The sequence below is a fragment of the Achromobacter sp. 01N37 genome (assembly GCF_056399725.1).
On sequence record NZ_JBFTRX010000005.1, the window covers coordinates 747556 to 802740 of the forward strand.

At 63.3% G+C, this 55185-nt stretch carries 56 protein-coding genes and 3 tRNA genes (2 of these 59 cut by a window edge); 19 read left to right on the forward strand and 40 right to left on the reverse strand.

The genetic code is table 11. The features are described 5' to 3' along the window. The 17 genes from AC1DSJ_RS14910 to gspG form a co-directional block, all read right to left on the reverse strand. Nucleotides 1-775, reverse strand: partial view of a PKD domain-containing protein gene (locus AC1DSJ_RS14910; RefSeq protein ID WP_441370571.1) — the 5' portion only. The gene continues 1850 nt to the left of window position 1, outside the view; the window shows 775 of its 2625 coding nt (coding positions 1-775); it begins with the start codon at nucleotides 773-775; its stop codon lies beyond the left edge, outside the window. A 134-nt stretch (nucleotides 776-909) separates the two neighbouring features. Beyond that, entirely contained in the window at nucleotides 910-2340 is a 1431-nt protein-coding gene (locus AC1DSJ_RS14915) for a lytic polysaccharide monooxygenase (RefSeq protein WP_175170845.1), read from the reverse strand. 364 nt (nucleotides 2341-2704) lie between these two features. Next, nucleotides 2705-4240, reverse strand: a complete 1536-nt coding sequence (locus tag AC1DSJ_RS14920) for a lytic polysaccharide monooxygenase (RefSeq protein ID WP_441370570.1) — start codon at nucleotides 4238-4240, stop codon at nucleotides 2705-2707. Between the two features lie 152 nt (nucleotides 4241-4392). Next, the gene (locus AC1DSJ_RS14925; RefSeq protein ID WP_441370569.1) at nucleotides 4393-5580 is read right to left on the reverse strand and encodes a sensor histidine kinase; all 1188 of its coding nucleotides are present in this window, start codon (nucleotides 5578-5580) and stop codon (nucleotides 4393-4395) included. 148 nt (nucleotides 5581-5728) lie between these two features. Further along, complete coding sequence (locus AC1DSJ_RS14930) at nucleotides 5729-6415, reverse strand: response regulator transcription factor (RefSeq protein WP_054424462.1); 687 nt, start codon at nucleotides 6413-6415, stop codon at nucleotides 5729-5731. A gap of 350 nt (nucleotides 6416-6765) precedes the next feature. Next, the gene (locus AC1DSJ_RS14935) at nucleotides 6766-7239 is read right to left on the reverse strand and encodes a type II secretion system protein (RefSeq protein WP_175170842.1); all 474 of its coding nucleotides are present in this window, start codon (nucleotides 7237-7239) and stop codon (nucleotides 6766-6768) included. Further along, nucleotides 7226-7615: a type II secretion system protein gene (locus AC1DSJ_RS14940; RefSeq protein ID WP_054424466.1), complete on the reverse strand. Its 390-nt coding sequence runs from the start codon at nucleotides 7613-7615 to the stop codon at nucleotides 7226-7228. Before AC1DSJ_RS14940 ends, AC1DSJ_RS14935 begins: the two co-directional genes overlap by 14 nt. Continuing rightward, nucleotides 7590-8066, reverse strand: a complete 477-nt coding sequence (locus AC1DSJ_RS14945) for a type II secretion system protein (protein WP_054424468.1) — start codon at nucleotides 8064-8066, stop codon at nucleotides 7590-7592. Before AC1DSJ_RS14945 ends, AC1DSJ_RS14940 begins: the two co-directional genes overlap by 26 nt. Nucleotides 8067-8075: 9 nt before the next feature. Continuing rightward, on the reverse strand, nucleotides 8076-9923 hold the full coding sequence (locus AC1DSJ_RS14950; protein ID WP_175170841.1) for a secretin N-terminal domain-containing protein: 1848 nt from the start codon (nucleotides 9921-9923) through the stop codon (nucleotides 8076-8078). A gap of 60 nt (nucleotides 9924-9983) precedes the next feature. After that, complete coding sequence (locus AC1DSJ_RS14955; protein ID WP_441370568.1) at nucleotides 9984-10676, reverse strand: hypothetical protein; 693 nt, start codon at nucleotides 10674-10676, stop codon at nucleotides 9984-9986. 11 nt (nucleotides 10677-10687) lie between these two features. Then, entirely contained in the window at nucleotides 10688-11260 is a 573-nt protein-coding gene (locus tag AC1DSJ_RS14960; protein WP_441370567.1) for a hypothetical protein, read from the reverse strand. Further along, nucleotides 11257-11787 (reverse strand): hypothetical protein, encoded by a 531-nt coding sequence (locus AC1DSJ_RS14965; protein WP_441370566.1) that lies wholly within the window; start codon nucleotides 11785-11787, stop codon nucleotides 11257-11259. Before AC1DSJ_RS14965 ends, AC1DSJ_RS14960 begins: the two co-directional genes overlap by 4 nt. After that, entirely contained in the window at nucleotides 11775-12530 is a 756-nt protein-coding gene (locus AC1DSJ_RS14970) for a hypothetical protein (RefSeq protein WP_346552166.1), read from the reverse strand. The genes AC1DSJ_RS14965 and AC1DSJ_RS14970 overlap by 13 nt, the downstream gene beginning before the upstream one ends. After that, nucleotides 12511-14145 (reverse strand): GspE/PulE family protein, encoded by a 1635-nt coding sequence (locus tag AC1DSJ_RS14975; protein WP_245636355.1) that lies wholly within the window; start codon nucleotides 14143-14145, stop codon nucleotides 12511-12513. The genes AC1DSJ_RS14970 and AC1DSJ_RS14975 overlap by 20 nt, the downstream gene beginning before the upstream one ends. Then, nucleotides 14142-15335, reverse strand: a complete 1194-nt coding sequence (locus AC1DSJ_RS14980; RefSeq protein WP_427946222.1) for a type II secretion system F family protein — start codon at nucleotides 15333-15335, stop codon at nucleotides 14142-14144. The genes AC1DSJ_RS14975 and AC1DSJ_RS14980 overlap by 4 nt, the downstream gene beginning before the upstream one ends. 1 nt (nucleotide 15336) lies before the next feature. After that, nucleotides 15337-15834, reverse strand: a complete 498-nt coding sequence (locus tag AC1DSJ_RS14985; RefSeq protein WP_245636356.1) for a lytic transglycosylase domain-containing protein — start codon at nucleotides 15832-15834, stop codon at nucleotides 15337-15339. Beyond that, entirely contained in the window at nucleotides 15812-16240 is a 429-nt protein-coding gene (gene gspG, locus AC1DSJ_RS14990; protein WP_054424480.1) for a type II secretion system major pseudopilin GspG, read from the reverse strand. The genes AC1DSJ_RS14985 and gspG overlap by 23 nt, the downstream gene beginning before the upstream one ends. A 318-nt stretch (nucleotides 16241-16558) precedes the next feature. Between gspG and AC1DSJ_RS14995 the strand changes: the two genes are divergently transcribed. Then, entirely contained in the window at nucleotides 16559-17203 is a 645-nt protein-coding gene (locus AC1DSJ_RS14995) for a cytochrome b (protein WP_441370565.1), read from the forward strand. Nucleotides 17204-17279: 76 nt separating this feature from the next. After that, nucleotides 17280-17355: transfer RNA gene (locus tag AC1DSJ_RS15000), tRNA-Gly, on the forward strand. A 124-nt stretch (nucleotides 17356-17479) separates the two neighbouring features. On the opposite strand, the gene AC1DSJ_RS15005 is transcribed toward AC1DSJ_RS15000, so the two are convergent. From AC1DSJ_RS15005 to AC1DSJ_RS15020, 4 genes are read right to left on the reverse strand one after another with little or no spacing between them, the layout of a single operon-like run. After that, nucleotides 17480-18073: a sarcosine oxidase subunit gamma gene (locus tag AC1DSJ_RS15005; protein WP_441370564.1), complete on the reverse strand. Its 594-nt coding sequence runs from the start codon at nucleotides 18071-18073 to the stop codon at nucleotides 17480-17482. Next, nucleotides 18063-21089: a sarcosine oxidase subunit alpha family protein gene (locus AC1DSJ_RS15010; RefSeq protein ID WP_441370563.1), complete on the reverse strand. Its 3027-nt coding sequence runs from the start codon at nucleotides 21087-21089 to the stop codon at nucleotides 18063-18065. The genes AC1DSJ_RS15005 and AC1DSJ_RS15010 overlap by 11 nt, the downstream gene beginning before the upstream one ends. After that, nucleotides 21086-21364, reverse strand: coding sequence for a sarcosine oxidase subunit delta (locus AC1DSJ_RS15015; protein ID WP_054424487.1), 279 nt, complete (start codon nucleotides 21362-21364; stop codon nucleotides 21086-21088). Before AC1DSJ_RS15015 ends, AC1DSJ_RS15010 begins: the two co-directional genes overlap by 4 nt. Nucleotides 21365-21379: 15 nt before the next feature. Beyond that, a complete protein-coding gene (locus AC1DSJ_RS15020; protein ID WP_441370562.1) occupies nucleotides 21380-22624 on the reverse strand; it encodes a sarcosine oxidase subunit beta family protein in 1245 nt (414 codons plus the stop codon). Between the two features lie 266 nt (nucleotides 22625-22890). Between AC1DSJ_RS15020 and fdhA the strand changes: the two genes are divergently transcribed. Then, a complete protein-coding gene (gene fdhA, locus AC1DSJ_RS15025; protein ID WP_391566506.1) occupies nucleotides 22891-24087 on the forward strand; it encodes a formaldehyde dehydrogenase, glutathione-independent in 1197 nt (398 codons plus the stop codon). Between the two features lie 31 nt (nucleotides 24088-24118). Here fdhA and AC1DSJ_RS15030 read toward each other — a convergent pair whose 3' ends face one another. From AC1DSJ_RS15030 to glyA, 10 genes are read right to left on the reverse strand one after another with little or no spacing between them, the layout of a single operon-like run. Further along, nucleotides 24119-25135: a helix-turn-helix domain-containing protein gene (locus tag AC1DSJ_RS15030; protein ID WP_082387116.1), complete on the reverse strand. Its 1017-nt coding sequence runs from the start codon at nucleotides 25133-25135 to the stop codon at nucleotides 24119-24121. A gap of 21 nt (nucleotides 25136-25156) precedes the next feature. Further along, a complete protein-coding gene (locus AC1DSJ_RS15035) occupies nucleotides 25157-26341 on the reverse strand; it encodes an FAD-binding oxidoreductase (RefSeq protein ID WP_441370561.1) in 1185 nt (394 codons plus the stop codon). Nucleotides 26342-26350: 9 nt separating this feature from the next. Then, nucleotides 26351-27628 carry an aromatic ring-hydroxylating oxygenase subunit alpha gene (locus tag AC1DSJ_RS15040; protein ID WP_054424494.1) on the reverse strand — a complete coding sequence of 426 codons (1278 nt, stop codon included), beginning with the start codon at nucleotides 27626-27628 and terminating at the stop codon, nucleotides 26351-26353. 8 nt (nucleotides 27629-27636) lie between these two features. Then, nucleotides 27637-28503, reverse strand: coding sequence for an electron transfer flavoprotein subunit beta/FixA family protein (locus AC1DSJ_RS15045; RefSeq protein ID WP_441370723.1), 867 nt, complete (start codon nucleotides 28501-28503; stop codon nucleotides 27637-27639). A gap of 1 nt (nucleotide 28504) precedes the next feature. Further along, the gene (locus tag AC1DSJ_RS15050; protein WP_441370722.1) at nucleotides 28505-29710 is read right to left on the reverse strand and encodes an electron transfer flavoprotein subunit alpha/FixB family protein; all 1206 of its coding nucleotides are present in this window, start codon (nucleotides 29708-29710) and stop codon (nucleotides 28505-28507) included. After that, nucleotides 29710-31545 (reverse strand): (Fe-S)-binding protein, encoded by a 1836-nt coding sequence (locus tag AC1DSJ_RS15055; RefSeq protein ID WP_441370560.1) that lies wholly within the window; start codon nucleotides 31543-31545, stop codon nucleotides 29710-29712. The genes AC1DSJ_RS15050 and AC1DSJ_RS15055 overlap by 1 nt, the downstream gene beginning before the upstream one ends. 2 nt (nucleotides 31546-31547) lie before the next feature. Next, on the reverse strand, nucleotides 31548-33611 hold the full coding sequence (locus tag AC1DSJ_RS15060) for an oxidoreductase (RefSeq protein WP_441370559.1): 2064 nt from the start codon (nucleotides 33609-33611) through the stop codon (nucleotides 31548-31550). Between the two features lie 8 nt (nucleotides 33612-33619). Next, nucleotides 33620-34144 carry a 4-vinyl reductase gene (locus AC1DSJ_RS15065; RefSeq protein ID WP_054424504.1) on the reverse strand — a complete coding sequence of 175 codons (525 nt, stop codon included), beginning with the start codon at nucleotides 34142-34144 and terminating at the stop codon, nucleotides 33620-33622. A 10-nt stretch (nucleotides 34145-34154) separates the two neighbouring features. Beyond that, the gene (locus AC1DSJ_RS15070; RefSeq protein ID WP_441370558.1) at nucleotides 34155-35141 is read right to left on the reverse strand and encodes a dipeptidase; all 987 of its coding nucleotides are present in this window, start codon (nucleotides 35139-35141) and stop codon (nucleotides 34155-34157) included. 23 nt (nucleotides 35142-35164) lie between these two features. Beyond that, nucleotides 35165-36442 carry a serine hydroxymethyltransferase gene (glyA, locus tag AC1DSJ_RS15075; protein ID WP_175170827.1) on the reverse strand — a complete coding sequence of 426 codons (1278 nt, stop codon included), beginning with the start codon at nucleotides 36440-36442 and terminating at the stop codon, nucleotides 35165-35167. Nucleotides 36443-36733: 291 nt separating this feature from the next. On the opposite strand from glyA, the gene AC1DSJ_RS15080 reads away from it, so the two are divergent. The 5 genes from AC1DSJ_RS15080 (at nucleotide 36734) to AC1DSJ_RS15100 (ending at nucleotide 39195) form a co-directional block, all read left to right on the forward strand. Next, nucleotides 36734-37744, forward strand: coding sequence for a GlxA family transcriptional regulator (locus AC1DSJ_RS15080; RefSeq protein ID WP_441370557.1), 1011 nt, complete (start codon nucleotides 36734-36736; stop codon nucleotides 37742-37744). A 217-nt stretch (nucleotides 37745-37961) separates the two neighbouring features. Next, nucleotides 37962-38037, forward strand: a tRNA-Gly gene (locus AC1DSJ_RS15085). A 55-nt stretch (nucleotides 38038-38092) separates the two neighbouring features. Then, a tRNA-Cys gene (locus AC1DSJ_RS15090) sits at nucleotides 38093-38166 on the forward strand. A 110-nt stretch (nucleotides 38167-38276) separates the two neighbouring features. After that, nucleotides 38277-38594, forward strand: coding sequence for a hypothetical protein (locus AC1DSJ_RS15095; protein ID WP_254600667.1), 318 nt, complete (start codon nucleotides 38277-38279; stop codon nucleotides 38592-38594). Nucleotide 38595: 1 nt separating this feature from the next. Then, nucleotides 38596-39195, forward strand: a complete 600-nt coding sequence (locus tag AC1DSJ_RS15100) for a DUF2946 family protein (protein ID WP_441370556.1) — start codon at nucleotides 38596-38598, stop codon at nucleotides 39193-39195. 7 nt (nucleotides 39196-39202) lie between these two features. On the opposite strand, the gene AC1DSJ_RS15105 is transcribed toward AC1DSJ_RS15100, so the two are convergent. Both AC1DSJ_RS15105 and AC1DSJ_RS15110 read right to left on the reverse strand, forming a co-directional pair. Further along, on the reverse strand, nucleotides 39203-39667 hold the full coding sequence (locus tag AC1DSJ_RS15105; RefSeq protein WP_175170824.1) for a nuclear transport factor 2 family protein: 465 nt from the start codon (nucleotides 39665-39667) through the stop codon (nucleotides 39203-39205). Nucleotides 39668-39765: 98 nt separating this feature from the next. After that, the gene (locus tag AC1DSJ_RS15110; protein WP_050447291.1) at nucleotides 39766-40167 is read right to left on the reverse strand and encodes a DoxX family protein; all 402 of its coding nucleotides are present in this window, start codon (nucleotides 40165-40167) and stop codon (nucleotides 39766-39768) included. A 133-nt stretch (nucleotides 40168-40300) separates the two neighbouring features. Between AC1DSJ_RS15110 and AC1DSJ_RS15115 the strand changes: the two genes are divergently transcribed. The 5 genes from AC1DSJ_RS15115 (at nucleotide 40301) to AC1DSJ_RS15135 (ending at nucleotide 44489) form a co-directional block, all read left to right on the forward strand. After that, a complete protein-coding gene (locus AC1DSJ_RS15115; RefSeq protein ID WP_054424520.1) occupies nucleotides 40301-41233 on the forward strand; it encodes a LysR family transcriptional regulator in 933 nt (310 codons plus the stop codon). 10 nt (nucleotides 41234-41243) lie between these two features. Then, complete coding sequence (locus AC1DSJ_RS15120) at nucleotides 41244-41825, forward strand: NUDIX hydrolase (protein ID WP_441370555.1); 582 nt, start codon at nucleotides 41244-41246, stop codon at nucleotides 41823-41825. Then, complete coding sequence (aat, locus tag AC1DSJ_RS15125) at nucleotides 41822-42595, forward strand: leucyl/phenylalanyl-tRNA--protein transferase (RefSeq protein ID WP_175170821.1); 774 nt, start codon at nucleotides 41822-41824, stop codon at nucleotides 42593-42595. The genes AC1DSJ_RS15120 and aat overlap by 4 nt, the downstream gene beginning before the upstream one ends. Nucleotides 42596-42635: 40 nt before the next feature. Further along, nucleotides 42636-43370 carry an arginyltransferase gene (locus AC1DSJ_RS15130; RefSeq protein WP_054424526.1) on the forward strand — a complete coding sequence of 245 codons (735 nt, stop codon included), beginning with the start codon at nucleotides 42636-42638 and terminating at the stop codon, nucleotides 43368-43370. Between the two features lie 75 nt (nucleotides 43371-43445). Then, nucleotides 43446-44489 (forward strand): quinone-dependent dihydroorotate dehydrogenase, encoded by a 1044-nt coding sequence (locus AC1DSJ_RS15135; protein ID WP_054424528.1) that lies wholly within the window; start codon nucleotides 43446-43448, stop codon nucleotides 44487-44489. A 115-nt stretch (nucleotides 44490-44604) separates the two neighbouring features. On the opposite strand, the gene AC1DSJ_RS15140 is transcribed toward AC1DSJ_RS15135, so the two are convergent. After that, nucleotides 44605-45183, reverse strand: coding sequence for a phasin family protein (locus tag AC1DSJ_RS15140; protein ID WP_054424530.1), 579 nt, complete (start codon nucleotides 45181-45183; stop codon nucleotides 44605-44607). Nucleotides 45184-45565: 382 nt separating this feature from the next. Here AC1DSJ_RS15140 and AC1DSJ_RS15145 point away from each other — a divergent pair, with 382 nt between their 5' ends. Next, nucleotides 45566-46543: a tripartite tricarboxylate transporter substrate binding protein BugD gene (locus AC1DSJ_RS15145; protein ID WP_054424531.1), complete on the forward strand. Its 978-nt coding sequence runs from the start codon at nucleotides 45566-45568 to the stop codon at nucleotides 46541-46543. Nucleotides 46544-46614: 71 nt separating this feature from the next. On the opposite strand, the gene AC1DSJ_RS15150 is transcribed toward AC1DSJ_RS15145, so the two are convergent. From AC1DSJ_RS15150 to AC1DSJ_RS15160, 3 genes are all read right to left on the reverse strand, one after another. Continuing rightward, nucleotides 46615-47478, reverse strand: a complete 864-nt coding sequence (locus AC1DSJ_RS15150; RefSeq protein ID WP_054424533.1) for an IclR family transcriptional regulator — start codon at nucleotides 47476-47478, stop codon at nucleotides 46615-46617. Nucleotides 47479-47635: 157 nt separating this feature from the next. Further along, the gene (locus tag AC1DSJ_RS15155) at nucleotides 47636-48451 is read right to left on the reverse strand and encodes a competence/damage-inducible protein A (protein WP_054424535.1); all 816 of its coding nucleotides are present in this window, start codon (nucleotides 48449-48451) and stop codon (nucleotides 47636-47638) included. Between the two features lie 34 nt (nucleotides 48452-48485). Continuing rightward, nucleotides 48486-49295 (reverse strand): EI24 domain-containing protein, encoded by an 810-nt coding sequence (locus AC1DSJ_RS15160; protein ID WP_054424537.1) that lies wholly within the window; start codon nucleotides 49293-49295, stop codon nucleotides 48486-48488. 63 nt (nucleotides 49296-49358) lie between these two features. Between AC1DSJ_RS15160 and AC1DSJ_RS15165 the strand changes: the two genes are divergently transcribed. After that, the gene (locus tag AC1DSJ_RS15165) at nucleotides 49359-49742 is read left to right on the forward strand and encodes a thioredoxin family protein (RefSeq protein ID WP_054424539.1); all 384 of its coding nucleotides are present in this window, start codon (nucleotides 49359-49361) and stop codon (nucleotides 49740-49742) included. Nucleotides 49743-49851: 109 nt separating this feature from the next. Here AC1DSJ_RS15165 and AC1DSJ_RS15170 read toward each other — a convergent pair whose 3' ends face one another. From AC1DSJ_RS15170 to AC1DSJ_RS15180, 3 genes are all read right to left on the reverse strand, one after another. Continuing rightward, nucleotides 49852-51345, reverse strand: a complete 1494-nt coding sequence (locus tag AC1DSJ_RS15170) for a DEAD/DEAH box helicase (protein WP_156336652.1) — start codon at nucleotides 51343-51345, stop codon at nucleotides 49852-49854. Between the two features lie 324 nt (nucleotides 51346-51669). Then, on the reverse strand, nucleotides 51670-52005 hold the full coding sequence (locus AC1DSJ_RS15175) for an AzlD domain-containing protein (RefSeq protein ID WP_054424541.1): 336 nt from the start codon (nucleotides 52003-52005) through the stop codon (nucleotides 51670-51672). Continuing rightward, nucleotides 52002-52706, reverse strand: coding sequence for an AzlC family ABC transporter permease (locus AC1DSJ_RS15180; protein WP_476760341.1), 705 nt, complete (start codon nucleotides 52704-52706; stop codon nucleotides 52002-52004). The genes AC1DSJ_RS15175 and AC1DSJ_RS15180 overlap by 4 nt, the downstream gene beginning before the upstream one ends. A 275-nt stretch (nucleotides 52707-52981) precedes the next feature. Here AC1DSJ_RS15180 and AC1DSJ_RS15185 point away from each other — a divergent pair, with 275 nt between their 5' ends. The 4 genes from AC1DSJ_RS15185 to AC1DSJ_RS15200 form a co-directional block, all read left to right on the forward strand. Next, nucleotides 52982-53902 (forward strand): branched-chain amino acid transaminase, encoded by a 921-nt coding sequence (locus AC1DSJ_RS15185; protein ID WP_175170817.1) that lies wholly within the window; start codon nucleotides 52982-52984, stop codon nucleotides 53900-53902. Between the two features lie 89 nt (nucleotides 53903-53991). Then, a complete protein-coding gene (locus AC1DSJ_RS15190; protein ID WP_054424547.1) occupies nucleotides 53992-54210 on the forward strand; it encodes a zinc-finger domain-containing protein in 219 nt (72 codons plus the stop codon). Nucleotides 54211-54247: 37 nt separating this feature from the next. Beyond that, entirely contained in the window at nucleotides 54248-54670 is a 423-nt protein-coding gene (locus AC1DSJ_RS15195; RefSeq protein WP_054424548.1) for a YybH family protein, read from the forward strand. 17 nt (nucleotides 54671-54687) lie between these two features. Then, on the forward strand, nucleotides 54688-55185 hold the start of the coding sequence (locus tag AC1DSJ_RS15200; protein ID WP_054424549.1) for a YheT family hydrolase. It continues 603 nt past the right edge of the window; only the first 498 of its 1101 coding nucleotides appear in the window; its start codon is at nucleotides 54688-54690; the stop codon falls past the right edge of the window.

Sequence of the window (55185 nt, forward strand, 5' to 3'; positions counted from 1 at the left end):
CCGCCTGCGCATTCGGCACAATTCCAGTGACACCAAAGCCGTTGCTCTGGCCGAACATGATCCCGGCTGACATGGTGTCGTGAGACCCGGTCACTCCCGAGCCGAGGTTATGCACCATGAAGGGTTTGGGCAGGTCGATGTGATCAAAGTCCCAATGGTCGATTTCGTTCGAGAACAGGCGAACGTTATCGCCGTAGTGGCCTGTCATGCGCTGGGCTTCAAACGCATTGACGCCGCCCAGCTTCCAAACCGCCGACTGTCCAGGCGGCCCCATGTGGGCTTGGCAACGAGACAAATAGGCGCCCGTGCAATCGGTGTAGTCGGGAATGCCCGAGATGCTGCTGGCGGGTTCAGCCCCAAATTGCGCATCTTGCGCGATTGGCACCGGAACGGGCTCGATCTGCGCGCTCTCGACCAGCGGATTGGACAGCAGCTGCGCGACCAGGGCCTCGGCGTCAACGCCTTGCAAGGCTTCAGCAGGAATCTGGTAATAGCGCAGCAGGTTATGGCGTTCCAGCGCCTCGACGTCTTCCACGCTGCGCGTCATCGGCGACAGCGCTACCAAGGGATGCATGGCGGGCGTCAGGCGCTTGAGGTCGTCCATGGCCTGCTGACTCTCGGGGCTCGCCGCGCGTCGCAGCGCCGGGTCTGGCGCTTCCGCCTTCAGTCGAACAAAAATGGGACGGGGTTCGTCGCCTTGCGCGGCGTGCGTAACCGGGGTGAAGCCCGCGCTAAACAACAGCGCGAGCAGTGACAAGTGCATAGTCTTTTTCATAAGTCTTCCGCGATCCGGCTAACCGCCAGATAAAAAGGCGCGATAAGAAAAAGCCCCCTCCTGAATCGAAAGGGGGCTCGCGTCAATCAGGAACCGCTGCGCAATGCGCAACGGTTCCCTTTAACGCCCGTGATTTACTTGATCAGGTTCCAGGCCTGGCTCCAGTACAGGCCCTTGCCGGGCTCGTAGTGGAACGGCGACTGGCCGCACCAGTTGGTGTAGGGCCACGGCTTGCACTCGTAGACCTTGCCCAGGTTCGTCACGCGCTCCAGCGGCTTGTAGGCGGTGCCAGCCTTGTAGGCCTGCACGGAACCATCAGTGACGCCGTCGTTGCCGCCGTTGTTGCCGCCTTCGTTACCACCGTTGTTGCCACCATCCACGACCGGCTTGGCCTTGACCGTGACCACGTGGGTAGCGTCAGAGGCGCCCTTGCTGTTGCTGGTCGTCAGCTTGAAGGAGTACTGCTGGTCCTTCGTCAGCGTCGGGGCAACAAAGCTCAGCGTGGGCTGGTTCTTCACGGCGGCGCTGATGCCGGCCGGAACGGTCCACGAGAACTTCAGGTCGCTGCCCGTCGACGCCGCGCCGGACAACTGCACCTTCTGGTCGGCCTGCGCAATGGCGGGGCCAGCGATGGCCGATTGCGGCGCGATCACTTCGGGAGGCGGCGGCTCAACCTGCGCCGATTCCTTGGTCACGGCGAAGTGGTACTTGTTGCCGTCGATCGAGTAGACGTGCGACTTGTCCAGACCTTCAGTGGCGGTCACGGTCTTGCCGTCAGCGCCCAGCAGGCCAACACGAACGCGTTGCGACGTGCTGTTGACCGCATCGCCCAAGGCCTTCGTCCAGCGCTCACCCTGGATGGCGTTCGCGTCCAGCGGCACGCGCAACTGTTCCAGGTATTCGCCATTGCGCTTGGGGTCAGCCAGGCGCCACACCAGCGAATCGCCCGCCACGGGCTGGCCGATCTTGTACAGCGCGCCGATGTCGGTCGGCAGGTTGATGTTGGCAGTGCCTTCGATGTTCACGTCGCCGCACGCGCGATAGGATTCACCCGAGGTGACGCCGTCGCCCACGTGGTTCGTGTTCCACACGCTAACGATCAGGTGGCGGCCCGTCTTGCCCGGGGGCAACGTGCAGCTGTATTCCTGCTCACGATTTTCGCCCGCGATCGCCGGCGTGAAGTCGCGCTGTTCGCAGAACTTTTCCAGGTCGGAGAATTGCAGCGGCTTGGTGGAGTCGTACGGCATCTTCGTCACGAAGAACTGAATCGACTTCGTGCGGTGAGCCACGGTGTGGTTCCACTTCAGCGTGACCTTGCCATTGGCGTCCGGCTTGAGCGTCGTCACGGGCCACTGGGCCAGTGCGTTCAGGCCGCGATGCGAAGCCTTGGTGCCGCCGTCGCATAGCCGATCCCCCGGCGTGGTCGGGAACGTGGCTTCGCCACCCGGCTTCTGCCAGATCTCGCGCCAGTCGTACACACTGCCGCCTTGCGCCTTGTAGGCTTGGCAGCCTTCGCTCTGACTACCCGCGTAGCAGTGCAGAACGCGCGCCTTCGGAAAAGACATGGTGCCGTGCGCCAAAGCCGTACCGGACATTGCAGCCAGTACCACGCCACCGAGCAACGTAAGTTTGAAAGATCTCATTGGTATCTATTTATAAGAAGAGAGTTGAAGAATCACTGCATGAACGAGCCTGTTCCGCGCAGTGAGACCATTCTCGGCCGCAAGCTGACTCGCACTCAAAGTTGTTGAATGCTTTCTCAAAGCGCTTTAACCACACTTGCATCGCCCTGTTTGAATCGCTTGAAGCCCTCCCAAAAAAAATCCCCCGCACTTTCGTGCGAGGGATGAATTACTGCTTGGCGCCGCCTTATTACCCACGGCTTTTTTACGATTTTCGATAACCGCTATGACTTGCGATCAAGCAGAATTACTTGATCAGGTCCCAAGCCTGGTCCCAGTTCAGGCCCTTGCCGGGCGCGTAGTGGAACGGCGAGGTGCTGCACCATGCGGTGTAGGGCCAGATCTTGCACTGGTAGTTCTTGCCACCGTTCGAGACCTTGTCGCCCGCGGCGTACGTCGTGCCTTCCTTGTAGGCCGGGTACGTGCCGGCGCCGCCGGTGTTGCCGCCATCGGTACCACCGCCGGTGTTGCCACCGTCAGTGCCGCCGCCAGTGCCGCCGCCGGTTTGTTCCTGCTTCTTGACCAGCACGGAATGCGACTTGCTCGACGAACCCTTTTCGTTCGTGACCTTGACGGTGAACGAGTAGGACTTGTCTTGCGCCTGGGCCGGAGCGGTGAAGCTCAGGTCAGCCTGGTTCAGCGCCGAAGCGGTGATGCCAGCCGGAGCGGTCCATTGGTACGTCAGCTTGCCGCCACCGTTGTTCGAACCCTTGGCCGACAGCGAAACGCGCTCGCCAGCCTTGGCCGTTGCCGGGCCAGTCAGTTCAGCCTTGGGCGGGTTGATGACGACGGGCGGGGGATCGACCGGCTCGGGAGCCTTCTGATCAATCGCAAAACCCACCTTCTTGTTCAGGCCATAGACCTGGTTTTCGGTGTCGCTTTGCTGCGGCGCGACCTGGCCGTTCGTCCCCATCTTGCCAACCCGGATCACGGACGACTTGCTGTTGACTTCCTTGGCCAGCGCGTACATCCACTGGGCAGCCTTTTCTTCACCGGCCTTGACCATGATCGAATGGCTTTCCAGATCGCCCGTGCGGCTCAGATCGAACACACGCAGGGTCATCTTCGAACCGGTATCCACCTGGCCGCCTTGCAGCGCGCCGCTGGCTTGCCATTGCACGTTGGCGGGCATCACTTCCACGTTCGAGCAAGCGTAGAAACCTTCAGCGTTGTCGCTGGGGTCACGTTGCCACACGCTGTAGATCACGCGCTTGCCAGTGAAGTGGGCGGGGATCTTGACGTCGAGCGGGGTGATCGAGTTGTTGGCCGGACGCGGCAGGAAGCCGGTGTCGCCAATCAGTTCCAGATCGTCCCAACGCAGGCCGCGCTTGGGATCGTAGCTGTCCTTGCTGATGTAGGTCTTGAARTACGTGCTGACGTGAGCTGCGGTCTGCATGTACTTGAACTGCACATTGCCGTTGGCGTCAGGCGTGACGACCGTGGTGGGCCATTCGTGGTTGGCGTCCAGTTCCTTCCAGCTTTCCTTGCCACCGGCGCACAGCAGACCGTCGCGGATGTGGTCTTTGTGGTTGCTCTTCACGCCGAGAATGGCGTTGGACTGCCAGCTGCCCGCCAGATTGGCGATCTTGCCGCAACCCGAATGCTTGGGGTTGTTCCAAGGCGTGTCGTGCGTGTTGCAACCGTATTCACGGCTGGGAGGATCGATCATCGAACCGTGGGCCGACACCGTGGTCGGCGCCATGGCCATCAACACAGCCTGGGTCAGGGCGGCAACCGGCAATGCCAGCTTGCCGGCTGCGCCGCGCAGGGAAGTTTTCTTCATCAAATATCCTTATTTTTGGGATGTGTTTATGCACGCGACTGGCATCGGAAAAATGCACGAAACCCGCGAAGCGATGCCATTATTCCGCGCCGCTTTCATCACCAAAACCATTCTCAACACAGTCTAAAAAAAAGCGCCGTAAAGGCGCTTTTTCATGAGGCAGGATGCAGGCTTGCACTGAATTTCTCGCGCCTTGCCGCGAGTTTTTTTTCGTTCGATTCTTTGTGCATCAATGGAAATGTCAGCGAAAAAATGCTGCCTGCTTCCGGCCGCGATTCGACCGACAGATTTCCACTGTGCGCATCGGCCACCGCCATGACGAGCGACAGCCCAAGGCCTACGCCGTCGCCGCGCCGTCCATCGGATTCAATTTGGTAGAACGCCTGGCAAAGCTTCGGCACATCAACGTCCTGAATGCCGATGCCCTGATCCGCTACGCAGATGCGTCCCATGTCACCTTGCCGCTGCACCGTCAACGTGATCCGTGAAGACGGGCCCGAATACTTGATCGCGTTATCCAGCACATTCACGACCGCGCGCAACAACATGCAGTAGTCGCCCGCCACCCACATCGTTTCCGAGCATTCGCGGACACGGATGTCGATGCACTTTCGTTCGGCCAGAAGTTCAGTTTGATCCACCGCTTCGCGCCCCAGATCTTGCAACGACACCGGCAAAAATTTCGCCTTGTCCAAGCGTTCAGCGCGCGACACGTACATGCAGTCTTGCGCCACCGACAAGCTGTACTGCACCAGGTCACGCACCGAGTCCACGAACTCGTCTTGCTGCGGGTCATTGCTTTGCGCGCTTTGCTTTTCAAGCATCACCAACACCGTCGACAAAGGGCTGCGCAGGTCGTGCATCATTTGCAGCATCACTTCGCGGTCACGCGCGGTGTCTTTCTGACAGGCTGCGGGCGACTGCGCGGCAGCATCCGCCGCTGCCACCGCCTGCTTCAAAACACGCTTGCGGCGCGCCGATCGCGCCGCTTCAAAACGCCACCGCGCCACACAGCAATAGGCCAGCACGCCACCCCATACCGGTGCGAACATCGGCGTCCAGGTGCGCGCGGTGATCACCACCACGGCCGCCACAATCCAAAAGCCGACCAACCACGCCAAGGCGCGAAGACGCAGCCGCGATTGGCCCGACATGACGAACACCAGCGCCAGGCAGGCCAGAATGCCAAGATCCACCCACACGCCCGGCGCGGCCGAGGTGATGGGGTGATCACCCGAGGGCATGGCGAAGCACAGCAAGATGATGCCCAGGTTGCAAAACAGCAGCGCATCGTTCTTTTTCGCGCCCAAGCGCAGGAAAGGCTGAAGTAGCAGTTTCATAGTCGATTCGGGAACAGGGAGACGCGAGCGCAATCGCGGCGGAAATCAGCCGGCGGCGCGAAAGCGGCAAGTCAGAAGGGGGGGGAAACACAGATGCCACGGCCACCGCGGCTGAACACTCAGCAAAGCCGTGAAGACGGCCCGCGAATCAATGCATGCGTTCCAAGCGATAGCCGTAGTTGTATACGGTGGCGATCACGTAGCCATTACGCGAGCGCAGGCCAAGCGACGAGCGCAGATTGCTGACGTAAGTCGCCAAGCTGGCGTCGTACTTGCGATCGGCCGTGCCCCAGATGTGTTTGCTGAGCGCATCTTTGGTGATGATGCGTCCGGGGTTCCTGAACAACAGCGTGGCCAAATCAAATTCACGCGTGGGCAAGGTAACGGGACGCCCATCGACGGTGACGGTTTTGGCTTCCAGGTTGAAAGCGAAGTGCCCCACCTGGAATAGCGCGCTATTGGCTTCGTCCCGCTGCGACTTGCGCAACTGCGCAGTCATGCGCGCCAGCAGTTCGCGTTCACGCACGGGCTTTTGCAGGTAGTCATCAGCGCCCTGGTTCAACGCCTGAACGATGCTTTCTTCGTCGTCGCGCTGGGTCACCATCAGGATGGGCAGCTTGGGCGACATATTGCTGCGCGCCCACTTCAGCACGGCCATGCCGGAGGCGCCCGGCACTTCCCAGTCCAACAGCACGACGTCAGCCGGCTGCGTTTTCAGCAAGGCGATAAAGCTGTCGCCATCGCCTCGTGTGTAGACCTGATGGCCATGGCGTTGCAGCAGCTTGGTAACCCACTCAACCTGAGCGGGAGAGTCTTCGAGAATCGCGACGATCATTCAGTAGATTTCCTATTGGCGGCAATTCCCGAATGACTATTTTTCTATTCCGGCAATCACATTTGATACCCCAGAAGAATGATTTCATGCGGGGATAGCAGCAACAATAAGAACTTTCTCAAAGAAAATAGGCGCAAGACAATTATCAAAATCTGACGAAAATTCGCAATCTTTTGACTATCTGTGTTCTGGCCATCTGTTCACGCGAACCGGGATGCTTGACCCCCAGGTGCTTGATTTCCTGACGCTTGATTTCCTGGCGCTTGATTCCCTAGCGCTTGATTTCCTGGCCCTTGATTTCCTGGCGCTTTATCAAGACCTCCCTCTCCGCATGGAGTTCCCCCCAACGATCACATTGCGTCGAAGAAAACAAACTTCCAGTCCTGATAACTGGACTTGCCCGACAAGTCCCCAAGTTCCGCATCAAAGCCATCCTGCTTGAGCGGCGCGCGTTCCGACAGGCTGTACACGCCCATGATTCCTCCGTCTGGCGATTTGACGATGCCCCATTCCTGGCTGCCCGTGATCGGGTCCGTGTACACACGGCGCAAATGCCGTCGCGTGAACGACACCCGGTCGTCCTTGAGCAGCGCCTCCATCGTCTTCGGATAGGCGGGCGCCGTGCCTGACCGGTAGTAAGACGCCAAGGCCCGCTGAAACTGTTTGCCGATGAACAGCAACTCCGCCTCTTGTTCGCGCAGCTTCTTGGTATGCCAGGGCTGCGCCACCGCGGCCAGGCCGGTGGACACGGCCAGCACCAGCATCAAGATCGCCAGGTACGCCGAGCCTTCCTCACGCGCGCCGCCGCGCCTACCAGCTTGCATAATCAAGCCCATCCAGGCCGGTGCCCTTGGCGCCGCTGATCACGTCATTCACCCCGCTCTCTTCCCCACGCTGCGGCTGCCAGCTATCACGCCGACCCGTAACCGGGTCCATCGGCAACTCGCGCAGATAGCGGGCAGAGACCAGCGCTTCCAGCGTGTCGGGGTTACCGCCATGATCCGCGCGGTAGTCGTCCAGCGCATGCCGGATCGCTTGCAGGTTGTGCCGCAGCACGGTTTCGCGTGCGCGGTCGTTGCTTTTCAGGAATGACGGCGCAACCAGCGACATCAACGCGCCGATGATGGCCATGACGGCCAGCAGCTCGATCAGTGTGAAGCCGGCGCATGCGCGCCTACCACGCCGTGTATGGAATGCCATTGATACCCTCTCGGCGGTTCTTGGACCGCACATCAAATACATCTCGGCCCGACGAAAAAGATTCCGCCGAACTGTCATAACTGCGCGTGTCCCAGGTGTCGGCCGCCGCGCGTCCCTCGCAGTGTTCGCACATGGGGTCCGCGGGCAGGCGGCGCAGGAAGTAAATGTTGCCGCCATTGGGGTCTGTCTTGTCCTGCACCCCTTTGACCAGGCTGTCGAGATCAGGCGGGTAACCACTGCGGTCCACTGACTTCTCGATCTTGCCTTCGCGGCTGGCCTGGTAATAGGCGTCAATTGCGTTTCGGATGACTTGCAGGCTGTGGCGCAGTTCGGTTTCCTTGGCGCGCTGCTTCACCAGCGCCGAGAACGGCACCGCCACGCTCAGCAGCAAGGCCAGCAACGTCATTGCCGCCAGCATCTCGATCAACGTGAACCCGGATTGCTTACGCATGCTGGCGCCTTAGAACGGCGGCTTCGCCAGCGCCGCATCCAGCGCCGGGGACGCTTCACCCGCCGCCGCAGCCGGCGCCGCCGGTGCGGGCGCCGGGGCTTGCGTCGTCATCGGAACCACCGTAACGCGCGACTCCGTGCCCGACGGGAAGTAGCTGTCGGAGGCCGACGGCAGCGCCATCGAACGTTCGATGTGGGGTGTCAGCAGCAAGACGATCTCGGTGGTTTGATCCGTCTTCTTCTGGCCGCCGAACAGGCTGCCCAGCCATCCCATCACGCTCAGGCCTGGCAAGCCGCTGCTGCTGCGCGTCTGCTGCTGGTTCACCAGACCGGCCAGCACCTGGGTTTCACCATCGCGAGCGGTCATCACCGTTTCAGCGTTACGGGTACTCATCGGGTAGACGATGCCGCCGCCCGCCGTCTTGACCTCGCCTTTGAGGTTGCTGACTTCCATGCTGACCTTGACGCTGACTTCGTTGCTCAGGCTGATGCGCGGTTCCACTTGCAGAATCAAACCCACATCCTGATAGTTCACTGATTCCGTCACCACGCCGTTGGCGTTCGTCGTCGTCACCACCGGCACCTTTTCGCCGATCTTGATGCTGGCCTTCTCCATATTGCGCACCCGGATCTTCGGATTGGCCAGCACCTTCGTCTTGCCCCGCTTTTGCAGCATGTTCAGCGCCACAGAAAGATCATTGCGGCTGCCCACGCCGACCTTGCCCTGGTTCAGATTCAGCAGGTCGCGCACGGTGACCCTGCCGCTTTCGCCTTGCGGCAGAATCGAAAAGCGTAGATCGCTGGGGTAGTCAACGCCGACTTCCAGCTCGTCATTGGCGTTCACTTCCAGTACTTGCACGTCCATCGTCACTTCCGACTGCGCGATGTCCAGCGCCGCCACCACCCGCTCCACCACCGCCATGACTTCTGGCGTGTCGCGCACCAGCACCGCGTTGGCGCGCTCATCCAGATGCACATTCTTCGGCGCGCTGATCTGCCGCAAGGCCGCCAGCACATGCGTCGCGTTTGCCTGATCCAGGTAGAACACGCGCACCATGAGCTCGCGGTATTCCTTTTCCTTGTCGGCGCGCGCCGGGTAGATCAAGAGGCTGTGCTGGTCCAGCACCTTCTTTTCCAGCTGATTGGTGCGCAACAACAGGTTGATCGCGTCTTCCGCCGTGGTCTGCCGGGCCATGATGCTGGCCGGCATGGTCGTCTGCACGTCGGGGTCCAGCACAAAGTCCACGCCGGCCGCCAGCGAGATCGCGTCCAGGATCTGCACAATGGGCTGCGACTTGAAGTTCAGCGACACCGGCTTGCGCATGGCGTCAGCCAGCCTGGGCCGGGCCGCGTTGCGCCCCGCATCACGGCGCTGCATCTGGTTGCGCAGCGCTTCGGCCTGCGCATAGCCCGGCTGCTCTTGCAGAATGCGGTTGACCTTGTACAGCGCTTCGGCCGGACGGTCGTGCTGCATGGCGGCGGCCTCGGCCAGCTCTTCTTTCAGATGGATACGCTGCTCCAGCTGCGCCTTCAACTGTTGCCCGCGCATGTTGCCCGGGTTCATCGCCAGCAGTTCGCGCACCTCTTCCAACGCTTCCTGCTCGTCGCCCGCTTCCATCTTCACGCGCACACGTTGCAGGATCTCGCGCGCCACGGCGATGTCGTCGCGGACCACGTTCTTGTTCGCTTCGATGTCGTTGGGATTGTTGGCCAGTTGTGCGCGGCCAGCGGCCAGACGCTCGGAGGCGGTCGGGGGTGGCGATGCGCCCAGCGCCCGCTTGAATGACTCGGGCGCCGCGCAACCGCTAAGCGCGACGGTCAGTGAAACCGCCAGTGCGGCAGGTTTGAAGCTCATCATTTTCTTTCCTAATTTGACGTGACGCCAGCCATCGGCGGCGTGCGCCCGCAGGCGCTGGGTCTACTGCGCCAAGGGCGCCAGGTCGACGTGTTGTTCTCGCCCTTGCGGGTCGATCAGCACCGCGCGCGAGGGCTCCAATGCCTTGAATTGGTACTGCTGCGCAACCGTGTCGCCCGGCCGCAAGGCATCGGCGATGCTGCAACGCTGGCAGAGCAGATAGGTTTGGCCCTGACTCTCCAGCACGACAATGCGGTGCGCGTCATCGATCCACTCACCGACGGCATGAATGGGAACCCGCACAAGCTCCGGCTCACCCTTGGCCTGTTCCGGCGCCAAGGCGTCTGGTTCCGCCGCCTGCGACGTGTCCGAACCGGGCGCGCCGTTCGGCGCTTGAGGYGTATTGCCGCCCACTAGCGACGCCCAAGGCTGCGACGGAAACAGGTCGACTTCTTGCGGAATCGCGGGTTCCTCAACGCGGGCGTCCTCAGAACCGACGGCTGCATCTGCGGGTGCTTCATTGGCGGTTGCGTCATTGCCGATTGCTTCATCGGCGGTTACTTCATTGACGACTGCTTCATCGCCGGCTGCTTCATCGGCGGCTGCGTCACTGCCGATTGCGTCACCGCCGGCTGCTTCATTGACGACTGCGTCAATCACAGCAGCTTCGTTCACCACGTCTTCATTGCTGGCCGCGTCATTGCTGGCTGCCGACGTCGCGGCGGCCAGCAGCATCGCTCCCAATGTGACTCTCATCAGGCGCTTCATCACACGACTCCCAGCATGCTCAAGCGCATCTTTATGTTGACCAGCATGTTTTCCGGCCTCTGCCTGTCCAGCGCCAGCGACTCCAGGCGCAGCAGCGGATGCTCGGCCAGCTTGCGCAGCCCCGTGGACACGTCCTGGTACGAACCGATGGCCGTAATATCCAGCGATGTACGGCGCAGCCGGCCCTGAATGGTGTCTTCGCCCTGATACTGAATATCCACCAGCAGCAGGCCCGCGCGCAGCAGCTCACCCATGATTTCCAGCTTGCGCTGGTCGGGGTCCAGCCGCATCTGCACGCGCAGCGCAGTCATGTCATTGCCGGGCGGCTCGATCGACGGGCTGCACGCGTGCAGTTCGCCGTACATTTCCATGGCCCGGTTCTGCAGTTCGTTCTTCTCCGGCCAAAGCACCACGATGAAGTGGGCAAGCAAGACAAGCGCAGCGGCCAGGGCCAACATGCCGCCGCGGCCCAGGCGCTCCGCACAGCGCTGCCCATGCCAGCGCAGCCATGCCAGTCCATTGCCCTGCCGCATCGCGGCAAGACGCAATTTGAGTGATCGAAAGGCATTCATCGCAGCTCCACCCGTACGGTGGCCATCGTGGCCAGGTTAGGATCGCCCGCCTTGATTCCATGGCGCATCACCGTGGCGCGCATGCCCGAGTCGGGGTCGTTCATGCGCGCGGCGAACGCAAAGATCTCGCTCAGATCCGCGGTCATGAGTTCCAACGACGCGGCCTTTCCCGCCAATTCAATCTTCAGGTTCATGACCGCAATCCGCGGCGCCCAGGCCGCCTCAATCGCGCGCAGCAACTTTGGACGCAGCCGGTCTTCGGCGCTCTGCGCCGACAACAAGGCATCCACCTTTCGTTCTTCGGGCGACTGCGCCTGCATGCGGCGCAGCTCGCGCTCATGCAACATGCGTTGGTTGGCTAGCCGGTCATCCAGCTGAGTCACTTCGCTGCGCAGCGCCGCCACATCCCATTCGCGCCAGGCACTCAACAAGCCGACGGCCAAGAGCAGCAGCACCGCCACAATCGCGAGCGGATTCGCGGTCTTGCGCTTGCCGAAGTCGGGCGTGTTTCTATTCAAGCCGGCCATGTCCGCTCCGCTAACATTGCATGCGGAAAGCCCAGCCAGCGCGCTTGCGCCGCGGGAGGAAGCTGCTGCGGGGAAAGGGTCGACACCCAACCGTATTGCGCCGGGGCCGTGCGAGCGCAAAGCGCTTGCGCGGCGGCAATGCCCGCATCGGCGGACTGCCCAGGCGACATCTGCAACGTGATCATGTCTTGCCAACCCTGCTCGGACTGCCACAAACAGGTCATCGCCGTACGCTCGGCCAGCACCAGGCATTGGCCGGCATGGCTGAGCGCGCCGCGAAAGCGTTGCACGCTGGCAGACAGCACGTCGCGGCATCCCGCTACCGTCCAGCCCTGCTCGCCCACTTTGCGCTCCAGCGCATCCAGCATCGTGGCGTCGGCCGCGAAGGCCAGGCGTGCCTGACCGTAACGCGCGGCCCCCAGGCGCACGCGCAGCGAGCCCGTAATACCGCGCTCACGCAGCAACGCCTGCGCATAGTTGCACCAGTGGCTGTCGCCTCCCTTCAAACCCGGCTGCCAGGCCAGCAACTGGCCATGAAACCAGGGGTACCCCAGCCACACGTTCAAACGATTGCGCCAGCGCGGCCCGCGCCGCTCGACGGCGCCCAGCAGCGACGCCACGGCGGTCGCGGGGTCCCCGGCGTGCAGGACTTTCATCCGGTCATCAGACGCGACGCCCGGCGCGAGCAGGCTCGCGTGTTCGGCGTCGATCAGCACGGTTTGTTCATTCCATAGCGACAGCACGGCAAACCTCCTGATAAGTGGTGAGTCCACGCGCCACCGCCTCGTGGGCAGCGTCACGCATCGATTGATAGTCAGCGCAGTGCGCCAGCGCTTCCAGCCGCCGCTCGGGCGAGCGGTCCAGCAGCGCACTTTTCATGCGGCTATCCAGCCGCAGCACTTCAGCCAGCGCAATGCGGCCAAGAAAGCCGGTGTGACGGCAGGCCTCGCAGCCCGGACCCGCACGCGCCTCATCTTTGGGTGCGCAATGGGGGCACAAGCGCCGCACCAGCCGCTGCGACACCACGCCGTTCAGCGATTCCAGAAACGTGGCCGGCTCCACATCCATGTACAGAAAGCGGTCGATCACACTGAACGCGTCATTGGCGTGCACGGACGACAGCACCCGGTGCCCCGTCAGCGCCGACTGCACCGCAATGGCGGCCGTCTCGGCGTCGCGAATTTCGCCCACCAGGATCGTGTCCGGGTCGTGACGCAGGATCGATCGCAGGCCGCGCGCGAAGGTCAGGCCTTTTTTCTCATTGACCGGAATTTGCAGAATGCCGGCCATCTCGTATTCCACCGGGTCTTCGATGGTGATCAGCTTTTCGTCACCACTGTTCAGCTCGGACAGCGCGCCATACAGCGTGGTGGACTTGCCGCTGCCGGTCGGGCCGGTAATCAGCGTCAGCCCATACGGCAATTGCGCCAGCGCGCGAATGCGCCGCGCCGTCTCCGCCGGAAACCCAAGGGTGTCCAGGCTGAGCTTGTCACCCCGTTGCGAGCGATCCAGCAGACGCAAGACGGCGTTCTCGCCGTGGTTGCCCGGCATGATCGACACGCGAAAATCCACTTCCCGCCCCTGCAGCACAACTTTGAAACGGCCGTCTTGCGGCACGCGCTTTTCAGCGATGTCCAGGCTGGACAACACCTTCAGGCGCGACATCACCTGGTTGGCGGTCACCTGCCCCGGCACCTGACGGATGCGCAGCATCACGCCATCGATGCGGTAGCGGATCAACAAGCCTTCTTCATCCGACTCCAGATGGATATCGCTGGCACGGCTTTGCAGCCCGTCGTAGAGCGTCATGTTGACCAGACGGATCACGGGGCTTTCGTCTTTCGCCAGGGACGCCAGGGAAATCGACTCAACCGCCTTGGCGAGCGAATCGTCTTCCATGTCGACGGCCACGCCGTCCATCACCCGCTCGCTGGCCTCCGCCTGCTTCAGCCACGCGTCCACCACGCCCGCCGGGCACAACGCAAAGCGCAGCACGCGGCCAGAGAACATCGACTGCAGCTTCAGACGCGCCGCGCGCGAGAACGGATCGGCCAACGCCAGCAGCAGCTCGCCATCAACATCCAAGGGCGCGGCGCGGCAATTCAGCGCCTCGGTCAACGACAACGCATCAAAGCGCGGTGACGCCTGGCGGCACTGCTCGGCGCTTAGCGCCTGCATGCCCAGCGCTTGCGCAAGCGGCGACAGAAATTCCGGGCGGCGCGCCAGCTCTTCATTCAGGTACTCGGACAGCGCCACGCTGCGTTCAGCGGCCTGCTCTTGCCACAGCCACCAGGCCTCGCCAGCCGCCGCCGCGTTCGTGTCGTCGTGATTGAATTCGATTGTTTGACTGCCACTCATCCCAGACTCCCCGCCATCTCGAAGATGGGCATGTACAGCAAGATGACGATGGCGCCGACCAGGCCGCCCACCACCAGCATCAACAATGGTTCGAATACTTTTCCAAAGACTTCGATGGCATGGTCCAGCGTGCCGTCGTGAAACTGAGCGATGCGTTCGCACATGCCGCCCAGGTCTCCGCTTTGCTCTCCTACGCGCAGCAGCCGTTCCGCCACCGCCGTCGTCAACCCGTGCCGCGTCAAGGTCTCGGCCACCGTGCGCCCTGCCCGCAACTCCTGCAACGCCAGCTCCAGGCGCTGCGCATAGGCGGCGGGCAAGATCCGCTCGGATAATTCAAAGGCCTGCAGGGCAGGCGTTCCGCCCTCGATCAGCAGTCCGACCGTGCGATAAAAACGCGCCAGCACGAACAGGTTGCCCACATCACGCAGCTTGGGCATACGCCAGAACAGACTCATCAACGCCGCCTTCATGCGTTGCGTGCGCAGCACCAGCGCGGTGACCAGCAGGGTCGCGCCGATGCCCGCCCCCAACCATTCGCCGTCGGACTGCACGAGCCTTGCCCACCACAGCATCGCTTCCGCCGTGGCCGGCAAGTCGCGCATACTTTCGAAGACCACAGAGAAGCGCGGCACCACGAAGAACAGCATGAACAGCAAAATGCCAAAGCCCACCGCGATCACCACCAGCGGGTACACCAGCGCGCCCACCACTTTCTTGCGGATGTTCTCGATGCGCAGCTCGTAGTACTGATAGCGCTTGAGCACCGTCGGCAACTGCCCGCTGCCTTCGGCGGAGGCCACCGTCGCCACCAGCAAGGCCGGAAACACCGAAGGCTGCGCCTGCATGGCCTTAGACAACGGCAAGCCCTGATACAGCGACCGCAGCACGCCGGTCAGCGTGGCTTGCAGCGCCTTGTTGCCCTGGCCCGCCTTGTCGCTCAAGGCCTCCAGCGCTTCGATCAAGGCCAGGCCGGCCTCAAGCAAGGTTGAAAGTTCCTGAAGCAGCAAGCCCAACGAGAAGCCCTGCTTGCGCTGCGCGGCATGACGCCGGCCGGCGGGCGCGCGCTTGACTTCCAGCACCATGCCGTCGGCTTCGCCGACCTGCGCACGCGCTTCGCTTTCGTTGGCGGCGCGCACGGTCTGCACGCGCACCTCTCCCTGCCTGAGCAGGCTGATTCGGAACTCATTCATGTCATTGCCGCGCCAGTTGCGCCTGGCGGACCTTGTCGTCACGCGCCTGCGCCAGAACCAGGTAGTGTTGCCACACGCGCTTCACATACCGCTTGCGCGCCTCTTCGCGGGAATCCGCGCCACCGGCGTTGTAGGCGCCCACTGCCCGCCACGTGTAGCCATAGCGCTTGATGAAGTCGGCCAGAATTTCGGCGCCCACATCAATGGACAGGCACGGCTCGTCCAGCAGCTGCTGGCGCGTGATGCCCCGCTTGGCCAGCCACGTCAGATGGATGCTGTTGATCTGCATCAGGCCGACGTCTTGCGTGCCGTTGGTGTTTTGATTGACGGCGCGCGGGTTCAGCGACGACTCCACCTTGGCGATCGAATACAGCAACAGCGGATCAACGCCGTGGCGGTCGCCCGATTCCTGCCAGCAGTTGGCGGCGGCGCCCGTGCTGAACGTCAGCGCGGCCAGCGCGGCAAGCGCCGTCGATTTAGAGGCCGTAGACCAACTCACCGTTGCCTCCCGCCCGGCCTTCTTCGCCATAAGACACCACCTCGGCATCGCTGCTGCGACCCGGAACGTTCAAGATATACGGACGGCCCCAGGCGTCCGCCGGCACGTCCTTCGCCAGATACGGGCCGTGCCAGTTGGGCGTGCCTTGAGGTTGTTTATTCAATGCTTGCAATCCCTGCTCGGTCGTCGGATAACTGCCCACGTCCAGGCGATATTGCGTCAGGGCGTCGCCCAGCGTTTTCATCTGCGCCTGCGTCGCCTTCACCTTGGCCCGGTCGACCTGGGAGAACAGCTTGGGGCCGACATAGCCGGCCAGCAACGCGATGATCAACAGCACGACCAGCAGCTCCAGCAAGGTAAAGCCTTGCTGCAAGCCGAGACGGCGTCGGAAGTTAAGTGTCTTCATGTGTCCGCTTTTCTGAATGGAGGAATGCCGCGTGGCGGCAACTCATGGTGGAAGGCAAGAAGAGGCCAGCACCGTGAAGAACGATGGTGGTTCCATGCGCCGGCGTTGCCGGACCGCATCAATGACGGGAAATCTCTTCGCAGGACCGCATATTTCCATGCGCACCCCAGTGCCTCAACGTTTCTAAAAAGAACTTCAACCGGTTTGAAGAAGCGTTGAGGAAGGTGGTGCGGCGGGGCATGGGGCGCTTCAATCACGCCTCTTTGGCCCTGCCTCGCCCTTCGCGTGCGCAGCCCGGCCCCGCTAGAAGGAAGATCCATGAATCCCGGCGTTGCCCGCCCCCTCGACCCCGTGGCCGCACAGGCCTATACCCGGGCGCAGATCGCCCTGCATTGGCTGAGCGTCAGCCTGATGGCCGTGCTCGCGCTCAGCGGGGAAATTCGCCATTTGCTGGTGAGCCACACCGCCATCCCGATGCGATGGGTGATGATCTTGCACATTGGCTGCGGCATGGCGCTATTGCTGGTCACGCTGGCGCGCGCGCTTGTGCGCATGACGCGCCGCCGCGCCGCAGCGGCCGGATTCTGCATGCAGGACGCTTGCGCGCATGCCGTGCACTTGGCGATCTATGCGTTCATCCTGGCGGAATGCCTGCTGGGCTGGATCATCGTCAACGCCAAGGGCTTTGCGATCCCGTTGCCGCTGACCAGCCTGGAATTCCCCCGCCTGGTGGCGGCCGACCCCGCGCTGGTCATTACCGCGATCTGGGCGCATGACGTGCTGGCCTGGATGTTGTATGGCCTGCTGGCGCTGCATATCGGTGCGGCGCTGTGGCACCACTACGTCAGCCGGGATGACACGCTGGCGCGCATGCGCTTGCGGGTGCGCCAGCAACGCCAGGTTCAGGCGCAGACAGGCGTCGGCGCGCCCTTGGCGAAGCCGGGCCGTCCCGTGGCGTCATGACGCATTTTTTTATTCGGCGTGCATTTTTCTAAAAATTGGGTATACTTCCGCCTCGCTTGCAAAATAAGCAGCGTACGCGGGAGTAGCTCAGTTGGTAGAGCGCAACCTTGCCAAGGTTGAGGTCGCGAGTTCGAGACTCGTCTCCCGCTCCATATTTGGATTGGCAGCATCCGGTTTACCGCCTTGCTGCGAATCATTGAAAAAGGGCCTCCGGGCCCTTTTTTCATGCGCGCTCGGAATGCCACGGAATGCCTTGGGAAGATCCCGCAGGCATGTTCACGGCTGATATTCCCGGGCGGCGTCCAGCAGCATTCGGCCCACATAGTCCGCAAAACTGCGGCGCACCACGGCCTCTACGCCGCCATCGTTTAATGCACGTACCATGACGCCGGCCTTGAAGTAATGGCTTTGCGCGCATTGCCCGGCGCCGAACACACGAGGATGCAAATCCAGCGGGCACCCCTTTTCAAGCACGTCGCGCGCGTGATCGCCGCGCAGTTCCAACACCGTGTACCCGCTGCTGACGTCCACCACGCACGCGGATTGCCCAAGCAACGACGGGCGTAGCGTCGGCTCCAGTGCGGGCCGTGCGGGCATCAACGATTGCACCCACCATTCATCCGGCCCCATCCAGGCCATCAGATACCGATGGCCATGCGCCACCGTGTTGGGCGCCACGGGCGGCGCGGTGCCCAGCGCGCGTTCAATCGCCTGCACGAACGCAGGCGACCGCGCATTACCCCGCAATACCGCCAAATCCAAAAATGGCCGCTCGACGATGCGCAGACGCCGGGCGTCTTCCGAATCAGCGGGCGAGCGCAAGGGCGCTAGGCTGTGCAGAGGCGATTCCTGATGCGATTCAGTCCACATGCTGACGCCCTCCTTCGGGGTCGTAGAAAACCGGGCTGCCAATGGTGGCCGGCATGAATCCACCGGTGGGCAACGCCACTTCAACGAGCTGCCCCATTCTTGTGTGGCCATCCTGCACCAACGCCAGCGCGATCGAGCGATTCAGCGTGGGGCTCATGTAGCTGGACGTCACGTGGCCGATCATCGGCGCAATCGGCGCGCGGCTGGGCTGGTTCATGATCTGGCTGCCTTCGGGAAGCACCAGGGACGCGTCGCGTGCCAGCAGGCCAACCAGCTGTTTGCGCTTGCCGCCTGCCGTGTGCGTGCGCGCGAGCGAACGCTTGCCCAGGCAATCCTTGGACTTGGCCACCAGCCCGCCCATGCCGAGATCCTGCGGCGTGACGGAGCCATCGGTATCCTGGCCGACGATGATGAAGCCCTTTTCCGCGCGCAGCACGTGCATGGCTTCGGTGCCGTAAGGCGTGATGCCGTATTCGCGGCCGGCCTCCATCAAGGCGTTCCAGACGCGCCGCCCCAGATTGGCCGGCACGTTCACCTCGTAGGACAGTTCCCCGGAAAAGCTGATCCGCATGATGCGCGCCGGACTCGACCAGCCCACGCCGGCCAAGGTGCCTTCACGGAACGTCATGAAGGGAAAGGCTTCGTTCGAGAAATCGATATCGTGGCAAACCTTGCCGAGCACTTTTCGCGCAAGCGGCCCGGCTACCGCAAACGTGGCGAAGTGATCGGTGACCGTGGTCAGGTGCACGTCCAGATGGGGCCATTCCGTCTGCAACCAGCGTTCCATCCAGGCCAGCACGCGGGCTGCGCCGCCGGTGGTTGTGCTCATCAGGAAATGCTGCTCGCCCAGGCGCATGGTGACGCCGTCGTCGAACACCATGCCGTTCTCATCCAGCATCAAGCCATAGCGGCCCTTGCCCACCTCGAGCTTGGTCCACAGATTGGTGTAGACCCAGTTCAACAAGGTGGCGGCGTCCGGCCCTTGCACGTCGATCTTGCCCAGCGTGGAGGCATCCAGCATGCCGACGCCATTGCGCACGGCCAGACACTCACGCGCGACCGCAGCGTGCATGTTTTCCCCGGGTAGCGGGAAATACCAAGGGCGCTTCCAGTTGCCGACGTCTTCGAATACCGCGCCCCGCGCCACATGCCATTCGTGCACGCAGGTCTTGCGGATGGGGTCGAAGAAGTCGCCCAACTCACGGCCCGCCAGCACCCCGAACGTGACCGGGGTGTAGTTCGGGCGATAGGTGGTGGTGCCCGTCTGCGCGATGGTTTGGCCCAAGGCGTCGGCCAGCACCGCCGCGCCGTTGATGTTTCCCAATTTGCCCTGGTCGGTGCCGAAGCCCATGGCGGTATAGCGTTTGACGTGCTCGACCGAGTGATAGCCTTCGCGCACGGCCAGATGGATGTCGGCCACCGTCACGTCATTTTGGTAGTCGACGAACTGTGTCGCGCTGCGCCGCAAGCCGCGCCGCGCCGCAAGCGCCGGCCCGGCCACCTGCCAAAGCGGCAACAACGGGTCTTGATAGATGTCGACCGTGCGCCAGGACAACTGGCTTACCGTATCGAAGCCCGCCCGCATGGCCGCTTGCGCACCCGCCACGCCGCCGCCATGCAGCGCCTGCGAGAGCCGGAATTCGCCATTGGCTGCGCCGGCGCTGGTCTGCGCCTGCGTGGCCCCATCCGGCACAAAGCACGCCAGCGCCTCGTCCCAACGCGTCTTTCCCCCGGACTGCGCGTGCAGATGCAATACCGGATTCCACCCGCCCGACACCGCGATCAGGTCGCAAGCCAGCTTTTCGTTGCCCGGACCGGCACGCCCTTGCGCGAAGGCGCCGACAACGACGCCCTTCACATGGCGTTTACCGCGCGCCTGCAGCACGACCGTTTCGTTGCGGACCTCGATGCCGGCGCTGCGCACGGCGTCGGGCCAGGCGCCCCGCCCCGCTGGCCGGGGGTCGATCACCGTGATGTTGGCCCCGTGCTCGCGCAAGTCCAGCGCCGTGCGGTAGGCACCATCGTTATTGGTGTAGAGCACCACGCGCTGGCCGGGCAAGACACAGTAGCGGCGCACGTACGTCGATACCGCCGACGCCAGCATGACGCCGGGCAGGTCATTGTTGCCAAACAGCAGGGGCCGTTCATGCGCCCCGGTGGCCAGCACCACCTGTTTGGCGCGTACCTTCCATAAGCGTTGGCGCACGCCCTTCCGTTGCTCGGGCGGCAGGTGGTCGGTCAGTTGCTCACAGACCGTCAGCAGGTTCTGGTCGTGATAGCCGAACGCCGTGCTGCGCGTCAGAATCCTGACTTCCTTCATGCCCTGGAGTTCGGCATGCATCCGTTGAATCCATTCGGAGTTGGCTGCGCCATTGATCAATGACGGCAGGGCCAGCAGGCTGCCGCCGAGCTCGGGCTGGTTGTCGACCAGGATCACGCGCGCGCCGGTCAGTCCGGCCGCCATGGCGGCGGCCAAGCCCGCCGGGCCGCCGCCCACCACCAGCACATCGCAATGGGCGTAGCGCTTGTCGTAGTGATCGGGGTCTGGCAGCGCCGGCGCCTGGCCCAACCCGCCGGCCTTGCGTATCCACCGTTCATAACGCGGCCACCAGCGTTGCGGCCACATGAACGTCTTGTAGTAGAACCCTGCGGGGATGAAGCGCCCCAGACGCTGGAAGACGGCCATGCGGTCGCGTTCAAGGTCGGGTGCGGCATTGACGCTGCTGGCGCGCAAGCCTTCATAGAGTTCGACGGTGGTCGCGCAGGGGTTCGGCACCGTGTGCGCGCCGGTCTCGAGTTGCACCAGCGCGTTCGGCTCGTCAACACCGGCCGTCATGATGCCGCGCGGCCGGTGGTACTTCCAGCTGCGCGCCACGAAATGTTCACCATTGGCCAGCAGCGCCGAGGCCAGGGTGTCGCCCTGGCAACCAAAATAGGTGCGTCCATTGAACGTGAATTCGATCGATTTCGACGGGTCAATCCGCCCGCGGTTCGACAGCCGATGCGTCTGCGTCATCTGCGCTCTCCCGCCGCCTGCTCAAACGTATGGAACCCGTGGAACTCGTGGCTGACGGTGTCGCGCTCGGCCAGGAACCAACGGCGGCAGCCGTGGGCGTGCTGCCATTGCTCGCGCGCACGGCCGCGTACGTTCTTGCGCATGAACGCGTAGTCGGCCCATTGGGCGTCGGTCAGGGTGTCGCAATCTTGTGGGCGGACGATGTCGGCTTCGCCGCCGCAGGTGAATTCCGTTTCGGCCCGGGGGCCGCAATACGGACAAGTCAGCATCAGCATGCTCAAGCTCCGTCGTCAGTGCGCCACAGCGGCAGCGCCGTGTTCGTCGATCAAATGGCCGGTTTCGAAGCGGCTTAGGGAGAACGGGGCGTTCAGCCGGTGCGGCGCGTTGTTGGCCACGGTGTAGGCGAAAACCCAGCCCGAGCCGGGCGTGGCCTTGAAACCGCCCGTGCCCCATCCGCAGTTGAAGTACAGCCCCTTGATGGGCGTGGTGGAAATGATCGGACAGGCGTCGGGAGACACGTCCACAATGCCGCCCCACTGCCGGTTCATCCGCACCCGGCTGAAGATGGGGAACATTTCGACGATCGCCTGCAAGGTGCTTTCGATCAGATGAAAGCTGCCCCGCTGCGCGTAGCCCACGTACTGGTCGATGCCCGCGCCAATAACAAGGTCGCCCTTGTCGGACTGGCTGATATACGCGTGGACCGCGTTCGACATCACGACGGTGTCCAGGACCGGTTTCAGCGGTTCAGAGACCAGCGCTTGCAGCGGATGACTTTCCAGCGGCAAGCGGATGCCCGCCATGTCGGCGATGACGCTGGAGTGGCCCGCGGCCACCACCGCCACCTTGGCCGCCTTGATATAGCCCTTGCCGGTTTCCACGCCCAGCACCTGGCCGTCTTCGCGGCGGATGCCGGTCACCGGACAGTTTTCGATGATGTCCACGCCCAGCCGGTCGGCCGCACGCGCGTATCCCCAGGCGACGGCGTCATGCCGGGCCACGCCGCCGCGCCGTTGGAACGACGCGCCCAGCACCGGATAGCGGCAATCCAGATTGATGTAGGGGACGATTTCCTTGACCTGTGCGGGGGTGAGCCATTCGCCGTCGACGCCGTTATAGCGGTTGGCGCTGATGCGGCGTTGTGTGTCGCGCACGTCTTGCAGCGTGTGCGCCAGATTCATGACGCCGCGCTGGCTGAACATGACGTTGTAGTTCAACGCCTGCGACAACCCTTCCCACAGCTGCATCGCCTTTTCATAGAGCTGCGAGGACTCGTCCCACAGATAGTTTGAGCGAACGATGGTGGTGTTGCGCGCGGTGTTGCCGCCACCCACCCAGCTCTTTTCCAACACGGCCACGCGTTTCACGCCGTGTTCCTTCGCCAGGTAATACGCCGTGGCCAGCCCATGCCCGCCGCCGCCGACCACCACCACGTCATACTCCGGCTGGGGCTCGGGGCTGCGCCACGCGCGCGGCCAGCGTTCATGGTTCGACAGCCCGTTGCGGATCAGGCTGAAGAGGGAATAGCGGCTCATGGTGGTTCCTTGAGAAAACGAGGAGATCCGGCGCCAGCAACAACCGATGCGCGACGCATCCATTTTTCTCTGAAGGCGCGGGGCGCTCCTTGCCGCGCCGGACGGTAACTTGCCTGATTGCGACACCGGCTGGCTCCTGGCATGCGCTGTCGCCTACCCGCCGCTTCGTGTCGTCTGCAGACAGGTTTTGCGACCGCCTGCTTGCCAAAATCGAACATTGACGGGCACCCGCCCGCATTGAACCGGCCAGGCAAGGAGACGCAGACATGGCAGCGAACAGGGGCGTGGTTTACGTTGGCGACGGGCGTGTCGAGGTGCAGTCGATCAGCTTTCCCAAGCTGGTGGACCCACGCGGCCGCAACATCGAGCACGGCGTGATATTGAAGGTGGTGTCCACCAACATCTGCGGGTCAGATCAGCACATGGTGCGCGGCCGCACCACGGCTCAGAAGGGGCTGGTGCTGGGCCATGAAATCACGGGCGAAGTCATCGAAGTGGGCCGCGATGTCGAAACCCTGAAATCGGGTGATCTGGTGTCCGTGCCGTTCAACGTGGCCTGCGGACGCTGCCGCACCTGCAAGGAACAGGACACGGGCGTGTGCCTGACGGTGAACCCGGCGCGCGCCGGCGGAGCCTATGGCTACGTCGACATGGGCGACTGGATCGGCGGCCAGGCGGAATACGTCATGGTGCCCTACGCCGACTTCAACCTGCTGCGCTTTCCTGACCGCGACCAGGCCCTGGCGAAGATCCGCGACCTGACCTGTCTGTCAGACATTCTGCCCACGGGCTATCACGGCGCGGTCAGCGCGGGCGTTGGCCCCGGCAGCACCGTCTACGTCGCAGGCGCGGGGCCGGTCGGCATGGCGGCGGCGGCGTCGGCCCGGCTGCTGGGCGCGGCGGTGGTCATCGTCGGCGATATGAATCCCTTGCGGCTGGCGCATGCGCGCAAGGTCGGCTTCGAGACGGCCGACTTGTCGTTGGACGCCACGTTGGGCGAGCAGATCGCGGCACTGCTCGGCACGCCCGAAGTCGATTGCGCAATCGATGCCGTCGGCTTCGAAGCGCGCGGCCACGGCGCCGCCGGTTCGCAGGCCGAAGCGCCCGCCGCCGTCTTGAACGCATTGATGGAAGTGACGCGCGTGGCGGGCCGCATCGGCATCCCGGGGCTGTATGTCACCGACGACCCCGGCGCGGCCGACGCCGCCGCCCAGCGCGGCAGCTTGTCGGTTCGCTTTGGACTCGGCTGGGCGAAAGCGCACAGCTTCCATACCGGCCAGACGCCGGTCATCAAGTACAACCGCGCACTGATGCAGGCCATTCTGTGGGACCGCATCAACATCGCCGAAGTGGTGGGCGTTCAAGTCATTTCACTGGATGCCGCGCCCGAAGGCTATGCGGCGTTCGATGCGGGCGCGCCCAAGAAGTTCGTGATTGATCCGCACGCCATGCTCGCCCGCTGACCCGCCCCGCGCCGCCGGCACCGGCCGGCGGTTACCCGCGCATCAGCCGCCGTTCGCTGGTGGGTGAATGGCCAAAGCGCGCGCGATACGCCTTGCTGAAGTGGCAGGGGGACTGAAACCCGCACGCCACCGTTACCCCCATGATGGACATCCGGGTTTGCAGCAACAGTTCGCGTGCGCGCAGCAACCTTAACCACAGGTAGTACCGCATCGGCGACATGCCCAGGTAGTACTTGAACATGCGCTGCAACTGGCGCTGCGACAACCCAACCTGGCTGGCAATGTCCTCGAACGGCAGCGGGTCTTCAATATGCGCTTCCATCAACTGCCCGACCTTGACCAGCCCCTGGCGGTTAAAGCCCACACGGGCCGCCATCGGAATGTGCTGCCGCTCGGTGGCCAGCCGGATTCGATCCAGAATGAACTGCTCCGACACCGCGTCAGCCAGCTCCGCGCCGAACCGCTTCGTGGTGATGCGTAGCATCAGGTCGATGGGTGCGGTGCCGCCCGAACTGGTCATGCGGTCGCGGTCAATGACGTAGAGGGCTTCGGTCAGCTCAGCGGCGGGAAACTCTTCGCGGACGGCGAAAAGATTTTCCCAGTGCACCGCGCAGCGATAGCCCGACATCAGCCCCGCCTTCACCAGCGCATAACTACCGGTGCAAAGCCCTCCCAGCGCGACACCCCGCCGCGCCCAGCTATTAAGCAGTTTGATCAAGGCATCGGACACGTAGTCCTGCACCTGCAGACCGCCGCAGACGAAGACGGCATCAAAGGCGCTATCGGGCGCCGGGGTCGCCACGGGCGATATCCGTAGGTTATTGCTTGCCTGCACCACCGTGCCGTCCAGTGTCATCACAGACCACCGGTAGAGTTCACGCCGGCTGACGTAGTTGGCCATGCGCAGCGTTTCCACGGCGCCGGCAAACGCGATCATCGAGAACTTCGGCAGCAGCAGAAAACAGAAGTGCAGCGCGCAGGAGTCCGTGGCAGGCGAACCGAACGGCGGGCAGGTATCAGAAGGCAGAGGGACGAGGGCATGTTGCATAGGCATGAGTATCGGCCAACATCATTTGTCGATGCGCAAATCGCTCAAGGGCACACTGCAACATAACAACACCATGCCTTGATCAATTTCGCGCTGGCGTATCCCGCCCTGGTGGCGCATGTCGACTTTGCCATCCAGCAGGCGCACCTTGCATGTGCCGCACATGCCCTGCGTACACGACGCGGGCAGGCGCAAGCCCGCATCCCGCGCGGCGTCCAGCAAGGCTTGGGCTGCACCGCATTCAATGGTGCGCTGGCTTTTCTGGAACACAACGCTGAACGCGGTGGCAGGTGCGGCGTTGGCATTCGGGTTGGCATTCGGCTTTGAATCCGGCTGTGAATCCGGGTTGGAATCCGGGTTAGCTGCTCGCGCGGACCATTCCGTCACGCCCGGCGCTGGTTGCGCCGCGGGCAAGGCGCCGAACGAGAAGCTCTCTTCATGATGCCGCGCCATGTCGAAGCCGGCTTCGTGCAGCATCGCTCTGACTGCCCGCATATACGGTGCCGGCCCGCAGACGAAGATCTCGCGCGTCATGAAGTCAGGCGCCATCAACTGCAACAGCGGCAGCGTGATGCGGCCCGTCAGGCCATGCCAGCCCCCCTGCTCACCCAGCCCTTCGCAAATGAAATGCGCCCGAAACCGCTGCTGGCTGGCCGCCAGCAAGGCCAGTTCGCGTCCGAAGATGATGTCGTCTGGCGTTCGGGCGCTATGCACGAATACGGTATCGCGGTCATCGCATAAGTCCCGGTGCGTGCGCGCCATCGACATCAACGGCGTAACGCCGGAACCCGCCGACAAAAATAGATAGCGTTCGGCCGGATGCAGCGCCGACGAAAAAGCCCCGGCCGGTCCCAGCACGCGCACCGAATCGCCCACTTCCAGATGGTCATGCAGCCAGTTCGACACCGTGCCGCCCGGCACACGCTTGACCGTGATCGACAGGGTGTGAGGCCGGGTCGGCGGTGACGAGATCGTGTAGCAACGGTTCACGCGCTGGCCATCGACCTCCAGCTCCAAGGTCAGGAACTGGCCGGGTGAAAACTGAAACGCATGCCCGGCCAACGACCGGAAGAAGAAGCTCTTCACATCGTGCGTCTCTTGCCGGACCTGGCAGCATTGCAGGGATTCCTCGACATCGCTGTCCCAAAGCGATGGCAAGCGCTGCCAGAACTCGGGTTGATGGATGCGTCGAAGCGCGTGCGGCATGGCGAGACCTCAATCCAGATAGCGCGCCGACAGGCGGCCGATGTACCAGTTGCAGAACTTTTCCACCAGCGCTTCCGTATGCGGCGAATAGGGTCCGGGCTGATAGGCCGCGCTGCGCACCCCTTGCTGCGAAAGTTCCACCAGCGTACGGTCTTGCGCATTGGTCGCCCGCCACACGGCAGTCAGGTGATCAATGTCGTAATCCCGGTGTTCTTCCGCGTCCTTGTGCACGAGCCAGCGGGTGCGGACCAATGTCTTCTCAGGCCCCAGCGGCAGCACCGAGAACGCCACGATGTGGTCGCTCATGAAATGGAACCAGCCGTTGGGCTGCGTCCACAGCGACAGCCCGCCCAGGTCGGGGCGCGCCAGATCGCCCAGCAACTTGCGCGATGCGGCATTGCCGTCCAGCGTTTGGGATTCCCCGCTCAGGTCCAAAGGCAAACGCCGCACGCGATAGCCGGTGACGCGGTCATCCAGTGCGTCGCGTTCTTCGGAGGGCAGGCCGGCCGCCTCCCACTCCAGGCAGCGTTGCGCCGATATTTGCGCAAAGTGTTCCAGCTGCCGGGCATTGGCGGGGGACGGCTGGTAGCCGAAGCCGAATTCGAAGACCGACACGGTCAGCTCAGGGTGGTTGGCGGCGCAGTGATAGCACTCGCGGTTGTTCTCCATCGTGAGCTTCCAGTTGCAGTCTTCCACGATGTCCACCTGCGCCGCGACCTTGCAGTCCCGAATTCGATGCGGGCGCAGATAGGGTTCGACCTGCTCGCGAAAGGCTTGAAAGTCTTCGGGTGCGTCGGGGTCCAGGCAGATGAAGATCAAGCCGCTCAAGCTCTCGATACGCACGGGCTTCAAGCTGTGCTGGCTTTTGTCAAAGTCTTCACCCATGTGCTCGGCATAGGCCAGATTGCCGTTCAGGCGGTACGTCCATTGGTGATAGGGGCACACCAGGTTGCCCACCGACCCCTGGGCCTGCGAACACAAGCGCGACCCCCGGTGACGGCACACGTTATGAAAGGCGCGCAACTGATCATCGTCGTCACGCAAGATCACCACCGGCTGCCGGCCGACATCCACTGTGATGTAGTCGCCCGGCTCGGGGATGTCGGGTTCGACCGCCACAAAGATCCAATGGCGGCCGAAGATTTCTTCCATGTCGAGATCGAAGACGGCCGGACTCAGATAGAAATCGGCATCCAGGCTGTAGCCCGGCCGCCGATTGGCGATCAGGGCGCGGATGGCATCGTCCGCCCGCGCAGGAACGACGGGAATCTGTTTGAAGGCATTCATCGTCCACCTCAATAGTCGATCAGGCTGTGACGGCGCAGATAGGCAATGACTGCCTGCGCCTTTTCAGCGGGGGTGCCCTGGGTGATCACCGCGCCGCCGCGGCTTTGCATGGTGGTGGCGGCCAGCAGCCGCGTCCGCCCCGACCGTGACTCCCGCGCGGCCAGCTTGACGGGCGGCACCACGGCCGGTTCAACCCGCGCCGGCGGCAAGGGCGCGCCCACCACGCGCGCGACGCGTGCGGCAACGTGGCCAGCGCGTTGGCGGGCATAGACATGGCGTGCGTCGAACGGCGCCAGCGGATGCACCGCCAGCACGGCCGGCAATGACGAGGCGACTTCGCGCCGCCTGCCTTTAGGCAGGAACTGCTGCGTGACGACGCTGTCCGCGTGCAGCTGCGCGGTCAGCACCGCCGGCAACAACGGGACATGCAAGGCCTGCGCCAATAAATACGGCAGCAGGCCACTGCCTTCACCGCCTTCCGCCCGCGTCCCGCACAGCACGACGCTGTAGCCGCGCACGCGGTCGACCAGCGCGCCCAATACGTCGCGCCCGCACGGCACCTCGATGGCGTCGACGCAGGCCGCGCCCAGCGCCAGATAGTCGCGCAATGCGGGCTCGGCGGGATCGCCGGCATGGATGACATCGATGTCGGCGGCCGCAGACGTCTCTGTCGCAGGACCGCCTGCCGCAGGACCGCCTGCCGCAGGACCGCCCGCCGCAGGACCGCCCGCCGCAGGGTCGCCTGCCGCAGGTTCGCCTGCCGCCCTCCTCACCATCTCCTGCGCCAGGGATAGCGCGAGCGCGTCATTACGGCTCCAGCGCGCCGCGCCGCTGACCGGGTGGACGCCGACGGAAACGAGCACGGCGATGCGCAGCTTAGTCATGATTCACCTGCTGGGCGGGGTGCGCGGCCCGCGCACGCTGAACCTCGGCCAGCAGCGCCTGGGCCACGCTTTGTGTGTCATCGATGATGCTCAGGTCGGCGCGTCTGACAAGCGGCGCGCTGGCGTCCAGATTCACGGCGATCACGTGACGGCAGTCCTTGATGCCCTGCAAATGCTGCACCGCCCCCGAAATGCCGAATGCCAGATAGGCGCTGGCGCTGACCGTCTTTCCCGTGGCGCCGATTTGCTGGCTGCGCGGAAAGCGGCCGTCATCGACCGCCACGCGGCTGGCGCCGACGGCCGCCCCCAGCGCGTCAGCCAAGTTCTGAAAGCCGGTCAGATCCCGCACGCCGTTGCCAGCCGAGACGATCAGGTCAGCTTCTTGAAGGTCGACTTCCGTGGCCGGTAACGAACGGGTGCCGTGATCCCGATAGGCGGAGCTGGCTCGCAGCGGCGCGAGCTGCGCCCGCTTGCCATGCCCGATGAACGGCAAGCGCTCGTCGACGACATCGGGCGCCAGCAGCACAATGCGCGGCACGCCCCGAGACAGCGCCCGCCATTGCATGCGAGTGTTGCCTGAGTACGCACTTGCCGCGCCCTCGTGGGTCAAGGCCACGACGTGCGTGGCGACCGTGTCGCGGGTCGCCGCCGCCAGACGACGGCCAAGGTCGCCATCCGGCAGTCCGTTGTCGGGCAGGAAGATGTGCATGGGACGAATGCGGTCGATCAGGGTCAGCAAGATGGCCAGTTCGACGTCAGGCGCATAGGCCGGCGGAGCCAAGGTAGCCGGAATGGCCGGGGTGGACGGGGTGGCCGAGGTAGCTGAGGTAGCAGTGGTGGACGAGGTAGCCGAGGTAACCGTGTTGGACGGCACGAGTGTCAGCGCGTCCACGCCCAAGTGCGCGGCGTCCGCGTCCAGCTCGCCGAACACAAGCAGATGGACGGCGGTGTCCGCTTGCGCCAGCAAAGCGGCGGCGGCGATGGCCTGGCGCGCGTGTGCATCCAGCTGGCCACGATCGCTATGGGCAACGGCCAACACGGCGCGCAACGCCAACCCGTCCGTGCGCAAGGGCTTGTTCGCGGCCGCGGGCTTGGCGCGCATGCCGTCAGGCTGAGCGCGTTCCAGCACGATGCGCTTGATGCCAGCCGCGGTCAGCGTATGCGGCCGGCGGGCGGGAAGTCTGCGGATGGCGTTCATCATGGCTCCAAGGCGTCGGCGACAAGTTCGGCGATATCCCGCACATCTGGCCGCGGGCCTACCACCCCTTCCAGCATGACCGTGCAGTTTGGGCAGGCGACCGCCACGGTCTCGGCGCCCGTATCGCGCGCATCCTGAATGCGCAGATCGGGAATGCGCTGCTTGCCGGGGATGTCCGTCAACGCCGCGCCGCCTCCGCCACCGCAGCAACGCCCGTTCAGCCCGTGGCGCGTCATCTCTTTGATGGGAATCCCCAAATGGCGCAATAGCTCGCGCGGCGCCTCGGTTTCGCCGTTGTAGCGGGCCAGATAGCAAGGGTCGTGATAGGTCAGCGCCCGAGGCGGGTCGGCCAGCTTGACTCTGAGACGGCCCGCCTTGAACAGCGCCGACAGCAGACTGGTGTGGTGCAACACCCGATAGTGCCCGCCGAGCGCGGGATATTCGTTGCGCAGGCTGTGCAAAATGTGGGGGTCTGCCGTGACGATGCGGTCGAACGTCAACGCCGACAGCGTCCGGATCAGGCGATGGGCCAAGGTCTGGAAGGTGGCCTCGTCGCCCAGCCGCCGGGCGACGTCGCCGGTATCCGTTTCCAGAACGCCCAGCACCGCGAAGTCGACCCCGCCCGCTTGCATCGCTTTCACCAGCGCCCGCAGGCTACGTTGGTACCGCATGCCGAATGCGCCCTCGCCCACGATCAGCAACACATCCACGGACTTGCCGGGTTGAATTTGGGCCACGCCCAGATCGGCCGCCCAGTGAAAGCGCGCGCTCAGGTCGAAGCCGCCTGCGCTTGCGGTCTCGCGCAGATTGTCCAGCACGGCAGGCGCCTTGCCCGGCGCGGCGCCATGTTCAAGCGTTTGCTGGCGGCGCATGTCGATCACGGCGTCAACGTGTTCGATCAACATGGGGCATTCGTGCACACACGCACGGCAGGTGGTGCAGGCCCATAGCGAATCTGGTGCGATCAGGCCGGGAACGATGGGTTGCGTGGCCGCGCCCGCCATCCCCGTGACCAGATCCTGGATCAGTTTTTTAGGATTCAGCGGCTGGCCGGCCGCATAGGCGGGACAGGCGGCTTCACACTTGCCGCACTGCACGCAGGCGTCAAAGCTCAGCAGCTGGTTCCAGGCAAAGGCTGAAGGCTGGCCCGCGCCCAGCCGTTCAGCGCCGGGTTCTCCGCCCAGCGCCAAGGGCCGTAGCGCCGCCTTTTGCCCGGCCGATGTTCGGCCGAAACGTTCGGGGCGTGGATGGAACGCCAGATGCAGCAAGCCCGCGAACGCATGCTTCATCGGGCCGCCACGCGCCATGCCCGCCGTCAATTCCCACGCGCCCACCGCCAGCAGCGCGACGGTGGCCAACCCTGCCGCCCCCGACAACAACGGCGTGGGAATGCCGCCCAGCAGCAACAAGCCCAGCGCCAACGCGCCCAGCATCCATGGCAGCCTGTCCCACATGCCGCGTGACAATCTGGCGGGCGGGGTGCGGCGGCGGTGCCAGACAAAACCTACCCCGCCCAGCATGATCAGCGCCGCCAACGCAATGGCCAGGTCCAGCGCGGGCGAATAGAGCGCCAATCCGTAGTTCACGGCCACCAGCGCCATGGCCGCCACGGCGGCGCCCGCCGTCGCAATGTGCGTGCGAGCGATGTAGGGGTCGCGCGCCACCACCCGGTGCAGGTCTACGAAGTAGCGCTTGGGTGCCGCAAGCAGATCCCGCCAGCGCACGGGCGCCGTGCGCCCGGTGCGCCATAGCGCCGCACGGCGTAGCCCGCCCGCGGCGACGCCCAACACCGACAACCAGAACAGGCCCGTAATGACGGCGGCGAAGGGTGCCATGATCAGAAGTCCTTACACAGGCGCAAGGCGTCGTAGATGGACGCATGGATGTTGTGCATCGAAATGCAATCGCCAACGCGGAACAGCAGATAGCGGCCGTCGCCGAGCGTTTCGGAAAGCGCCGGCTGCGGTTCGGCGGCGTATAGCGCCTGCACATCGGTTTGCCCCAAGTTGACCGATTGGGGCTTGAGCATCCAGTACAGCGCGTCGTTAGGCACGATGCCGTTTTCGATCACCACCTGATCCACCACGCGTTCTTCGCGCGCATCGGTGTATTCATTGCGCAGCAAGGCGATGGTCTTGTCGCCTTCGACGCTGACGCGTTCCAGCCAGTAGTTGGGCGTGAACACGACGTCTTGTGCAGTCAGGCGGCGGTAGAAAATCGGGAACGTGGTGCCGCCCACATCGTCGGCCACCTTGGGGTCGGGGGTGACGACTTCAACCAATGAACCCCGGCTTGCCATGAAATCCGCCACACCAGCGCCCGCGTGCGTACCGATGCCGTCGTAGACCAGCACATTACGCGCGGGCTGCTTCTTGCCTGAAAGAATGTCCCAGGCGCTCACGGCCAGCCCGCTTGCAACGCCCCATGACACCTGCTCGTACACGTGGCTCAGGCCGCCCGTTGCCAGCACCACGATGTCGGGCTGTTCCGCCATGATGCCTTCCTGAGTGGCGAGCACGCCCATCCGGCAGTCGACCCGCAGCCGTTTGAGCTCCAGATCAAACCAGCGGACGATGCCATCCATCTGCTCGCGCTGGGGCGCTTTGGCGGCCAGCAATATCTGGCCACCGATAGCGGCGTTGCGTTCAAACAGGACGACATCGTGCCCACGTTCGGCACAGACGCGCGCGGCTTCCATGCCTGCGGGGCCGGCGCCCACCACCACCACCTTTCGCCTTGGCCCGCGCGACCGGGGAACGATATGCGGCATGGACACTTCCCGGGCCGTCGCCGCGTTTTGGATGCACAGCACATCAAGGCCGTCGTACTGCCGGTCGATGCAGTAGTTGGCGCCCACGCACTGCTTGATCTCGTCCTCGCGGTCATCGCGGATCTTCATGACCAGATGCGGGTCAGCAATGTGCGCGCGAGTCATGCCGACCAGGTCCGCATGGCCCGCGGCCAGCAGGCGCTCGGCCTGCACGGCGTCGCGGATGCTCTGCGCGTGCATCACGGGAATATGCACGGCCGACTTGATGCTGGCCGCCAGATACGCAAAGGGTTCGGGCGGCAGCGCCATCGGCGGCATACAGTTGGCCAGCGTGTTGTGCGTGTCCGCCCCTGACCCGATCACGCCCAGGTAATCGATCAAGCCCGTCTCGGCCATGGCTTGCGCAATCTCGCGCAGCGCGTCGTGATCCAGCCCATCTTCGTGGAACTCATCCCCGCACATGCGCAGCCCCACACAGAAGTCCGGCCCTACGGCCTCGCGCACCGCTTTCAAGACGTCGATGCCAAAACGCAGGCGGTTCTCAAGGCTGCCGCCATAGGCATCGTCGCGAAAGTTCGTGCGGGGGCTCCAGAACTGGTCAATCAGGTGCTGGTGCGCGGCCGATATTTCGATGCCGTCCATGCCTGCCTGCTGCACGCGTCTGGCCGCCGCGGCAAAGTCGCGGATGATGCGTGCGATGTCTTCCACCTCGATCGTCTTGGCGTTGCCCCGGTGAACGGGTTCGCGCACGCCGGACGGCGTCAGCAGATGCGGCCAATGCTCGCCATGCCAGGCCGAGCGCCTGCCCATGTGCGTGGCCTGAATCATGACCTTGGCGCCATGGCGGTGCATGGCTTCGCTGAGCCGGGCCAGTGGTTCGATAACACGGTCGGTCGTCAGGTTGACCGACCGCCACCACCCTTGCGGGCTATCCAGCGACACGGGGCTGGAACCGCCACAGATGGCCAGCCCCAGCCCGCCCTTGGCCTTTTCTTCGTAGTAGGCGATGTAGCGGTCGCCCGGCAGGCCGCCGGGTTCGGCATGGACCTCGGCATGCGCCGTGCTGACGATACGGTTGCGCAGCACCACGCGGTTCAGCGTCAGGGGCGCAAACAAGTGGGGATAGCGCATGGCCGGCCTCAGGCAGCGACAGGGCGAACGGTGAATTCGCAGTGGGCGTGCCCCTCTCCTGCGCAGCGGCTTTCCACGCACTGCGCGCGTGTGACGCCCCCGTGCTGGTCAGCCACCCAGTCCATCGCGCCCGCGAACCAGCCCGAGAACATATGGCACAGCTTCCCGCTGGCCTGGGGTTGGGCAAGGACGAACGCGGAATGGCGCAATTCAATACGCGCCGTCATCGCCGCCGGGTCGGCGTCGGTCAGCCGGAACAAGCCCCATCCGCGCTGAGACAGCCGCATCAGGTAGTGCTCGTACACGGCAAGGCCGGCGAGCCGGTGTTCCTGGGATTCCTTGTCGCACCAGTAGTAGGCGGATTGATGGCCCGCGTCGTACAGGATGCGCGCGTATGTGTCGCGGCCCAGCGCGCGTTCGGCCGCCAGATGGTTGTTGATGAAGAAGTGGCGCGGCACATACAGCATCGGCAGCCCGTCGGTGCTCCAGACGCCGGTCTGTTCGTTGACGTCGATAGGCAGCTGGGGATTCATCGCAGGCTCCTTATTTTGATGCTGCCTGGCCCGGCCAGACTTCGCCGAACACGCGCAACCAGTTCTCACCCAGAATTTTCCGAATGTGCACCTCGCTCCAGCCGGCCCGCTGCATCGCGGCGGTCAGGTTGGGGAATTCGCCGATGGTCTGGATGCCTTCGGGATTTCGGATGGCGCCGAAGTCGGTCAGGCGGCGATAGCGGCCCTTGTCGTGCGTGAGCCAATCGAAGAATGGCTGGCCATAGCCTTGGGTGAAATCGGTGCCGATACCCACGGCGTCTTCGCCGGCCAGGTTGACGACGTAGGCAATGGCTTCGACGTAGTCGTCCACGGTGGCCTGCACGCCGCGCTTGAGGAAGGGCGGGAACATCGTCACCCCGATGAAGCCCCCGCGTTCGGCAATGAAGCGCAGCTGGGCGTCGGTCTTGTTGCGCGGGTGGTCCTTCAGCCCCGACGGCAGACAGTGCGAATAGCAAACGGGTTTGGTGGACGCCAGGATGGCTTCTTCGGACGTCTTCGCGCCGACGTGCGACAGGTCAACCATGATGCCGACCCGATTCATCTCGGCCACGACTTCATGGCCGTAGCCGGACAGGCCGCCATCGGGCTCGTAGCAGCCGGTGCCAATCAGGTTCTGCGTGTTGTAGCAAAGCTGAACCACGCGCACGCCCATGTCGGCAAAGGCTTCGACCGCGCCCAGATTGTCTTCAAACGCGTGGCCATTCTGGAAGCCCAGGATGACGCCGGTGCGGCCGTCGCGCTTGGCTTGGCGGATGTCGTCGGTGCTGCGGACCAGCGTGAGCAAGTCGGCGTTGTCGCGAATCAGGCGTTTCATTTCGGCGATGTTCGCGACGGTTTGATCAAACCCTTCCCACACGGACACCGTGCAATTGGCGGCGGTCAGCCCGCCGCGTTGCATGTCTTCGAAAACGGCCCGGTCCCACTTGGAGATGATCAGGCCGTCAATGACCGTGCTTTTCTGATGCAGCGTGTTCATGGGATGCCTCGGTGCAAGATCAATCAATAGATGGGATGGCGCTGGCACAAGGCCAGTACTTCGCCGCGGATGCGGCGCTCAACGGCTTCGTGCTCGTCGGGGCTGGTCGACAACATGTCGATGACCTGGACGATCATGTCGCCCACGGCGCGGAAGTCGTCTTCGGTAAAGCCGCGCGAGGTGCAGGCTGGTGTGCCCAAGCGGATGCCCGAGGTCACGGAAGGCTTTTCCATATCGAAGGGAATGCCGTTCTTGTTGCAGGTGATGCCCGCCAGTTCCAGCGTGCGTTCCACGTGCGCGCCGGTCAGGCCCTTGGAGCGCAGGTCGAGCAACAGCAGGTGGTTGTCGGTGCCGCCGGACACCAGGTCGACGCCGCCGCTTGCCAGCACATTGCCCAGCGCTTCGGCGTTATCCAGCACCCGGCCGATATAGCGTTTGAAATCGGCTTGCAACGCTTCGCCGAACGCCACGGCCTTGGCCGCGACCACATGCATCAGCGGCCCGCCCTGCAAACCGGGAAAGACGGCGGAATTGATTTTCTTGGCGATGGCGCCGTCGTTGGTCAGGATGAACCCGCCACGCGGGCCGCGCAGCGTCTTGTGCGTGGTTGACGTCACGACATGGGCGTGCGGCACGGGACTGGGGTGCTTGCCGGCCGCCACCAGCCCCGCAATGTGCGCCATGTCCACCATCAGCATCGCGCCGACCTCGTCGGCGATGTCGCGAAAGCGGGCGAAATCCAGCTTGCGGGGATAGGCCGAGTAGCCCGCGATGATCAGCTTGGGCTTGTGTTCCCGCGCCAGGTCGCGAACCTCGTCGTAATCGATCAGGTAGGTGTCGGGACGCACGCCGTATTGCACGGCATTGAACCATTTGCCGGACATCGCCGGCCGGGCGCCATGCGTCAAGTGGCCGCCCGCGTCCAGTGACATGCCGAGCACGGTGTCGCCCGGTTGCAGCAACGCCAGCATCACGGCGCCGTTGGCCTGCGCGCCAGAGTGCGGTTGAACGTTGGCGTAGTCGGCCTGGAACAATTCGCGCACACGCAGAATCGCAAGCGACTCGACCTCGTCCACATGCTCGCAGCCCCCGTAGTAACGGCGGCCGACGTAGCCTTCGGCGTACTTGTTGGTCAGCACCGAGCCTTGTGCGTCCATCACCGCGCGCGACACCATATTTTCAGACGCGATCAGCTCAATTTGCGACTGCTGCCGGCGCAGTTCGCGGTCTTGCATGGCCATCACAATGGGATCGCGCTTGGCGAGCGGCGCAGCGAAGAACGGAGATGAACTCTGGAACATGAAACCCTTCCTGCTTGAGCGATGACATTTGAAAATCCGGCACGCGCCGAGCCTGTGAGGCATTCTTTCCCAATCGGCTCAGAGGCAGTTATCCCAAGCGGACCAGATCTTGTCCGATTGCGACAAGGCGATGGCGTCATCGGCCGCAAATCCGCATGCAGACTGGCTCTGCGCGTTTTAGTAATTGTCTTAAGGGTTTAAACGTATGGCCGCTCCACCACGCAACCTTTAAAAGCCGAAGCAGCTGAACCAGACATCGGTTCATCGGAATTCCGAACAAGGAGCGTGGTCATGATTACCCGTCCGACGGGCCCGGATCGTCAGCGTCTCAGGCATTTCGGCTTCCTGCCTTTGCCGCACTTCACCATGCTGTCTTTCTCGACCGCGATCGAAGTGCTGCGCATGGCCAATCACCTGTTGGGCGTGCCGTATTACCGATGGTCGGTCGTCAGCCCGGCAGGCGGGCCGGCAATGGCCAGCAATGGGCTGTCGGTGCACGCCACGCCGCTTGATGACACGGATTTGCCCGATGCGGTCTTTGTGTGCGGCGGCACACGCTTGAATCCGCAGACCGATCAGGCCATCTTGAATTGGCTGCGTGATGTGGCTGCGCGGCACATCACGCTTGGCAGCTTGTGCACAGGCACCTATACGCTAATGAAGGCGGGCTTGCTGGATGGCTACCTCTGCGCAAATCATTGGGAAGATATGGAAACGCTGCGCCGCGAATTTCCCGGCTGCCGGCTGTCTGAAGACCTGTTCGTGATCGACCGAGATCGCATCACCTGCACGGGCGGCACCGCGCCGCTGGACATGATGCTGAACCTGGTGGGAGAGTCCGCCGGGCCCGCCATCGTGGCCTCCATCGCTAACCAGTTCACCATCGAACATGTGCGCGACCACAAAGACAAGCAGCGCCTGCCGATGTCGATCCGCATGCCGGCGGCGCATCCGGCCTTGGCCGAAGTGATCGCGCTGATGGAGGTGAACTTGAAAGAACCGCTGTCGCTGGATGAACTGGCGAACCTGTCGGGCGCGTCCCAGCGCCAGTTGCAACGGCTGTTTCGCGAGCATCTGGACACCACCCCCAAGCAGCATTACCTGAGCTTGCGGCTGCGGCACGCCCGCGCGCTGTTGCGGCAGACGCCCATGTCGATCATGAGCATCACGTCGGCCTGCGGGTTTCAATCAGCCTGCCACTTCAGCAAGTCGTATCGTGCGGTCTATGGCGCGGCGCCCAGTTCAGAGCGGCGCAATCCGCAGCCCATGGAACATTTTCACTACGGGGCAAGCCCGCCATAAGGCGATGGGCGCGTCACGCTGATCCATGGGCGTGGCTTTTTTCAACACGCTTTTCGCCCCCTCTACACAAGCCCAAAATTCTGTGTATAATCGCTGTCTTTGGTGGAGACGGCCTAGCGGGAAATGTCCCGAAGTCCTCATCAAAAAAAGCAGAAATAGCGTGCAGAAATGCATGCAGTACTAGATAACACCAAGCCTAGTACGACGGTAGTACCCTGCGGGAGTAGCTCAGTTGGTAGAGCGCAACCTTGCCAAGGTTGAGGTCGCGAGTTCGAGACTCGTCTCCCGCTCCAAATACAAAAAGGAAGCAACGGCCAACACCGCGCTTCCTTTTTTCTTGCAAGTGCTGGCGCAATGGCAGAGTGGTTATGCAGCGGATTGCAAATCCGTGTACGTCGGTTCGATTCCGGCTTGCGCCTCCAGCATCTTTCCCCCTCCCCCCCGTATTTCCCGCGCATCTGGTTACGCATCCCTACGCGCTGTCAATCGAATGATTGCTATGGTGACGCCGTTTTCAATTAACGTCGATCCTATGCACCGCATTCTGAAATCCCGTGCCTGTTCCCCGTTGCTTGCCCTGTCGACCGCCGCATTGATGTCGCTTGCGCCGATGGCGGCCGAGGCTGATTCCGACCGGCACCATCACCGCCACGGACGCGAGTACAAAGAGAAGTACTGGGACGGCGCGTGCAAAGTCGAACGCAAGTGGAAGCGCAACGGCGAATACACGGAAAAGCGCAAATGCCGCGATGACTATCGCGGCGGCTACTACGCGCCGCCGCAGGTCGTGATGCCCATGGCGGCGCCGGCCATCATCATCAACCCTCCCCCCATCATCATTCGCCCCTGACATGGATCAATCGGTGAAGGACGCAATCGCCCGCTGGCCCAATGTGCCGGCCGTGTATGGCTGGCTGTCGCTGGACGGGCGCGGCCGGTGGCGCCTGCACCCCCAGGGCCAGGCTGCACAAGGCGGCGCGGGCGAGTCCATCACCAATACCCAGATCCTGGACTTCATCAATCGCAATTACGAACACGATGAGGCGGGCCGCTGGTATTTTCAGAATGGGCCGCAGCGGGTGTTTGTGCGGCTGGATGGCGCGCCGTATGTGCTGCGCCTGAGCGACAACAACCACGGCCTGCTGACGCACACGGATGTGACGGTGGCTGCTGTCAGCCACTGGTGGCTGGACGACGCGGGCCAGTTGTACGCAACAACGCCCGCCGGTGCGGGCATCGTGATGGACCGCGACCTGCCCGCGCTGCTGGAACGGCTGGTAACGGAAAGCGGCGCGCCATTGCTGGACACCTTGGCTGATCTGCCGCCCGCGCAATGCATCACCGTGTCGTGGCCAGGCGTGTATGCCGCCGCCCCTTTAGAGGCAATCACCAGGCAGGACGTTGCGCAGCGCCTGGCATTCGACGCCAACCCCAGCGCCACGCCAGACTAGGCTCGCCTTAGAACATGCCGTTGGTATTGGCGGATTGCTCGGGGATGGGCTGCACGGCATCCCAGTGTTCGACGATCTTGCCTTGCTCCAGACGGAAGATGTCGATGATGGCATTGCCCCGCGTGCCGGGCTCACGCACCGCATGCACATGCAGGATCACGTAGTCGCCATCCGTAAAAACTCGCTTGATCTCGCTGTGCGACTTCGGAAATTTGTCGCGCAAATAGGCGACGAACTTGCGAAAGCCCTCGGGGCCGTCGGCCGCGTTGGGGTTGTGCTGCACGTAGCGTTCGCCCACGTATTTCAGTGCGGCGTCGGCATCCTTCTGATTCAACCCCTTCTCATAGAACGCCAGCACGGCTGCCTTGTTGGCGGCTTCTTGCTCGGGCGAGGCCTGTGCAGCGGGCGACAGGGCCGCGGCGAACAACAGCGCGCCCACGGCGCGCTTGGCGAAGGTCATCGGAAACAGCATGGGAACTCCTGAATGAATAAGGGCGGGCGGGTCATTCTATGACCCGCCCGCCCCGGCAACCACGACCGCAACGGTTAACAGTCTGGTGCGCGCGGCGCTCAGCCGCGGCCGCTCTTGACCAGGGCGAACTTGCCGTCACCCAGCAGCACCAGCACGGCGGCGGCCACGGTCAGGAAAATGGGATATTCCCAGCCACCGCCGGCATTGCCAAAACCCCAGCCGTTGCCAAAGTGAACGGTCGACGCCACGAACAATTGCACCACGGCGATCGCGGCGACCCAGCGCGGCACGATACCCAGAATCAGCAACACGCCTGCGCCCACTTCAAAAAACGTGACCGGGTAAGCCAGCCAGCCGGCAAAGCCGATCTTGGCGAAGAACTGCGCGGTGCCGGGCAGCGTGAAGACCAACAGCTTGGTCAGGCCGTGGGCCAGGAACATGACGCCCAGCGCCACACGCAACAGCAGCGCGGCATAAGGCGCGGTACGGGTATCGATCATTGCACTCTCCTTCGAGCGAGTTTCGGGAATCGCCCAAAACGGGAAGATTCTTCATGGCCGCTATTCTTGCGATTCCAAAAACAAAGATAAACATGCAGAATTGCAAATTATTGTTCCCCGATAGGAAACAATCTTGGATACGCACACCGCCATGCAGACCTACGCAAAGGTCGTGGAACTGGGCTCATTTGCGGCCGCGGCCGACAAGATGGGCCACGCCCGATCCGTGGTGACGCGGCAGATCGCCTACCTGGAACAGAAGTACGGCGTGCGCCTGCTGAACCGCACAACACGCAAGCTCAGCATGACCGACGCCGGCCGTGCGTTCTATGAACGGGTGCGGCCGATCCTGGCGGAAGTGGCGGATCTGGAACTGTCGCTACAAGCCGAAGGCCAGCGCCCCAGCGGCCGCCTGCGGGTCAGCGCGCCGGTGTCGTTCGGCATCCTGCACCTGGGCCCGGCCATTGCCGAATACCTGCAGCGTTACCCGGACGTCATCATCGACCTGGACCTGAACGACCGGGTGGTGGATCTGGTGGAAGACGGGTACGACGTCGCGGTGCGCATCGGTCCGCTGCTGGATTCGTCTCTGGTGGCGCGCCCGTTGGCGGCGCAGCAACTGCTGGTTTGCGCCGCGCCCGCCTACCTGAAGCGCCACGGCACGCCACAAACCCCCGAAGACTTGAAGCAGCACCGCTGCCTGCATTACGCCTACGCCAGCACTGGCAATGAATGGCATTTCGAAAAGGATGGGGTGACGCATTTGGTGCGTGTGAACGCGGCCCTGCGCGCGAACAATGGCGACGTGCTGCGCACCGCCTCGCTGGCCGGACACGGCATCATTCTGCAGCCCGAATTCCTGGTGGGCGACGACATCCGCGCGGGCCGGCTGATCGCCCTGCTGACCGACTACGCACACACCCCGATCTCGATGTACGCCATTTACCCCCACCGGCGGTTCCTGTCGCCCAAGGTGAGGTCGTTTGTTGAACACCTGGAAGAGCGCTTCGGCAGCCCGGCCCCGGCGTCGCCAGCCAGACGCGCCAGTCCCCGCCGCAGCCGTTAGAATCGTACCCATGACCGCCAAACCGTCCATCGAATACTTCCCCGTTCCCCGCCGTTCGCTGTTTTGCACTCAGTGCGGCACTCCCCTGAACCGCCGGGTGCCGGAAGGCGACAACCGTGAACGCGACATCTGTGATCACTGCGGCGCCATTCACTATCAGAACCCGCGATTGGTGGTCGGCACGGTGCCGGTTTGGGAAAACCGCGTGCTGCTGTGCCGGCGTGCCATCGAGCCGCGCTACAACACCTGGACGCTGCCAGCGGGTTTCATGGAGCTGGGTGAAAGCACGGCGCAGGGCGCGGCCCGCGAAACGCTGGAAGAATCCGGCGCGCGCATTCAGCTGGGCGAGCTCTATACCTTGATCGACCTGCCGCAGATTGATCAGGTGCATGTGTTCTATCTGGCCCAGGCGCTGGGGCCCGAACTGGACCCCGGCCCTGAAAGCCTGGAGGCCCGGTGGTACGAAGAGTCTGAAATTCCCTGGGATGATCTGGCGTTCCGCACGGTGGCAACCACGCTGCGCCACTACTTCGACGACCGCAAGCAAGGCGTCTTCGTCCCCCATCACTACACCCTAGAATCGCACCGTTGAAGCTGCCCTGGCTTGCCGCCGACACCCCGTTTCCGCCAGCGGAATTCGCGCTGACGGAACCTGACGGCCTGCTCGCCGCGGGCGCGGACCTGTCCCCGGAACGCTTGATCCAGGCGTACTCCAACGGCATCTTCCCCTGGTATTCCGAGGGCGAACCGGTGCTGTGGTGGAGCCCCGATCCGCGTATGGTTCTGGCCATTGAAGACTTTTCGCCATCCCATTCGCTGCGCAAGCTGCTGCGCCAGATCGCCAGCCAGGAATATATGGCGTCGCCCCGCGTGCAGGTGCGCGTTGACACCGTGTTCCCGCAGGTGATGGCGCAATGCGCCGCCCCGCGCGACGGCCAGCCCGGCACGTGGATCACGTCCGCCATGCAGCAGGCGTATGCCGAATGGCATCGGGCGGGCTATGTGCACAGCATTGAAACCTGGATCGACGGCGAGCTTGCGGGCGGACTTTACGGCATCAGCCTGGGCCGCATGTTTTTCGGGGAATCCATGTTCACCCGCGCGCCAAACGCATCGAAGATCGCGCTGGCCTACCTGGTGCGCTATCTGGCCACCCACGGCGTGGAACGTATCGATTGCCAGCAGCAGACGCGCCATCTGGCCAGCCTGGGCGCGCGTCCGATCTCGCGAGCGCGCTTTTTACAGCATGTGCGCCATGTCACGTCGCAACCGCCCATTCCCTGGGCGCGAGGCGTGCTGGACAGCACGGGCCGGCTGTTACCCGACGCCACATTTGACGCCGACTTCGGCGTTAATATGTAGCGATCCATCGCCGACGTACCCGCGCGATGCGCAACTCCCCATGAGCCAGCTCAAAGAACTTCCCTTCTCCACGCTGCAGTTCTACGCAACCGCCCCCTACCCTTGCAGCTATCTGCCAGGTCGCCAGGCTCGGTCGCAGGTGGCCGCGCCCGGCCATCTGATCAACGCGGGCACGTATTCACAGCTGGTCGAACAAGGTTTTCGCCGTAGCGGGCTGTTCACCTACCGTCCCCATTGCGATAACTGCCGCGCCTGTGTGCCCGTGCGTGTGGATACGGCGGGCTTCGCGCCCAACCGCAGCCAGCGTCGCGCCTGGCGCGACCATCAACATCTGCAGTCCTTCGTGGCCGAACTGGCCTGGTCGCCCGAGCACTACCGGCTCTATACGCGCTATCAGCAGGGCCGGCATCCGGGCGGCGGCATGGACGAAGACAGCCGCACGCAGTACGCGCAGTTCCTGCTGACCAGCCGCGTGAACACCCGGCTGGTGGAATTCCGCGATGCCGAAGGCGTGCTGATGATGGTGTCCATCATCGATGTGCTGGATGACGGGCTGTCGTCCGTCTACACCTTCTACGATCCCGATGTGGAGGGCAGTCTTGGCACCTACAGCATCCTGTGGCAGATCGAACAGTGCCGCACGCTGAACCTGCCCTGGCTGTATCTGGGCTACTGGATCGCAGACAGCCGCAAGATGTCCTATAAGTCCAGCTTTCACCCCGCGCAATTCCTCGTCGACGGCGAATGGCGCGACCAGCACGATCCGTCCCTCTGATTTATCCCCCGTTGCGTTCCCGCGCGCCTGCGACTGCCCGCTAGGCCGGCGAAATTCGCTCTACAATTCCGCCCCATGTCTATCCTCTTCCACGCCTATCCCCTGGCCCGCCCGGCGTTGTTCGCCATGGACGCGGAAACCGCCCACGAAGTTACGCTCTCGGGCCTGCAACGCGCTTATGAATGCGGCGCCACGCGCAAGCTCATGCATGCGCAGCCCAAAGCGCCTTGCACGCTGATGGGCATGCAACTGGCCAACCCCATCGGGCTGGCGGCGGGGCTGGACAAGAACGGCGCGTATATCGACGCGCTGGGCAATCTGGGTTTTGGTTTCATTGAAGTCGGCACGGTGACGCCGCGTGCGCAGCCCGGCAACCCGAAGCCGCGCATGTTCCGCCTGCCGCGCGCCAATGCGCTGATCAATCGGCTGGGGTTCAACAATCAGGGCCTGGATGCCTTTCTGGCGAACGTGCAGCGCAGCCAGTGGCGCAAGCAAGGCGGGATTCTGGGTTTGAATATCGGCAAGAACGCCGATACGCCGATTGAACGCGCCGCCGATGATTACCTGATTGGCCTGGAAGGCGTGTATCCCCATGCCGACTACGTGACGGTGAATATTTCGTCGCCCAACACCAAGAACCTGCGGGCCTTGCAAAGCGGCGATGAATTGTCGGCGCTGCTGGCGCAGTTGGCCGACAAGCGCCGCGCGCTGGAAGATCAGCACCAGCGCCGCGTGCCGATGGCGGTGAAAATTGCCCCCGATCTCACGCAAGAACAAATCGACGCCATCGCCGACACGCTGCCGCGCCATGGCATTGATGGCGTCATCGCCACCAACACGACGCTGTCGCGCGATGCCGTCACGGGCCAGGCGCACGCGGACGAGGCCGGCGGCTTGTCGGGCGCGCCGGTGCATGAATTGTCGTTGAAGGTGATCCGCCGCCTGAAGGAACAACTGGGCAACAGCCTGGCCATTATTGGCGTGGGCGGCGTGATGTCGGGCCAACAGGCTCGCGAGAAAATGGCCGCAGGCGCCGACGCCGTGCAGCTGTATACGGGGTTGATCTACCGCGGCCCGGCCCTGGTGGGCGAGTGCGTAAACGCCGTACAGAAGCGATAGCAAATCAAGCAGGCAAAAAAAGAGGCCACCCGGTGGGTGGCCCTAATTCCAGCTCTGCTCTGTCACTCAACAGTACTACATTACTGCGGTTTGCGCAGCATCGCGCGCCAAAAACTTAGGCGGTGCGACGGCTACGGCTGGCAACCTTGGTGGCGGCATCGGCAGCATCCGTTGCAGCCTTGAAGGTCGCGTTGGCGGCGGCATTCAGGTTCGACTCGGCCACTTCAGCAGCCTGCTTGGCGGCCTTGGTCACGGAATCGTAGGCGCTGTTGGCGGTGGCCAACGAGGACTTGATCAGGGCAACGGCGCTTTCGGAACCGGCCGGCGCGTTCTTGGAGAACTGGTCGACGGCTTCGCTCAGCTGTTGCTGGCTTTCGGCGATCTGTTCTTCGGTCAGCTTGACCAGGTTGCCTTGCACGCCGGCAACGATGTCATACACGTGCTTGGTGTAAGCCATGGCCTTTTCGGCGCCCGGTTGCAGCAGGCCCGATGCGAACGCAGCGGCTTCTTGCGGATCTTTCACTTCAGAGGCTTGCTGCGAGCGCTGGGCGACTTCGTCCAGCGTGGCGCGCACGACCTTCATATTCAGTTCAACCAGCTTTTCAAAGCCAGCGAAAACAGCGGATTGGGCGGCCACGAAAGTGTTGATGCTGGCCTTCTGGCGGTCCAGAACTTGTTGCGGAATTGCGCTCATAGAATGCTCCTTTAGGGGTAGCCGGAAGCTTCCGGCAAGTCAGGATGGTTGTCTGCGACGAAAAATAAAAACGTGCGCGGAAACTGGTACTACAAGCTACCGCCGGCCCGTTTGATGCACTGCACAATTCACATTCTAGACTGGCAGATTTTCTTGTCAAGCAGTTTTTGTGCAACGCAACAAGTATTTGCACTTTAACGGTGCAGGCCCCTGCACGCCTTTGATCCAGAACAAGAATTTCCCATGATTCGGGAAATACCGGACATGACGGCGTATCAATTCTTTTCTACACTGCTTTCACGCTGATGACAGATAAAACAAACCATAAGTCAGCGGCATAAAACTAAATCGCAGCAAGCAAAACCCTGCAATTGGAGACTTCATGACCCTCATCCCCCGCACGCTTTCGGCCCTGCTCGCGGCCAGCGCCATGCTCGCCACTGGCGCCGCCCAAGCGGAATATCCGGAACGCCCCATCAATATGGTGGTGCCATTCGCCGCAGGCGGTCCGACCGACAACGTCGCCCGCTCGCTGGCGGAAGCCATGCGGCCGAGCTTGGGCCAGACGGTTGTGGTGGAAAACAAGGGCGGTGCCGGCGGCACCATCGGCACGACGCAAGTCGCCCGCGCCCAGCCGGACGGCTATTCCATCCTGTTGATGCACGCCGGCTTCTCCACTGCGCCGTCGTTGTACAAGAATCCCGGCTACGACCCTTACAAGAGCTTCGAGCCCATCGGCCTGGTGGTCGACGTGCCCATGACCATCATCGCGCGCTCGGACTTCCCGCCCAACAACATCAAGGAACTGGCCGAATACGTCAAGGCGAACAAGGACAAGGTCTCGCTGGCCAATGCCGGCATCGGCGCCGCCAGCCATCTGTGCGGCACCATGCTCGTGGAAGCGCTGGGCGTGCAATTGCTGACCATCCCGTACAAGGGCACCGCCCCCGCCATGAACGATCTGCTGGGCAAGCAGGTCGACCTGATGTGCGACCAAACCACCAACACCACGCAGCAGATCGACAGCGGCAAGGTCAAGGCCTACGCCGTGACCAGCCTGCAACGCGTCCCCACGCTGCCCAAGCTGCCGACGATGGACGAGTCCGGCTACAAGGGCTTCGAAGTGGGGATCTGGCACGGAATGTGGGTGCCGAAGGGTACGCCCAAGCCGGTCGTGGACAAGCTGGTCAAGAGCCTGCAAGCCGGCCTGGCCGACCCCAAGTTCCAGGAACGCATGAAGCAGCTGGGCGCCACCGTGCTGACCAATGAAGCCAACCCGCAAGGGCTGGAAGCCAAGGTGAAGCAGCAAGTGCCACAGTGGGCCGAGCTCTTCAAGAAGGCAGGTGTCGAACAGCAATAATGCGGTTCGGATAAAGCGCTGTCTGCCTACGAAAAAAGCCCCTTGCGGGGCTTTTTTTGCGCCTGCACGCGCTAGGGACGCAAGGCTTCCGCCGCCATGCCTAACCCATTGAAACCAGTGGAGACCGAGGGTTCGTAACCCAATGCTTCGGAAATGCTGGCGGCGGTATCCACCAGCGCCTTGATCCAGTCATCCTGCAAGCGTTCTGCTGGCGCCGAGATCGACAGACCCGCCACCAGCTTGCCGGTGTCGTCAAAAATGCCGGCCGCAATGCATCGCACGCCCAGCTCAAGTTCTTCGTTGTCGCGCGCATAGCCATGGCGGCGCACCAGCGCCAGCTCGCGTTCCAGGCGGTCCAGATCCGTCAGGCTGTTGCGGGTGTGGCCCGCCAGGCCGGTGCGCAACGCATAGGCGCGAACCTGGCGCGCGTCGCCGGTGGACAGGAACAGCTTGCCGGTGGACGTCAAATGCAACGGCGCCCGTCCGCCAATGGCGCGCACCACCTGCATCCCCGAGCGTTCGCTCCAGGCGCGGTCGATGTAGACGATTTCGTCACCTTGCTGCACCGACAGGTTGATCGTTTGCCCGGTCAGCTTGTGCAGCGAACGCATGGCCGAAATGGCCGCTTCGCGCACGTTCAGCCGCCCCTTTACCAACGACCCCAGCTCCAGCAAGCGCATGCCCAGCTGATACAGGCCGTTGTCGACGCGCTCGACATACCGGCCTACGACCAGATCGTTAAGAATGCGGTGGGCGGTGGAAGCGTGCAGGCCCGTGGTCGCGGACAATTCCTTGAGCGTGACAGGGTCCTGCTGCGCAGCCAGGGCATCAAGCAGGCGCATGGCGCGCTCGATGACCTGAATGGCGATGGGATGACCGGACGCGCCTTCGGTCTCGGCGTCCAGGGGATTGCGGGGTGTCGAAAGACGGGGCATAGGGGGAGGTTGGGCTCGCGCCGCGCCGCCGAAAAAAAACCGGCCTTGCGGCAACGCAGCAAACAGTTCTTTCCCGTATTGTGAAATTTACCGCGCCATTTGGCAATGGGTTTTTCATCTATAAACGGGGCCGCCCCCCGTTTATAGAGGGTCAATCTCAGGCCGCGGCTGGGGGCGCGAGCTTTCCGCCCAGACGCAGCACTTCCGCACGCAAGAACTCCAGCGCCTCGGCGGCAGCGGCCGGTTCGCCCTTGACGCCCAGCTCAATATGCGGGGTGCCGCCCGCTTCACCAACGCTGGGCAAGCTGAAGGCGCGCACGTCAGGCCAGCGGGTTTCGACACTGATCATCGCGGGCGTGATGCGCGATTCCGGCATGCTGAACACCAGGAAAGAATGCTCGACATGGGCTCGCACATGCTGCAGTGCACGATAGCGGGTGTCGAGCGTCCATTCCAACATTGGCCACGCCATGACGGGAAAGCCCGGCACGAAGGTGTGGTCCTGGATGAAGAAGCCGGGAATGCGGTTGTACGGGTTCGGCACGATTTCGCAGCCCTGCGGGAACATGCCCATCTGCAAGCGCTGCTGGTTTTCCGGCGCGCTCATGTCGGCGGTTCCCTGCCCTTTGGCGGCCATTTCGGACGTGCGCAGCGCAATCGCCGCTTCGGCTTCCGGATGCAAGGCCAGCGGCAAACCCAGCGCGGCCGCGGCGGCCTGGCGGGTATGGTCGTCCGGGGTGCCACCAATGCCGCCGCAAGAGAACACAACGTCGCCCTTGGCGAAGCTGCGCTGGTAGGCGGCCACCAGCGTGTCGCGTTCGTCGGGCAGGAATTCGGCCCAGCTCAGATGCATGCCGCGCGCGCTCAGCAGCTCGACGACTTTGGAAAAATGCTTGTCCTGACGGCGGCCCGACAGGATTTCATCCCCGACGATGATGAGGCCAATGCGACGGGCGGCGGATTCAGCGGCCATGTCCAGTTCCAGAGGGTAAGAGGGAAGACGCCGGTCAGACGTCGATAACGCGGTCCTGGCGCAAGCGCTTGAGCGCTTCCAGTCCGTAATGCGCGTAGACCAGCGCGGAAAACACCGGCAGGATAATCCACGCGGGCGGCAACAAATTCAATAGCGAACAGATCAGGCCGATGGTCCAGAAGCCGCCGTTGTTGCGTTCCAGGATCAGCTTGCGTTCGGCCGGGCTGGCGTGTTCGACGATGGCGTCCACGCGCATCATGCGCGAGAACGCAAACGCCCACCAGAAGATCGACAGCACAATCGCCATGGGCGGCACCAGCCACAGCGGCAGCGTCAGCAGCCAGCCGGCCGCAAAGGCGGCCGATACCCAGACCGCATTCCATACGCTGACCGCCGTCGAGTATTTTCCTTTGCGGCCCACGCTGGCGTATTCGCGTTGCCCCACATGGCGCAGCACCAGCGGCATCACGAAGACCGCGGCAATCGCCAACCCCAGCACGCCGGATACCGGCAGCAAAATGGCACAGGCAAGAAGGGGAATCAGATAGACCTTGAGCGAAAACAGCCCCATGGCCAGCATCCAGTCTTCTGCGCGATTCAGCATGTCGACGCGCGAAATCTGGGCGCCCAGCCATTCAACCAGCGGCGTCCAGAAAAAATACAAAAGCAGCAGCGCGCCCACCAGCGCAATCAGAAAAGGCAGCAGCACCGCGAACAACATCGTCGGGTGGCATTGGGACACCAGCGCGCGCTTGAATGCCTGGCCCACGCTGACGGCGCCGGCCCCGGCGGTGGAAAAACGGCCGTTGTCGGGCGAGGCGGAATCAGTGCGCAAGGCGGTCATGGGAACGGAAAAATGGGGTGGACATCCCGGGTATGATAGTCAAACACGCCCTGATCTGCTCACATGTCTCTACTCGTACCCGGCACTGACCTGGCCGCCCTGCGCACACGGCTGGGCGCAACCCCCAACACCTGGCTCGTCGCCTGTTTCTGCGCCGCATGGTGCGACACCTGCGAGCAATACAAGCCCAAACTGCAAGCGCTGGCAGATACGTTGCCGCAACACGTCTTCGCATGGATCGACATCGAAGACCACGCCGAACTGCTGGGTGATGAGGATGTTGAAAACTTCCCCACCCTGCTCGTGCAGATCGGGTCGCGCGTGGTGTTCTACGGGCCCATGCTGCCGCACATCGGCCATCTGGAAAGACTGCTGGACAGCGTGAACGAGAACAGCCCGGCCATCGCCACCGAACTGCCGGATCTGCCGAAGCTGCTGGCCGCCTGAGCGCACGCCGCTGCGTGAGGCCGCGTCGCCTTCAAGCAACAACCTTCAAGCAATAAAAAACCCGCAAGGCCATTTGGCGTTGCGGGTTTTTACATGCCTGACAAAGCAATCAGGGCTTGCGCGAACCGCCCAACAGCACGGCCACCTGGCGCTTGGGCGCCGACGAAGAATTGCCGTCGTTCTTGGGCGCCTGATCTTCCGCCTGCGTACTGGCCGACGAGGACGGCTCGTAAGGCTTCAGGAAGAAATCATCCACGGGCTGGCGCGGGCCGCTGGACGTGTAGCCCGAACGGCGATCCGACGAGCGGCCGCCACGATCACCACGATCGCCACGGCTTTCACGGCCGCCATCGCGGCCTTCGCGCGACGACGAACTGGGGCGCTCTTCGCTGCGGCGATGGCTGCGCGCCACGGCGTCGGCGGGCAAGTCCAGCGTGCCGCGTGGCACTTCGCGCTTGATCAGCTTTTCAATGTCGAGCAGGAAGCGCTCTTCGTCGGGCGTGAACAGCGCAATGGCTTCGCCCGACGCGCCCGCACGGCCGGTACGGCCAATACGGTGCACGTAATCTTCAGCGTTGTACGGCAGGTCATAGTTGATGACGCAAGGCACGCCGGCCACGTCCAGGCCGCGCGCGGCGACGTCGGTAGCAACCAGCACTTCCAGGTCGCCGGCCTTGAAGGCTTCCAGCGCCTTCATGCGGTCAGCCTGCGTCTTGTCGCCGTGGATCGATTCGGCTTTGACGCCGTCGCGTTCCAAATCACGCGCCAGACGCGCCGTGCCAATCTTCGTGTTCGAAAACACGATGACCTGCTTCAAGCCGCGCGACTTCACCAGATGCACGACGGCGGCGCGCTTGGCGTCGCTCGACATCTTGTAGGCGATTTGAGTAATGTTCGTGGCGGTGGCGTTGCGCGCCGCGACTTCAATCTCGACGGGCTGGTTCAGATACGAACGGCCGAGCTTGCGGATCTCGTTGCTGAACGTGGCCGAAAACAGCAGGCCCTGACGCTGCGCGGGCAGCAGGCGGATGATGCGTTCCAGATCCGGCAGGAAACCCATGTCGAGCATGCGGTCCGCTTCGTCCAGCACCAGAATGCCAACCTGGCTCAGGTTCACGTTCTTTTGTTCAACGTGGTCCAGCAAGCGGCCGGGGGTGGCGACCAGCACTTCGCAACCGCGGCGCAGCGCTTCTTTTTGCGGGCCGATATCCACGCCGCCAAACACCACCGCAGAACGCAGCGGCGTTTGCTTGCTGTAGCGCTTGACGCTTTCGAACACCTGATCGGCCAGTTCACGCGTGGGCGTGAGGATCAGTGCGCGCACCGGATGGCGGGCGGGCGATGCGCTGGTGTTGGCCAGCGGCATCAGGCGATGCAGGATCGGCACCGTGAACGCGGCAGTCTTGCCGGTACCCGTCTGAGCGGCGCCCATGACGTCGCGCCCTTCCACCACAACAGGAATGGCTTGCGCCTGAATGGGGGTTGGCGTGGTGTAGCCGGTTTCAACGATGGACTGCAACAACAGAGGGTGCAGTCCGAAATCGGCAAACGTCGGCGCGGGCGCGTCGGCGGCAGGTGCTACGGATTGAATGGATTCAGTCATCAGGGTTTGGCAGATACCGGGACCAGTGAAAAAGAACAAAACGAGAGTGCTACATGCACTGCACTACATACGCATCGGGGCAATCTGAATGCGCGTGATCGCATCGCGATGGCACGCAAATCGCCGCGAAGCGCAATCGGCTTCGCGGGCAATCGGCGCCCTGCCTTGTTGGCCAGCGGGCGCATTCTTCGACTCGATACTTATGAGGGCAGTACCAGGCCCGGATTGCTGTGGATAACTTAATTTTAGCGCAGGCGCATTACCACACGCGCAAACGGCGCATGTGTCCATCAGATGGACGATATATGGCCGATACGGCGGGTGTCAGCCTGCCAGCCAGCGCAAGCCCCACAACACCAACATGCCAACGATGATCACCAGCACGGCGCTGCGAGTACGCAGAAAAACCAGAATAGCGATCAAACCCGCGACCAGCTTGTAGTCGAACACCGGGCCCAGGCCCGCTTTCCACGGTAACAGGTCAGGCACGACGATGGCGGTCAGTGCGGCTGCCGGCGCGTAGCGCAACGCGCGCCGCACGCCGTCCGGCAGGGGAATATAGTCGCCAAACAGCATGAAGCCCGCGCGCGTCAGCACGCTGCAAAAGGCCAGCAGCAGGATCGCACAATAGACGTAGATCTCGGAAGGCCAGAGGGTCATGGACGCGCCTTGAAGAATCGTTCAGCCCACATGCCGGCCACCACGCCGGCAATGACGGCCGCGGCCAGACCCAGCCGCAGGGGCAGCACCTGCCCGGTCCAGGCGACCACGCCGGCAGCCAGCATCGACACCAACATGGGCTTCGAGCTGGCCAGCGGCACCGTAATCGCCAACAGGGCCAGCACGGCGGCAAAGTCCAGCGACCAGTTGGTGGGCACCATGGCGCCCAAATAGATGCCGACAATCGACGACGTTTGYCACACCAGCCAGCCCGGCCCGATAGTGCCCAGGAAAAACCACAGCTGCTCGCGCGTGCCGCGCTCGGCTGAATCGCCAAAACGCGGCATGAACAGCACGAAGCCCATGTCGGTTGTGAAATAGCCCAGCCCCAGCCGCTTGGGCCAGGACAGATGCCGGAAATAGGGATGTAGCGCCGCGCCGAAGATGATGAAGCGCAGGTTCACCACGCAGCCCGCGGCAAAGATGAGCCACAGCGGCGCGCCCGTAGCGATCAGCGGCAACGAGGTGAGTTGCGCCGAACCGGCGTAGAGCAGCAGCGTCATGGCCAGCGCCATGGATTCGGTCAGACCGGATTTGACCATGGCCACGCCCGTCACCAGGCCCCAGGTCGCGGTGGCGATCAAGGCGGGCACGATGGCGTGGACACCGGCGCGAAACGCATTCAGGCGTTCCTGGCGGATGGCGTCGGCGCGCTGGCCGGGGTCTTCGGAGCCGGGGTCGTTGGAGCCAGGGCCTTCGGATTCAGGAAGCGCGGATTCAGAGGACAACGGCTGACCCCTGGCGATGCGGACAGGACGACATGGGAACTCTTACGGGTTGCGCGGGCCGAATGGCACCACGTGCACCACGCCGGTGCGCGGACAGGCAGTTATTGTAACCTCGCCGCTTGATACAATATGCGCCTCAAGATTCTTGGGCCGCTTGAAGATCCGGCGCGCTCTGTGTGGAGAAGACCATGTCGATGGCTGATCGCGACGGTTTCATCTGGTATGACGGCAAGCTCGTTCCGTGGCGCGACGCGACCACGCACGTCCTGACGCATTCCCTGCACTATGGCCTGTCCGTCTTTGAAGGCGTGCGCGCCTACAAGTCCGAGATCGGCACCGCCATCTTCCGTCTGGAAGACCACACAAACCGCCTCTTCAATTCCGCGCACATCTACCAGATTCCAATGCCCTTTGATCGCGACACGATCAATGAAGCGCAGCGGATGGTTGTGCGCGAAAACCAGCTGGAATCCGGCTACCTGCGCCCCTTGGTGTTCTACGGCCCGGAAAAAATGGGCGTGTCGCCTAAGGGCGCCCGTGTTCATGTGGCGATCGCCGCGTGGCCCTGGGGCGCGTATCTGGGCGAAGACGCGCTGTCGCAAGGTATCCGCGTCAAGGTCTCTTCGTTTGCGCGCCAGCACGTGAACGTCACGATGCCGCGCGCGAAAGTGGCCACCACCTACGCCAACTCCATCCTGGCCAACACCGAAGCCCTGCAAGACGGCTACGACGAAGCCCTGCTGCTGGACACCGAAGGCTTTGTGGCCGAAGGGTCTGGCGAAAATCTTTTCATCGTCAAGGACGGCGTGCTCTGCGAACCCGAAATCGCGTCCGCCCTGACTGGCATCACCCGCTCAACCATCCATGCGCTGGCCGCCGACTTCGGCTTGCGCGTGGTCACCAAACGACTGACGCGCGACGACGTCTACATCGCCGACGAGGCCTTCTTCACCGGTACGGCCGCGGAAGTCACGCCGATTCGCGAGGTCGACAACCGCCAGATCGGCGCCGGCCAGCGCGGACCCGTTACCGAGAAGTTGCAGAAAGCATTTTTTGACATGGTGAATGGCCGCATCCCGAAGTACCATCACTGGCTAAGTAAAGTCTGAAGTTTGACGCTGATCCGTGCGGCCTTGTCCCGACAAGCCGCAACATTGCCCCAACCTGCCGTTTATCGGTTCTTTTTTCAGGAATATCCATGACCGCTGCTGCCCCGGCCGCCGTCCCCCACGCTCACGAAGTCATTGAGGTCGGCGCTGAAGACCTGCCCGTGTTCTGCCCCGGCCCGAAGGCGCCGCTGTGGAGCATGCACCCCCGCGTCTTCCTGGATGTGGCCCGTTCCGGCTCCGCCAGCTGCGCCTACTGTGGCGCCGAGTACCGCCTGAAGGCCGGTACCGTGCTGCACGGCCACCACTAAACGCCCGCCGCACAACGCCTACCCGTCAGCCGCAGCCATGTTTGCCACGCCCGAAGAAGCCGAACACGCGTTCTACGAAGCCCTGGAACAGGGGGACAGTGTCCGTCTGATGCAGGTGTGGGCGGACGACGAAGAAGTCGTCTGCATCCACCCTGGCGGCCTGCGCATCGTCGGCCACTCGGCGGTGCACGAATCCTGGCAACAGGTGCTGGCCAATGGCCCGCTGCACGTCCGCCCGCTGCGCCCGCTGGTCATGCTCAGCATGATGTGCGCGGTGCACGTGCTGGTCGAACAGGTGGCCGTGCGGACACGGGAGGGCACGCAGTTCGCAAACTGCTACGCAACGAACATCTACCACAAGGGCCCCATCGGCTGGCGCATGGTCATGCACCATTCGTCGCCGGCGCCCACGGAAGCCGGGGTGCTCGATTTGCACGACGTACCCGACATGCTGCATTGAATCGGGTGGATTTTTAGTTGGCCGCTGCTCGTCTAGACACATCCCCCTGCCCCGTTCCCTCCTGGTTGCCAGGGGGCGACTCCCAAACCATTTACGCATCCGTGTTTGCGCAATACCACCGGATCGCCTTCGTGCGAGACCGCGTGGAAACGCCAGATACCGATTTCGTGGATTTTGATTGGACGGGCCCAGGACTCTTTCCGCACAAGGCCGCCGACGGCGCGCCCGTCAGCGGACAGGGTCCTGTGGCCAACGGCAAGACCGCCGCGGCGCGGTGGATGACGGACGCCGACTGGAAGTCGCTGCCGCAAACGCCCGACACGCCGGCGCTGATTCTCTTCCACGGCCTGGAAGGCGGCAGCAATAGCCGCTATGCCCAATCCGTTGCGCATTACTTCCGCGCACGGGGTTGGATCGTCGTCATCGCGCACTTCCGGGGTTGCTCGGGCGTGCCGAACCGGCTGGCGCGCGCCTATTACTCGGGCGACTCCGCCGAGGTCGGCTTCCTGCTGGAA

What these genes read in the sequence shown, in the direction of transcription:
- AC1DSJ_RS15030 (WP_082387116.1), bottom strand. Translation starts at nt 25,135, where the DNA reads ATGCAACATGCCCTCGTCCCTCTGCCTTCTGATACCTGCCCGCCGTTC.
- AC1DSJ_RS15035 (WP_441370561.1), bottom strand. Translation starts at nt 26,341, where the DNA reads ATGCCGCACGCGCTTCGACGCATCCATCAACCCGAGTTCTGGCAGCGC.
- AC1DSJ_RS14965 (WP_441370566.1), bottom strand. Translation starts at nt 11,787, where the DNA reads ATGGCCGGCTTGAATAGAAACACGCCCGACTTCGGCAAGCGCAAGACC.
- AC1DSJ_RS15110 (WP_050447291.1), bottom strand. Translation starts at nt 40,167, where the DNA reads ATGATCGATACCCGTACCGCGCCTTATGCCGCGCTGCTGTTGCGTGTG.
- AC1DSJ_RS14935 (WP_175170842.1), bottom strand. Translation starts at nt 7,239, where the DNA reads ATGCAAGCTGGTAGGCGCGGCGGCGCGCGTGAGGAAGGCTCGGCGTAC.
- AC1DSJ_RS15130 (WP_054424526.1), top strand. Translation starts at nt 42,636, where the DNA reads ATGAGCCAGCTCAAAGAACTTCCCTTCTCCACGCTGCAGTTCTACGCA.
- fdhA (WP_391566506.1), top strand. Translation starts at nt 22,891, where the DNA reads ATGGCAGCGAACAGGGGCGTGGTTTACGTTGGCGACGGGCGTGTCGAG.
- AC1DSJ_RS15120 (WP_441370555.1), top strand. Translation starts at nt 41,244, where the DNA reads ATGACCGCCAAACCGTCCATCGAATACTTCCCCGTTCCCCGCCGTTCG.
- AC1DSJ_RS15105 (WP_175170824.1), bottom strand. Translation starts at nt 39,667, where the DNA reads ATGCTGTTTCCGATGACCTTCGCCAAGCGCGCCGTGGGCGCGCTGTTG.
- AC1DSJ_RS15015 (WP_054424487.1), bottom strand. Translation starts at nt 21,364, where the DNA reads ATGCTGATGCTGACTTGTCCGTATTGCGGCCCCCGGGCCGAAACGGAA.
- AC1DSJ_RS14950 (WP_175170841.1), bottom strand. Translation starts at nt 9,923, where the DNA reads ATGATGAGCTTCAAACCTGCCGCACTGGCGGTTTCACTGACCGTCGCG.
- AC1DSJ_RS15155 (WP_054424535.1), bottom strand. Translation starts at nt 48,451, where the DNA reads ATGGCCGCTGAATCCGCCGCCCGTCGCATTGGCCTCATCATCGTCGGG.
- AC1DSJ_RS15140 (WP_054424530.1), bottom strand. Translation starts at nt 45,183, where the DNA reads ATGAGCGCAATTCCGCAACAAGTTCTGGACCGCCAGAAGGCCAGCATC.
- AC1DSJ_RS14995 (WP_441370565.1), top strand. Translation starts at nt 16,559, where the DNA reads ATGAATCCCGGCGTTGCCCGCCCCCTCGACCCCGTGGCCGCACAGGCC.
- glyA (WP_175170827.1), bottom strand. Translation starts at nt 36,442, where the DNA reads ATGTTCCAGAGTTCATCTCCGTTCTTCGCTGCGCCGCTCGCCAAGCGC.
- AC1DSJ_RS15170 (WP_156336652.1), bottom strand. Translation starts at nt 51,345, where the DNA reads ATGACTGAATCCATTCAATCCGTAGCACCTGCCGCCGACGCGCCCGCG.
- AC1DSJ_RS15195 (WP_054424548.1), top strand. Translation starts at nt 54,248, where the DNA reads ATGTTTGCCACGCCCGAAGAAGCCGAACACGCGTTCTACGAAGCCCTG.
- AC1DSJ_RS15050 (WP_441370722.1), bottom strand. Translation starts at nt 29,710, where the DNA reads ATGAACGCCATCCGCAGACTTCCCGCCCGCCGGCCGCATACGCTGACC.
- AC1DSJ_RS15005 (WP_441370564.1), bottom strand. Translation starts at nt 18,073, where the DNA reads ATGTGGACTGAATCGCATCAGGAATCGCCTCTGCACAGCCTAGCGCCC.
- AC1DSJ_RS15060 (WP_441370559.1), bottom strand. Translation starts at nt 33,611, where the DNA reads ATGCGCTATCCCCACTTGTTTGCGCCCCTGACGCTGAACCGCGTGGTG.
- AC1DSJ_RS15165 (WP_054424539.1), top strand. Translation starts at nt 49,359, where the DNA reads ATGTCTCTACTCGTACCCGGCACTGACCTGGCCGCCCTGCGCACACGG.
- AC1DSJ_RS14945 (WP_054424468.1), bottom strand. Translation starts at nt 8,066, where the DNA reads ATGCGTAAGCAATCCGGGTTCACGTTGATCGAGATGCTGGCGGCAATG.
- AC1DSJ_RS15065 (WP_054424504.1), bottom strand. Translation starts at nt 34,144, where the DNA reads ATGAATCCCCAGCTGCCTATCGACGTCAACGAACAGACCGGCGTCTGG.
- AC1DSJ_RS15135 (WP_054424528.1), top strand. Translation starts at nt 43,446, where the DNA reads ATGTCTATCCTCTTCCACGCCTATCCCCTGGCCCGCCCGGCGTTGTTC.
- AC1DSJ_RS15020 (WP_441370562.1), bottom strand. Translation starts at nt 22,624, where the DNA reads ATGAGCCGCTATTCCCTCTTCAGCCTGATCCGCAACGGGCTGTCGAAC.
- AC1DSJ_RS15150 (WP_054424533.1), bottom strand. Translation starts at nt 47,478, where the DNA reads ATGCCCCGTCTTTCGACACCCCGCAATCCCCTGGACGCCGAGACCGAA.
- AC1DSJ_RS15080 (WP_441370557.1), top strand. Translation starts at nt 36,734, where the DNA reads ATGATTACCCGTCCGACGGGCCCGGATCGTCAGCGTCTCAGGCATTTC.
- AC1DSJ_RS15160 (WP_054424537.1), bottom strand. Translation starts at nt 49,295, where the DNA reads ATGACCGCCTTGCGCACTGATTCCGCCTCGCCCGACAACGGCCGTTTT.
- AC1DSJ_RS14975 (WP_245636355.1), bottom strand. Translation starts at nt 14,145, where the DNA reads ATGAGTGGCAGTCAAACAATCGAATTCAATCACGACGACACGAACGCG.
- gspG (WP_054424480.1), bottom strand. Translation starts at nt 16,240, where the DNA reads ATGAAGACACTTAACTTCCGACGCCGTCTCGGCTTGCAGCAAGGCTTT.
- AC1DSJ_RS15175 (WP_054424541.1), bottom strand. Translation starts at nt 52,005, where the DNA reads ATGACCCTCTGGCCTTCCGAGATCTACGTCTATTGTGCGATCCTGCTG.
- AC1DSJ_RS15100 (WP_441370556.1), top strand. Translation starts at nt 38,596, where the DNA reads ATGGATCAATCGGTGAAGGACGCAATCGCCCGCTGGCCCAATGTGCCG.
- AC1DSJ_RS14930 (WP_054424462.1), bottom strand. Translation starts at nt 6,415, where the DNA reads ATGATCGTCGCGATTCTCGAAGACTCTCCCGCTCAGGTTGAGTGGGTT.
- AC1DSJ_RS14960 (WP_441370567.1), bottom strand. Translation starts at nt 11,260, where the DNA reads ATGAATGCCTTTCGATCACTCAAATTGCGTCTTGCCGCGATGCGGCAG.
- AC1DSJ_RS14915 (WP_175170845.1), bottom strand. Translation starts at nt 2,340, where the DNA reads ATGTCTTTTCCGAAGGCGCGCGTTCTGCACTGCTACGCGGGTAGTCAG.
- AC1DSJ_RS15010 (WP_441370563.1), bottom strand. Translation starts at nt 21,089, where the DNA reads ATGACGCAGACGCATCGGCTGTCGAACCGCGGGCGGATTGACCCGTCG.
- AC1DSJ_RS15055 (WP_441370560.1), bottom strand. Translation starts at nt 31,545, where the DNA reads ATGGCACCCTTCGCCGCCGTCATTACGGGCCTGTTCTGGTTGTCGGTG.
- AC1DSJ_RS15070 (WP_441370558.1), bottom strand. Translation starts at nt 35,141, where the DNA reads ATGAACACGCTGCATCAGAAAAGCACGGTCATTGACGGCCTGATCATC.
- AC1DSJ_RS14925 (WP_441370569.1), bottom strand. Translation starts at nt 5,580, where the DNA reads ATGAAACTGCTACTTCAGCCTTTCCTGCGCTTGGGCGCGAAAAAGAAC.
- AC1DSJ_RS15190 (WP_054424547.1), top strand. Translation starts at nt 53,992, where the DNA reads ATGACCGCTGCTGCCCCGGCCGCCGTCCCCCACGCTCACGAAGTCATT.
- AC1DSJ_RS15040 (WP_054424494.1), bottom strand. Translation starts at nt 27,628, where the DNA reads ATGAATGCCTTCAAACAGATTCCCGTCGTTCCTGCGCGGGCGGACGAT.
- AC1DSJ_RS15185 (WP_175170817.1), top strand. Translation starts at nt 52,982, where the DNA reads ATGTCGATGGCTGATCGCGACGGTTTCATCTGGTATGACGGCAAGCTC.
- AC1DSJ_RS15095 (WP_254600667.1), top strand. Translation starts at nt 38,277, where the DNA reads ATGCACCGCATTCTGAAATCCCGTGCCTGTTCCCCGTTGCTTGCCCTG.
- AC1DSJ_RS15145 (WP_054424531.1), top strand. Translation starts at nt 45,566, where the DNA reads ATGACCCTCATCCCCCGCACGCTTTCGGCCCTGCTCGCGGCCAGCGCC.
- AC1DSJ_RS14940 (WP_054424466.1), bottom strand. Translation starts at nt 7,615, where the DNA reads ATGGCATTCCATACACGGCGTGGTAGGCGCGCATGCGCCGGCTTCACA.
- AC1DSJ_RS14980 (WP_427946222.1), bottom strand. Translation starts at nt 15,335, where the DNA reads ATGAATGAGTTCCGAATCAGCCTGCTCAGGCAGGGAGAGGTGCGCGTG.